Origin of the sequence: Shewanella cutis (genome assembly GCF_022410515.1) — a bacterium.
Lineage (GTDB): Bacteria > Pseudomonadota > Gammaproteobacteria > Enterobacterales > Shewanellaceae > Shewanella > Shewanella cutis.
The window spans coordinates 1-57,671 of record NZ_JACSDI010000007.1 but is presented as its reverse complement, the minus strand read 5'-3'; the positions used below and the strand labels follow the sequence as shown (position 1 = coordinate 57,671).

50 protein-coding genes, 1 tRNA gene and 1 pseudogene (1 of these 52 running past the window's edge) are annotated in these 57,671 nt (G+C 46.5%); 22 read left to right on the top strand and 30 right to left on the bottom strand.

The window, feature by feature from the left end; genetic code table 11:
• On the bottom strand, positions 1-48 hold the 5' portion of the coding sequence (locus H9J30_RS11500) for a DNA ligase (protein ID WP_240131152.1). Its footprint begins 864 nt before the window's first position; the window shows 48 of its 912 coding nt (coding positions 1-48); the start codon lies at positions 46-48; its stop codon lies off the left edge, out of view.
• Between the two features lie 249 nt (positions 49-297).
• On the opposite strand from H9J30_RS11500, the gene H9J30_RS11495 reads away from it, so the two are divergent.
• Positions 298-669, top strand: coding sequence for a diacylglycerol kinase (locus H9J30_RS11495; RefSeq protein ID WP_240131151.1), 372 nt, complete (start codon positions 298-300; stop codon positions 667-669).
• Positions 670-765: 96 nt separating this feature from the next.
• Here H9J30_RS11495 and hdfR read toward each other — a convergent pair whose 3' ends face one another.
• Positions 766-1,626, bottom strand: coding sequence for an HTH-type transcriptional regulator HdfR (hdfR, locus tag H9J30_RS11490; protein WP_240131150.1), 861 nt, complete (start codon positions 1,624-1,626; stop codon positions 766-768).
• Positions 1,627-1,734: 108 nt separating this feature from the next.
• On the opposite strand from hdfR, the gene H9J30_RS11485 reads away from it, so the two are divergent.
• From H9J30_RS11485 to H9J30_RS11475, 3 genes are all read left to right on the top strand, one after another.
• Positions 1,735-2,193 (top strand): MaoP family protein, encoded by a 459-nt coding sequence (locus H9J30_RS11485; RefSeq protein WP_240131149.1) that lies wholly within the window; start codon positions 1,735-1,737, stop codon positions 2,191-2,193.
• A gap of 20 nt (positions 2,194-2,213) precedes the next feature.
• Positions 2,214-3,218: an ATP-grasp domain-containing protein gene (locus H9J30_RS11480; protein ID WP_240131148.1), complete on the top strand. Its 1,005-nt coding sequence runs from the start codon at positions 2,214-2,216 to the stop codon at positions 3,216-3,218.
• A gap of 302 nt (positions 3,219-3,520) precedes the next feature.
• A complete protein-coding gene (locus H9J30_RS11475; protein WP_240131253.1) occupies positions 3,521-4,384 on the top strand; it encodes a hypothetical protein in 864 nt (287 codons plus the stop codon).
• Positions 4,385-4,439: 55 nt separating this feature from the next.
• Here H9J30_RS11475 and H9J30_RS11470 read toward each other — a convergent pair whose 3' ends face one another.
• The gene (locus H9J30_RS11470; RefSeq protein ID WP_240131147.1) at positions 4,440-6,065 is read right to left on the bottom strand and encodes a M28 family metallopeptidase; all 1,626 of its coding nucleotides are present in this window, start codon (positions 6,063-6,065) and stop codon (positions 4,440-4,442) included.
• Between the two features lie 158 nt (positions 6,066-6,223).
• On the opposite strand from H9J30_RS11470, the gene H9J30_RS11465 reads away from it, so the two are divergent.
• On the top strand, positions 6,224-7,249 hold the full coding sequence (locus H9J30_RS11465) for a GGDEF domain-containing protein (protein ID WP_240131146.1): 1,026 nt from the start codon (positions 6,224-6,226) through the stop codon (positions 7,247-7,249).
• A gap of 110 nt (positions 7,250-7,359) precedes the next feature.
• Here the strand turns inward: H9J30_RS11465 and H9J30_RS11460 are convergent, their stop codons facing one another.
• The 3 genes from H9J30_RS11460 to pdsO are packed head-to-tail and all read right to left on the bottom strand — an operon-like array spanning position 7,360 to position 11,190.
• Positions 7,360-8,040, bottom strand: a complete 681-nt coding sequence (locus tag H9J30_RS11460) for a class GN sortase (protein ID WP_240131145.1) — start codon at positions 8,038-8,040, stop codon at positions 7,360-7,362.
• Between the two features lie 9 nt (positions 8,041-8,049).
• Entirely contained in the window at positions 8,050-10,332 is a 2,283-nt protein-coding gene (locus tag H9J30_RS11455; RefSeq protein ID WP_240131144.1) for a marine proteobacterial sortase target protein, read from the bottom strand.
• 48 nt (positions 10,333-10,380) lie between these two features.
• Positions 10,381-11,190 carry a sortase-associated OmpA-like protein PdsO gene (gene pdsO / locus H9J30_RS11450; RefSeq protein ID WP_240131143.1) on the bottom strand — a complete coding sequence of 270 codons (810 nt, stop codon included), beginning with the start codon at positions 11,188-11,190 and terminating at the stop codon, positions 10,381-10,383.
• 233 nt (positions 11,191-11,423) lie between these two features.
• On the opposite strand from pdsO, the gene pdsR reads away from it, so the two are divergent.
• From pdsR to H9J30_RS11435, 3 genes are all read left to right on the top strand, one after another.
• Positions 11,424-12,116, top strand: coding sequence for a proteobacterial dedicated sortase system response regulator (pdsR, locus tag H9J30_RS11445; RefSeq protein ID WP_011072225.1), 693 nt, complete (start codon positions 11,424-11,426; stop codon positions 12,114-12,116).
• A 32-nt stretch (positions 12,117-12,148) separates the two neighbouring features.
• Positions 12,149-14,308 carry a proteobacterial dedicated sortase system histidine kinase gene (gene pdsS, locus H9J30_RS11440; protein WP_240131142.1) on the top strand — a complete coding sequence of 720 codons (2,160 nt, stop codon included), beginning with the start codon at positions 12,149-12,151 and terminating at the stop codon, positions 14,306-14,308.
• Positions 14,309-14,434: 126 nt separating this feature from the next.
• Entirely contained in the window at positions 14,435-15,634 is a 1,200-nt protein-coding gene (locus H9J30_RS11435; RefSeq protein ID WP_240131141.1) for a cystathionine beta-lyase, read from the top strand.
• Positions 15,635-15,734: 100 nt separating this feature from the next.
• Here the strand turns inward: H9J30_RS11435 and H9J30_RS11430 are convergent, their stop codons facing one another.
• Both H9J30_RS11430 and yegD read right to left on the bottom strand, forming a co-directional pair.
• Complete coding sequence (locus H9J30_RS11430) at positions 15,735-16,232, bottom strand: CreA family protein (protein ID WP_240131140.1); 498 nt, start codon at positions 16,230-16,232, stop codon at positions 15,735-15,737.
• 17 nt (positions 16,233-16,249) lie between these two features.
• Entirely contained in the window at positions 16,250-17,704 is a 1,455-nt protein-coding gene (gene yegD / locus H9J30_RS11425; RefSeq protein ID WP_240131139.1) for a molecular chaperone, read from the bottom strand.
• Positions 17,705-18,025: 321 nt separating this feature from the next.
• On the opposite strand from yegD, the gene ppk1 reads away from it, so the two are divergent.
• From ppk1 to H9J30_RS11400, 5 genes are all read left to right on the top strand, one after another.
• On the top strand, positions 18,026-20,179 hold the full coding sequence (gene ppk1 / locus H9J30_RS11420; RefSeq protein ID WP_240131138.1) for a polyphosphate kinase 1: 2,154 nt from the start codon (positions 18,026-18,028) through the stop codon (positions 20,177-20,179).
• A 44-nt stretch (positions 20,180-20,223) separates the two neighbouring features.
• Positions 20,224-21,780, top strand: coding sequence for an exopolyphosphatase (gene ppx, locus H9J30_RS11415; protein ID WP_240131137.1), 1,557 nt, complete (start codon positions 20,224-20,226; stop codon positions 21,778-21,780).
• Positions 21,781-22,152: 372 nt separating this feature from the next.
• On the top strand, positions 22,153-22,668 hold the full coding sequence (locus H9J30_RS11410; protein WP_240131252.1) for a L,D-transpeptidase family protein: 516 nt from the start codon (positions 22,153-22,155) through the stop codon (positions 22,666-22,668).
• Between the two features lie 58 nt (positions 22,669-22,726).
• Complete coding sequence (locus tag H9J30_RS11405) at positions 22,727-23,335, top strand: VOC family protein (protein ID WP_240131136.1); 609 nt, start codon at positions 22,727-22,729, stop codon at positions 23,333-23,335.
• 200 nt (positions 23,336-23,535) lie between these two features.
• A complete protein-coding gene (locus tag H9J30_RS11400; protein WP_011072217.1) occupies positions 23,536-23,796 on the top strand; it encodes a DUF5062 family protein in 261 nt (86 codons plus the stop codon).
• A 52-nt stretch (positions 23,797-23,848) separates the two neighbouring features.
• Here H9J30_RS11400 and H9J30_RS11395 read toward each other — a convergent pair whose 3' ends face one another.
• Together H9J30_RS11395 and H9J30_RS11390 are read right to left on the bottom strand one after the other, a co-directional pair.
• Positions 23,849-24,709, bottom strand: coding sequence for a M23 family metallopeptidase (locus tag H9J30_RS11395; protein WP_427915914.1), 861 nt, complete (start codon positions 24,707-24,709; stop codon positions 23,849-23,851).
• 142 nt (positions 24,710-24,851) lie between these two features.
• A complete protein-coding gene (locus H9J30_RS11390) occupies positions 24,852-25,727 on the bottom strand; it encodes a 6-carboxytetrahydropterin synthase (RefSeq protein WP_240131135.1) in 876 nt (291 codons plus the stop codon).
• A gap of 576 nt (positions 25,728-26,303) precedes the next feature.
• Between H9J30_RS11390 and ccpA the strand changes: the two genes are divergently transcribed.
• Positions 26,304-27,305: a diheme cytochrome c5 peroxidase CcpA gene (gene ccpA, locus H9J30_RS11385; RefSeq protein WP_240131134.1), complete on the top strand. Its 1,002-nt coding sequence runs from the start codon at positions 26,304-26,306 to the stop codon at positions 27,303-27,305.
• Positions 27,306-27,399: 94 nt separating this feature from the next.
• Here ccpA and yejK read toward each other — a convergent pair whose 3' ends face one another.
• On the bottom strand, positions 27,400-28,428 hold the full coding sequence (yejK, locus tag H9J30_RS11380; protein WP_240131133.1) for a nucleoid-associated protein YejK: 1,029 nt from the start codon (positions 28,426-28,428) through the stop codon (positions 27,400-27,402).
• A 77-nt stretch (positions 28,429-28,505) separates the two neighbouring features.
• Here yejK and H9J30_RS11375 point away from each other — a divergent pair, with 77 nt between their 5' ends.
• From H9J30_RS11375 to H9J30_RS11360, 4 genes and pseudogenes are all read left to right on the top strand, one after another.
• Positions 28,506-28,724: a YejL family protein gene (locus H9J30_RS11375; RefSeq protein WP_011072212.1), complete on the top strand. Its 219-nt coding sequence runs from the start codon at positions 28,506-28,508 to the stop codon at positions 28,722-28,724.
• Positions 28,725-28,790: 66 nt separating this feature from the next.
• Positions 28,791-30,581, top strand: a complete 1,791-nt coding sequence (locus H9J30_RS11370) for a DUF3413 domain-containing protein (RefSeq protein WP_240131132.1) — start codon at positions 28,791-28,793, stop codon at positions 30,579-30,581.
• A 178-nt stretch (positions 30,582-30,759) separates the two neighbouring features.
• A complete protein-coding gene (locus tag H9J30_RS11365) occupies positions 30,760-30,960 on the top strand; it encodes a hypothetical protein (RefSeq protein ID WP_240131131.1) in 201 nt (66 codons plus the stop codon).
• Positions 30,961-31,140: 180 nt separating this feature from the next.
• Positions 31,141-31,692: pseudogene (locus H9J30_RS11360) on the top strand (GGDEF domain-containing protein).
• 115 nt (positions 31,693-31,807) lie between these two features.
• Here H9J30_RS11360 and H9J30_RS11355 read toward each other — a convergent pair.
• On the bottom strand, positions 31,808-32,125 hold the full coding sequence (locus H9J30_RS11355) for a hypothetical protein (RefSeq protein WP_240131130.1): 318 nt from the start codon (positions 32,123-32,125) through the stop codon (positions 31,808-31,810).
• Between the two features lie 238 nt (positions 32,126-32,363).
• Here H9J30_RS11355 and H9J30_RS11350 point away from each other — a divergent pair, with 238 nt between their 5' ends.
• The gene (locus tag H9J30_RS11350; RefSeq protein ID WP_240131129.1) at positions 32,364-33,974 is read left to right on the top strand and encodes a hypothetical protein; all 1,611 of its coding nucleotides are present in this window, start codon (positions 32,364-32,366) and stop codon (positions 33,972-33,974) included.
• A gap of 839 nt (positions 33,975-34,813) precedes the next feature.
• On the opposite strand, the gene H9J30_RS11345 is transcribed toward H9J30_RS11350, so the two are convergent.
• Positions 34,814-34,890 (bottom strand) — tRNA-Pro (locus tag H9J30_RS11345).
• Positions 34,891-35,085: 195 nt separating this feature from the next.
• On the bottom strand, positions 35,086-36,561 hold the full coding sequence (locus tag H9J30_RS11340; protein ID WP_240131128.1) for an alpha/beta hydrolase: 1,476 nt from the start codon (positions 36,559-36,561) through the stop codon (positions 35,086-35,088).
• Positions 36,562-36,721: 160 nt separating this feature from the next.
• Here H9J30_RS11340 and H9J30_RS11335 point away from each other — a divergent pair, with 160 nt between their 5' ends.
• A complete protein-coding gene (locus H9J30_RS11335) occupies positions 36,722-37,246 on the top strand; it encodes a DUF6942 family protein (RefSeq protein ID WP_240131127.1) in 525 nt (174 codons plus the stop codon).
• A 60-nt stretch (positions 37,247-37,306) separates the two neighbouring features.
• Here the strand turns inward: H9J30_RS11335 and nadE are convergent, their stop codons facing one another.
• From nadE to H9J30_RS11265, 15 genes are all read right to left on the bottom strand, one after another.
• Complete coding sequence (nadE, locus tag H9J30_RS11330) at positions 37,307-38,137, bottom strand: ammonia-dependent NAD(+) synthetase (protein WP_240131126.1); 831 nt, start codon at positions 38,135-38,137, stop codon at positions 37,307-37,309.
• Positions 38,138-38,361: 224 nt separating this feature from the next.
• Complete coding sequence (locus H9J30_RS11325) at positions 38,362-39,666, bottom strand: inosine/guanosine kinase (RefSeq protein WP_240131125.1); 1,305 nt, start codon at positions 39,664-39,666, stop codon at positions 38,362-38,364.
• A gap of 192 nt (positions 39,667-39,858) precedes the next feature.
• Entirely contained in the window at positions 39,859-40,905 is a 1,047-nt protein-coding gene (hemH, locus tag H9J30_RS11320) for a ferrochelatase (protein ID WP_240131124.1), read from the bottom strand.
• Positions 40,906-40,984: 79 nt separating this feature from the next.
• Positions 40,985-41,629 carry an adenylate kinase gene (gene adk / locus H9J30_RS11315; RefSeq protein WP_011072102.1) on the bottom strand — a complete coding sequence of 215 codons (645 nt, stop codon included), beginning with the start codon at positions 41,627-41,629 and terminating at the stop codon, positions 40,985-40,987.
• 140 nt (positions 41,630-41,769) lie between these two features.
• A complete protein-coding gene (locus H9J30_RS11310; RefSeq protein WP_240131123.1) occupies positions 41,770-42,633 on the bottom strand; it encodes a co-chaperone YbbN in 864 nt (287 codons plus the stop codon).
• Between the two features lie 120 nt (positions 42,634-42,753).
• On the bottom strand, positions 42,754-44,667 hold the full coding sequence (htpG, locus tag H9J30_RS11305; RefSeq protein ID WP_240131122.1) for a molecular chaperone HtpG: 1,914 nt from the start codon (positions 44,665-44,667) through the stop codon (positions 42,754-42,756).
• A 288-nt stretch (positions 44,668-44,955) separates the two neighbouring features.
• Positions 44,956-45,555 (bottom strand): recombination mediator RecR, encoded by a 600-nt coding sequence (gene recR, locus H9J30_RS11300; RefSeq protein ID WP_169547721.1) that lies wholly within the window; start codon positions 45,553-45,555, stop codon positions 44,956-44,958.
• Positions 45,556-45,567: 12 nt separating this feature from the next.
• Positions 45,568-45,897, bottom strand: a complete 330-nt coding sequence (locus H9J30_RS11295) for a YbaB/EbfC family nucleoid-associated protein (RefSeq protein WP_041409075.1) — start codon at positions 45,895-45,897, stop codon at positions 45,568-45,570.
• 228 nt (positions 45,898-46,125) lie between these two features.
• On the bottom strand, positions 46,126-49,104 hold the full coding sequence (gene dnaX / locus H9J30_RS11290; protein ID WP_240131121.1) for a DNA polymerase III subunit gamma/tau: 2,979 nt from the start codon (positions 49,102-49,104) through the stop codon (positions 46,126-46,128).
• A 129-nt stretch (positions 49,105-49,233) separates the two neighbouring features.
• Positions 49,234-49,785: an adenine phosphoribosyltransferase gene (gene apt, locus H9J30_RS11285; protein WP_240131120.1), complete on the bottom strand. Its 552-nt coding sequence runs from the start codon at positions 49,783-49,785 to the stop codon at positions 49,234-49,236.
• A 180-nt stretch (positions 49,786-49,965) separates the two neighbouring features.
• Entirely contained in the window at positions 49,966-50,334 is a 369-nt protein-coding gene (locus H9J30_RS11280; protein ID WP_240131119.1) for a YbaN family protein, read from the bottom strand.
• A gap of 99 nt (positions 50,335-50,433) precedes the next feature.
• Positions 50,434-50,556 (bottom strand): hypothetical protein, encoded by a 123-nt coding sequence (locus H9J30_RS21630; protein WP_011072094.1) that lies wholly within the window; start codon positions 50,554-50,556, stop codon positions 50,434-50,436.
• Positions 50,557-50,717: 161 nt separating this feature from the next.
• A complete protein-coding gene (locus tag H9J30_RS11275) occupies positions 50,718-51,458 on the bottom strand; it encodes an HvfC family RiPP maturation protein (RefSeq protein ID WP_240131118.1) in 741 nt (246 codons plus the stop codon).
• Positions 51,458-52,297, bottom strand: a complete 840-nt coding sequence (locus H9J30_RS11270) for an HvfB family MNIO-type RiPP peptide maturase (RefSeq protein ID WP_240131117.1) — start codon at positions 52,295-52,297, stop codon at positions 51,458-51,460. The genes H9J30_RS11275 and H9J30_RS11270 overlap by 1 nt, the downstream gene beginning before the upstream one ends.
• A gap of 90 nt (positions 52,298-52,387) precedes the next feature.
• Entirely contained in the window at positions 52,388-52,819 is a 432-nt protein-coding gene (locus tag H9J30_RS11265) for an HvfA family oxazolone/thioamide-modified RiPP metallophore (RefSeq protein WP_240131116.1), read from the bottom strand.
• Positions 52,820-53,087: 268 nt separating this feature from the next.
• Here H9J30_RS11265 and H9J30_RS11260 point away from each other — a divergent pair, with 268 nt between their 5' ends.
• On the top strand, positions 53,088-54,035 hold the full coding sequence (locus H9J30_RS11260) for a tRNA-dihydrouridine synthase (RefSeq protein WP_240131115.1): 948 nt from the start codon (positions 53,088-53,090) through the stop codon (positions 54,033-54,035).
• Between the two features lie 141 nt (positions 54,036-54,176).
• Positions 54,177-54,536 (top strand): TraR/DksA family transcriptional regulator, encoded by a 360-nt coding sequence (locus H9J30_RS11255; RefSeq protein ID WP_240131114.1) that lies wholly within the window; start codon positions 54,177-54,179, stop codon positions 54,534-54,536.
• A 74-nt stretch (positions 54,537-54,610) separates the two neighbouring features.
• Here H9J30_RS11255 and H9J30_RS11250 read toward each other — a convergent pair whose 3' ends face one another.
• Positions 54,611-57,268, bottom strand: a complete 2,658-nt coding sequence (locus tag H9J30_RS11250) for a TonB-dependent receptor (protein WP_240131113.1) — start codon at positions 57,266-57,268, stop codon at positions 54,611-54,613.
• Between the last annotated feature and the right edge of the window lie 403 nt (positions 57,269-57,671).

Below are 57,671 nucleotides of genomic sequence, written 5' to 3'. Positions count from 1 at the left end.
CTTAAGCGCTGTAAATCTTACAAAAGGTAAGCGAGTTGTAAGAGCCATTCCTTTGCCTCTCCGATAAAGTCATCCCACTCCAAGCTTAGTCTTTCGCTTTTAATGCTGCGAATCCGTTCGCGATAAGGTCACACCTGAACTGAGCTAGCAATTTGTACAGTTAACTATTTATGCACATAAATTATCGGGCTATACTGCGGCCTCTTTTTTATGCTCGTTCAAAGGCAAACACTCAAGACGTATTCTTTTTTTGAACGGCAAAGCCATACGAATAATCGCCAAGTCGATGGAATAATTATGAAACCAGCCAATAACCACGGTATTAAACGCATTTTTAGAGCGACAGGATTTTCAATGAAGGGCTTAAAGGCCGCATGGATCCATGAAGCCGCTTTTAGACAGGAATTGATGCTGGCTGTGGTCATGCTCCCTGTCGCCTTCTTAGTTGATATCAGCACCATGGAGCGCTTAATGCTGATCTTAACCTTGTTTATCGTGTTAATTGTTGAACTATTAAACTCGGCGATTGAAGCTGTGGTTGACCGCGTGGGTAGTGAGATCCATCACCTAAGTGGCCAAGCAAAGGATATCGCCTCTGCCGCGGTATTTATGAGTTTAGCGCTCTGCGGGATCACTTGGCTGATCGTGTTATTACCACTCTTGGTTTAATTGCTTGTCGGCATAATAACCGTTTGTTTAAGCCCGACTATCATATAAAAACGCCTTGAGGTTCGTCCCTAAAGGCGTTTTTGCTACTTGAGAGGGTTAATCGACTTCAGTTAACGGCTTATCGGCTAAGAATCCGATCGCCTGTTTAATGTGTTCCAATCTATCGTTTTCAGCCCAATAGGCTACATATACACTGCGTGAGATCGCGCTCGCTCCCGCGACTAAATGCAGTTCCCCCTTACTTAGCAATGGCTGCACCAAATGCTCGGGTAAAAAGGCACAACCACCGTTGTTTAAAATAAAATCCAAAGCGATACGTGCCGAACTGGTATGCAATGTTGGCACAGGTAGCGCCGCATAATCTTGCGCATGAATAATGTTAAAGGCAGTGCCCCAATCGACTTTGACGTATTGCCCCGCTTGCACTGCATTCACCGCCACTTCCATCGATTTTGACACCAGCAGCAAATTGATTTGACCTAATTGTATTAATTCAAATTGATCAAGTTTGGGTGGATCAAAGGATATGGCCAAATCGAGAGTTCGATCCATCAATTGCCGCGTCATCACAGTGAGTGGCAACACCTCAGTGCGCAGTGCAATCCCAGGAAGCCCAACATGTAGATGCTGTAAATACCCCTGTAAATAGGCATCCCAAATATTAGGCCCCGCACCAATCGCTAATTGAGTCGATTGCAACTGACTAAGAGAAACATCCTGTTTAGCACGCTCCCATGCCGTTAATACCGCCTCCGCATGGCCCAACATTCGCTCTCCCGCTGGAGTCGGCTGAATATTGTTGCGTTGGCGCTCAAACAGGGCAACACCAAGAATACTTTCGAGTTGTTTCACTCTAAAACTCACCGCACTACGAGTAAGGTAGAGATTTTCTGCAGCCTTACCAAAATGGCGGGTACGAGAGACTTCGAGAAAGGTCTTTAGTAAATCGGTATCCATAAAAATTCTTGACCAAAATAGACAAATTTTTTTGATTTATAAATCAATAATACTAGCCAATACTCCAGTTGCAAATCTTTGTATATCAAAAACTAGAAGGTAACAGCCATGTCTGAACAGTCTTTTTCAAACGCTAACAAGGGTTCTGAGACGCTGAACGGCTCAGCTGCCAGTTTCGTATCTCACAAACGCTTTTATGACGATACTAATTTCCCAAAAGGTTTTAAGCGCAGTGGCGACTTCACCAGTAAAGAAGCCGAACTGCTTGAATTACATGGTCATGCCATGAAAAACCTTGCCGAAGGTAAGTCGCTTCCGGTGACCGCTGATGAAGCACAATTTGTCGAAGTCATCAAAGGAAACATCGCTCCCAGTAGCTTGTTAGAGCATATATGGTTAAAGTACCGCAAACTGGCTCGAGGTAAGCCTTTTTATGCGGTGGTTGGCACCGTTCACTTACCTGCCACTAAACCTGAGGTTGAAGTTGAGCCAGAAGCGGCATTCGATGTGGATGTCGAAATTGAAGATGATGTTCAGGATGAAGCTGAACCCGAGGATAAAGCATGAAAATGAAGGTTTGCGATTAAATGCGTGGGTGGATTTTATATAAAGAAACCGCGACTCAGCTAAAACCTGAATGGTATGAAATTGAACGTCTATTGGCGGCTGCCAAAGCCGACAATATTGAATTAGAAGTTTATGCTCCGGATGAGTTTGATCTCACCGTGACGAGAGAAGATAACAAAAGTATTTTGTTAAACGGGCAACCTGTTGAGTTGCCAGATTTTATTATTCCTAGAATGGGTTCTGGTACCACCTATTTTGCGTTGGCGATTATTCGTCATTTAGAGCGCTTAGGGGTTTACTGCCTGAATCCTTCTAAAGCCATTGAGATTGTTAAAGATAAACTCTTTTCCCAGCAACTACTGGCCGAGAAGAATTTACCCACTCCTAAAACCATGTTGGTCAAATTCCCAGTTGATATTGACTTGGTTGAGCGCCATTTGGGTTTTCCCGTGGTGATTAAAACACTCTCAGGCTCTCAGGGTAGCGGCGTGTTTTTATCGCACAAAGCCCGTGAATTTGATGACTTAATGCAACTAATTGAAGCAACAAATAAAAACGCCAACATTATTTTGCAGGAATTTATCGCCAATAGTCATGGCCGCGATTTGCGCGTTTTTACCATTGGCGGGCGTGTTGCAGGTTGCTACGAGCGACGTGGGCAAGAAGACAGCTTTAAAGCCAATGTGAGCGCAGGTGGTTCGGCACGCCCCTTTGAAATTACACCTGAAATTGAATGGCTGGCGACACAAACCGCCAATATTCTCGACTTAGATGTGGCGGGTATCGACTTATTATTCGATAACGGCCACTACAAAATCTGTGAAGCCAACTCTTCCCCAGGTTTTGAAGGCTTAGAATCTTGCTTAAATGTGGATATTGCCGCGCAAATTTTGCATTTCATCCGCATCCGCCTAGGCATGTTTAACAAGGATGAAAAAAGCAGTGAGCCAATACAAACGCCCGCTGTCGGAGCAAACACAACAGCAAATAACAGCACGCCAGAGGCAAATTCCGCCTCAAACTAACGCAAAAAGATTGTGTTGAAATCACTCTACGGCTCAGTTATTACTGAGCCGTATTTTAGGCTGTACAATATTTTTCCGTCACAAATCACCAAGATGTAAATTACCGTGATCCCTCCCACAAGCCCATCACAGCAAAGCGATTAGCCGTACTACTTTTGTTTTAAATCACAAAACAAAGCAACTTTAAAAACAATTTATTCACATTCTAAAATTTGCTGTTACACTCCAAATGTCCATAGCTTATGGCACTAAAGTCTGATGTTATCGCTGGATATAATAAGAAGAATACTGGAGTAACGTTGATTTCCACTCGCCTAACACCCCTAGTGATCGCCCTACTCGGCAGCAGCCCTGTGCTGGCGGGTGAGTTTAGCGTTGAGCTTGGGGGATTTTATTCACAGTCTGACACTAACATGGAAGTGACAAACCCTGTTGCGGCTAATAACTTCACCTTAGACTATGAATCCGATCTGCAATTAGCCGAAAACCAGTTTTTACCTTTTGTTGAGCTAAGTTATCACTTCAATGAGCGGCATAATTTTTACCTAGACTGGAAACAACTGCACCGCAACGCTGAAACCCAAGCCCTAACAAAACCTTTTCAAATCGAAATTAACGATACCATTTACGATATCAAGGCGGGCGGCAAACTTAGCTCCACCTTAAATTTTGATATTGTGCGTATTGGTTATGGCTACGATGCCTTTCAAGGCAGCAATTACGATGTAGGCTTTTCCCTTGGTTTACATACCATGTTTATCAAAACGGGCTTTGAGGGCATCATAGGTGTTTGTCATCCCTCTGAGTTGCTTAACAATGTCTGTGGTAGCCAAGCCATCCCGCGCATCGTCGATGAAAATGTCACCGCACCTTTGCCAGATTTTGGTTTATATGCCAACTATGAGTTTATCCCTAGATGGAAACTAACCATCCACGCCCAATATTTCTACATCAAACTCAATGATGTAAAAGGCGAATTAGTCGATATAAAACTCGGCATCGATGCCAATATCACCGACAATTGGCGCATGAGTGTGGCCTACAACTACTATAAAGTCGATGTGGATATTGCCCAAAAATCACCGAATAAAGATACCCAAATCGCCGACTACAATATTTACTACAGTTTTATCGGCCCGATGCTTTCAGTCAGTTATACCTTCTAACCGATTGATAAGCATAAAAAAGGACGCTGCTGCGTCCTTTTTACGTTAATTGGGATTACTTTTTGCGACCATCCTGCTCACGTTTAGCCTTAAAATCCGATGCTTCTATCCAATGCGGCCAATCTGTATTATTGGCTAAGGTTGTTAGCATACTCGCCATAAGATCTAAATCTTGCTTCACGCCTTCAAGCGACCAGTTTGGGTCATAATCATCAGCCCCTTTGTGGTATTTATGGGCAATGTAGTCGGGGTCAGTATCGCCAAGGCTCATAAATAGCAACCCAGGCACACCTTGCTGGGCTAACGCAAAATGATCCGATCTAAACATTAAACCATTTTGAGGTCTTGGATCGGCTTTAACCACACGCCCCTGTGCTTTGGCAGCGTTATCTAAATAGCCTTCTAATTCAGATACTCCTTCACCATAACGCAGAATATAATCCACACCTTGGTTTATATTCATACCGTCGATATTCAAAAAGGCGACAATATTTTTAGTCGGTACACTGGGATGCTGAGCAAAATGCTGGGCACCAATCAAGCCGGTTTCTTCGGCGGTAAAAGCACTAAATAGAATCGAACGCTCAAGCGGCGCCGTTTGCGCTTGCTTGGCAAAGTAACGCGCAAGGGCTAACACGCCAGCCACACCACTGGCGTTATCGACTGCACCATTGATGATTTCCGGCTTGCCATCTTGAATCACTGTACCCAAATGGTCCCAATGGGCGTGCATCATCACCACTTCATCGGGGCGACTTTTTCCGGGTAATAGTGCCGCCACATTGTGGGATTTCGCGCGTTCAATATGATTGTTTAAACTGACAGTGGCCTTAAGCTTTAATGGAATCGCCTTAAAGTGTGGCTTAGCCGCTTGTTGTTTTAAGGTATCAAAGTCCATACCTGCCTTAGCAAAAATCTTTTGGGCGACATCATGTTGCACCCAGCCCATCACCCCAACCTGTCCTTGGTTATTGTTGGTATCGATAAGGGTAAACTTGGTACCGGTGTTAGAGTTTTGCACCACCCCCCAACCGTAGGCCGCGGGTTCCGTTTCATGGACGATAAATACCGCTTCTGCACCTTGGCGAGCGGCTTCTTCGTATTTGTAAGTCCAACGACCATAATAGGTCATTGCATTACCTTTAAAAACCTTGGGATCTTGGGTCGCAAAACCTGGGTCATTGACTAGCACAATCACGGTTTTGCCTTTGACATCGAGGCCCTGATAGTCATTCCAACCATATTCAGGCGCATTGATACCGTAACCAACGAACACTACATCGCTGTTTTTAAGGTTGACTTTATCGGTAATTCTCTGGGTTCTGGCGGTAAACTCACTACCATTGGCAAACTTAAGTCCGCCGATATCGAGCTGCATATTTTGATCGGCGGTGATTTTGGCGAGTGGCACAGCTTGCAAATAACTGTTGCCAAAGCCGGGCTTGAGTCCCATCTCCTTAAACGCTTTTTCAAGATACTCGATTGTGAGTTGCTCGCCTTCGGATAACGGCGCGCGGCCACCGTAGGCATCACTGGCTAAGGTTTTGACATCAGTGCGATATTGGTTCAAATCTAGGCTGCCACTCAAAGACGATGCAGCAACAGCAGGCAGGGACAGTAAGGAACCTAGGGCACTAGCAAGGATGAAATTTTTCAAGACTTTCTCCCAAGTTATTATCATTATTTAATTTTAGCGATAAACTCTAACATATCCCCCCAAGCTTATGGCAGGTAATTGCCCCTGCTTTTGGGTTTTGTTGTAACGGGATTTGACGAGCCATATTGTTATCCATGTGTGATATGCATGGTTTATCGGATTATTTTTACTGGAATTTATCCATGTCACGAGATTTATTACAAACCGCAGCCTTGAATCTTAAAAAAGCGGTTCCCTTAATGCTCAAGCATCAAATTCCCACAACGCCAATCAATTATGCCCTATGGTATACCTACGTAGGCGAACAAAACCCAGCGCTAAATGCCCAGCTTGATACGGTTATCGCCCACTACAACACCTGCCCGCCAGTGAGCAGCGAGTTGCTATTCCGTCAGTATGTAGCCGATCCGCTTGAGCTGGATGTGCGCGATATGCGGCTCAATCTTGAGGCCATGGCCACCGAGCTGTCGCAATCGATTCGGGATACAAATCTAGATGCCGCCGACTTCCAAAGCTGTATTAACAATAACTTTGCCAAGCTCAATGGTGTCGAAGAAGGCACGCTCAGTGTTGAGCAAGTGCTCGATTTAGTACGTAATTTGGTGAAGGAAGCCGATAATATTCGCTCAAGCACCGAGTTTTTTACGACCCAATTGCAAAAAGCCCAAACAGAGATTGATGCATTAAAACAAAAGCTTGAAAAAACAGAAAAAGATGTACTTTACGATGCACTTACTGGCTGTTTAAATCGCCGCGCCTTTGATACCGATATCGCAGGCATGTTGGCACAGGCTCCCGCGGGCACCTGTCTTATCTTGGTCGATATCGATCACTTTAAGGCCTTTAATGACAACTATGGTCACCAGCTTGGCGACCAAGTATTAAGGGTCGTTGCAAAGCGCTTGCAGGAAGCCTGCCGAGATGGCAGTAAGTTGTACCGTTTTGGCGGTGAAGAATTTGCCATTTTAGTGCCAAAGAGCCAATTACGCATTACCAGGCAACTGGCTGAAGCCATGCGCCGTGGGCTTGAAAAACTCAGCATCAAGGATCGACGCAAAGATGAACGTATCGACAATATCACCGCCTCCTTTGGTGTATCTCAGTGGCAAGAAAGACAATCAGTAATACAACTTATTGAAAATACAGATAAGTTGCTTTACGAGGCAAAACGACTAGGCCGTAATAGAGTGATGCCGATAAACAATTAATTCTGACATTAAAGCAGAGCCATCAGCTCTGCCTTAATTGATTTGCCAGTTTTTAGTTACCAGTCAACCTGTACATAGTAGCGAGTAACTCAAACTATTAAATCGAATGTTCAAGCCACTTTGGGCTCCAACATCCTATCTGCTGTCGCCCCTTCGGATTGAGCTGCAGATTCTGGCTCAACCGGGATGGCCTGTACTACAAAACGCAGTTCTGCCCCGCCTTGCAGCGCATCGAAGGGATAACAAGTGATGAGCGTTAAACGATTATCGTCACTCGGTGCCATCAACTCAGTTTGCGATTCATGCACCACCTTAGTCGCCACTACTTGGTAAACAATCTCCCTGCCCGCTGCGGTTTGCAGCGCGAGGCGACGCCCGACGCTGATACCATTTAACATCGCAAAATGCGTATCCCTATGCCCTGCTATCACTGTGTTACCGCGCTCGCCAGCTGGCGCACTCGACAACACAAGCCCGGGTCCAAAGGCCAGATTTCTGCCAGAGGCTCCCGCTAACACATATAAACTGTCGTTCGATGCCGGACCATCGAAGTGATTCGGTCTTTTGGCCTGCTCGATGGAGAGCTTAGCCACGGGATAGGTATCAGCCCATGACCAAGGTTTATGGAACTGACCATCGATTAAGGTTTTAGCCCAGGCTTGTTCAATCAAATATTGGGCAAAGTGTGCTTTCGCTTGCATATAGAATCCTTTTCCAAACAGCGTGATGCCAAGTAATACCAATCCCACCAGCAACCCTATTTGTATCTGTTGAGTCATGCGCATACTCATAGACATGACTCAAGTATTCAGCGCTAATGACAGCGCGCGTTGCTGCCGCTGCTGGCGACGAATCGACAGCGCCAACATTAAGGCAAGCAGTAACACGCCGCCCCCTAAGAGCATGTCGAAACGGCTTGAGGTCGATGTTTGTGGCAGGACGCCCATAGGCTGCCAACCCAAGGGTAAATGCTGGCGCACCACCGCATCACGACTGATTGCATTGGTCGTTATCGGCGTTAAATCAACGGCGACTAGGCTGGTATAAGGGCTGACTAAGTGATAATTCATCGATAACGCCGTCACTTGCTGCTTGACCTTGTCATCGTTAGCGCCGTTTTTACTTAATTCCAAGGCTGCAATCTGTTTGCGCGCCCAGAGTAAATCGAGCCCTGCTGCTGGCTGCGCTACATCAGTTGCAGAATGGCTTGAATGATTGGCTTGCAAAGATAACGACTGTTGCCAGTTTTTATGACCCTGACGACCGGAGATCACGAGTTCCTGAGGCTCACGAGGGTGGCGCTTTAGGCTAATCAATACTGGCTCTCCGCGGTAAAGATCGGGGATTGGCGCGGGCCAGTAGTCAGGCACAGATCCATCGTCAAAGCGCACCTGCAAATCGGTAAGCACCGGATACTGGATTTTGCCCAGCAATTGACTGATCTTTTGTTCCACCTCATCCACATCACCAATGTAAGTAAAAGTGCCGCGCCCAAGTTCAGCCGCACGCTGCATAAAATGCGAGTTCGGCGCCGAGCCAATGCCTACGGTGAAAAGACGATTGTCGCCGATTTGATTGCGGATTAATTCAAATAGCGCCGACTCGTTACCAACGGAGCCATCGGTCATAAAGATCACTTGTCTTAACGACTTATCAGCCCCCGAAGCTGTGTTAAACGCCTGCCTTGGCAGCGCGGCATTTAAAGCCAGCGCCATTTCGGTACCGCCATCGGCCTGTAAACGATTCACAAACTGGCGAGCGATAGCTAAATTTTCCTCTGTTGCAGGCAGCGGCACTGGGGATAATGAAGACACGTCTGAATTAAATTCGATAATGTTAAAACTATCCTGCGCTTTGAGTCCTCGCAGCGCATAACGCAGGGCATTTTTCGCCTGTATTATCGAGTCTCCTGCCATGGAGCCTGAGGTATCGATCACCAAAATCAGTTCACGGGGTAAATTCAGTTGCCCGCTCGCCTCCACTTTAGGCGGTAAAACCATGACCAAACTGTAGTTATCTATATTTCGCACACTGGTACTCGCAGCGGTATTCACCATGCTGCCATCATCACTTGCTGCCTGCGTTTGATGGGTTTTGCCGTTTTGGTTAAATACCCAAGCCACAGGACTCACGCCCTGCTCAAGACGCCATTGCAATACAAAATCGCGATCAGCACGCACTCGGTTAGCCAAGGATGCGGTCAATCCGCCCTGCTGCTCATCCAGAGTAATGGCATGATAGGGACTCAGTATGGCGGCCTTATCGACTCCCAAGCCTAAATTCACCTTGATATCGGCCTTAAGCACAGGCTCCTCTTCACTCAGAGCCCCACGAATGGGCGCAATAATGCGATCTGCATCGAATACTTGGCTGCTGGTGACTCGCCCAGTTTGGCCGCTGTCCCCTCCCAGCGTTAATCCTGGGATATAGCGCGGTGCCACCACCAGCGGAAAACGTAGGCTAAAGAGACCATCTTCATAATGAATGGTTTCTTGATAACTGATCTCGACCACCAACTTTTCATTCGGCGCAAGGTTGGCGACTTCGGTGGTGAACATATTGGGCCGTTCTTGACTGACTAGACTGGCGCGTTTTCCTTCGGCTTTCGCCTGCTCAAAAATCTGTTGTGCTTCTTGTTTTGGGTGAATTTGCCCTTCGATAATCCGCTCCCCAATATGTAATCGCAGCGAGTCCACCGCCGCCTCATTGGGCAAAGGGAACAAATAACGGCCATTTAAGACTAAGCCCGTGTGATTACTGAAAACCTGCTTTACGCTCACCCTATTGGTTAGCCCCGAGACCTGCATCGACACTTGCGTATCCACGGGTAAGGATGGCATTAAGTTACCATTGGCGGTTTGATACACCAGCATGCCTTGAGTGACATCGTCGTAACTAAATGTAGGTAAACGACTCGCCGTATGTTCATCAAATACGGCAGTGATATTCTGCGGCGCCGATAAGGCGCCCACACTGTTGGGTGATGCTAAGACTGCAAAGGGGATAAACCAACAAATAGAGGCACTGATTATTAACATTGCCAGTGTTTCACACACTTCTTTAACCCTGTTCTTTGTGAACATCACAAAGGCTCCCTGATACTGATTTAATACTATTGATATTGATGACAATTATTCTGTTACGCGGCTCGCCATAAGCCCTTGGGTAGGCTGCATTGTCAGCGTAACGTGGCGATCGAAAACGTCGGATTCGTTATCTAGTTGCTCATTGAGTGACATTGCGGCCACCAAGGATTGAGTGGTCATCCGCGCCGGCGCAACGCCCTGCTGAATTAAATAATCCCGCACCTCTACTAAACGGTGCTCCGAGAGCGATTGGTTATCACGCCAATCACCGCGGCGATCGGCATAGCCTTTCAGCTCGAGATTGGACTCGCCCGAGCGCTTCATCACAGTGGCGACACTATCTAATTGGGGCAAAAAATCGGCTTCAAGCGCCGATGAACCGGTGCGAAATGGCACATTCATCCCAAGTGCTAATTCACTTAAGAGTTGCTGTTGCTCTGCGAGTAGTGCATCGAGGTGTTTTTGAGTAGCGGCATATTCTGCCGCACGTTGCTCGCTAGCCAGTTGCTTCGCTGTTAAGCTCGTCACTTGCTGGCGCTGCACGGCAATATGTTGTTGCTGATTTTTGAGTGTGACAGAGACTGTTTCGGTATCCGCTACAGACTGACCAATTAAGGTGCCAGTAATCCCACCGATGACGGCGCCGGCAGGGCCGCCCACTAAGGCTCCGAGTAGCGCGCCGCCACCCAGGCCAATCAAGGCTTCACCGCCATCTTCCTCTTGTTCAATTGTCCATTCAGTTTGTGGCTCTGTAAGTAAAGGTTGATTTTGCAGGGAAACCCGCGCAGACACACTGGCGATAGAAGCCGTAAATACACTGAATATCAACACACTGATTAGCGTCTTTTTCATCATCTCATTCCTTTTTGATTTGTGATGCGTTTGCCACCTAACGTCATGAATGGGAGGGGCAAAACGGAATGAGGCTATTAAACACAAGTGCAATGGCATTAGCGGGGTCGGAAAATGGCAATGCGACTATCAATTGTGGCAACAAAATGGCAATTGCATTCGAGCCCTTTTATCTGCAATAAATTCCTGTATAGTCACGAAAACTTAGTCCCAGCAGTCAATAGGAAGATGGCGAAATGAAACGTATCGCTATTGTGGAAGATGAAGCGGCCATTCGCGAAAATTACAAGGATGTGCTGCAGCAGCACGGTTACAGTGTCCAAACCTATGCCGACCGGCCATCGGCCATGTTGGCGTTTAATACGCGCTTACCGGATTTAGCCATTATCGATATCGGCCTTGGCAATGAGATCGACGGTGGATTTATGCTGTGTCAGTCCCTACGCGCCATGTCAAACACCTTACCGATAATCTTCTTAACCGCGCGTGATAGCGATTTTGATACCGTATGCGGCCTGCGTTTAGGGGCCGATGATTACCTGAGCAAAGAAGTCAGTTTTCCCCATTTGACGGCGCGTTTAGCCGCGCTGTTTCGCCGCTCGGAACTTGCCGCCAGCCAAACGCCGCAGGAGAATTTACTCGAGCGCGGGCCGCTCACTATCGACGCAAATCGGATGCAAGTGTATTGGAACCAAATTGCCATTGAATTAACCGTCACCGAATTTTGGATGGTACACGCCCTCGCCAAACACCCAGGCCATGTGCGTAGCCGCCACGAACTGATGCAAGAGGCGAAGATTTTTGTCGATGACAGCACTATCACTTCCCATGTAAAACGCATCCGTAAGAAGTTTATGGCCGCTGCGCCCGAATTTGACTGCATCGATACCGTTTATGGCATGGGATACCGCTGGGATAGCCTCGCCTGAACCATGTTAAGTAGAAGATTAGCCGCCAGCCTATGACACGTTTTCCTTTCGGTCTTCGCACTAAAGTGATTGGCCTTAGCCTGTTTTTACTCTGCCTACCTTGGCTGGGGTACCAATATGTGTGGGAGATGGAAAAATACCTGCGCCACGGTCAGGAACGCACCTTAGAGGGCACAACTCAAGCCTTAGCTACCGCCCTACACGAGCGGCCCAAACTTTTCGATGGCCAAGCCAGTTTTTTAAAACAGGTGGAAAAGAGTCGCGATCTCTATGCTTACCCCTTAGCGGGCGCGATTCTGCTCGATGGCAAACTCAATGAATGGCAGGAATATCAGCACAGATTTATCCAGTACGGTGAGGCGAATCAGATTATGCGCGCCGATCCCAGCACGCCGCTCACCTTGAGTTTTACCCACATGGTGGGCCAGTACGATGGCTATCTGTATGCCTTTTTTCAAGTGGTAGACCCCAATGTGGTATTTCGTGGCAAAAATGCCCTAAGTGTGGATAGAAACGATCACCTGTCGATTGCAACCCTTGCCCCTGACAATAAATTTAAGCGTTATATCGTTGCCACCACTCAGCCCGGTTGGATCAGCGCCTTTGAACTGCCCGCCAACCCGAAACAAACCGTGCCAGTGACACCCGAGGTGCGCATTCAAGGACAATGGGCCACCACAGATGTGGGCTACAATATCGAGCTGCGTATTCCCCTTGATATGGTGGGCAGCAAACTCGGGTTTGCCATTGCCGATGTTAACGACAGCAAATACCGCGATGTCGCCGCAGTGGTTGGCACTTCCGCCTTAGATACCGTCGATAAACTGGGCACAGTGCTAGTCCCCTCCCCTGAAATTGAAAATATTATCAAAGGGATGAGCCACTACAGCTCGCGTATTTGGGTGATCGATAAACATGGCCGCGTGTTAGCAAAATCCGGTGATATCCGCGACAGCAACAGCGTGTGGACTCGCACCCTTGATGATGAAAACAGCAATGGCCTATGGCAGCGGTTTCAGCGCGATTATCTGCACCCACTCTACTATAAAATTCTCACTAAACCGCCGAAGGATTTTATCGACTCGCTACGGGATTCAACCGAGCTAGATGGTAGCCATATTGAAAAAGCCCTTGCGGGACAACAAAGTTCGACCTGGCGACTGACTCCGGACAATAAAGCTGTGGTGCTGGCCGCCGCCAGCCCAATTTGGATTGATAACAACGTGATGGGCGCGGTGGTAGCCGAAGAAACCACCCACGGTATTCGCACCCTACGTAATCGCGCGCTGGAAAAACTGTTTAACGTGATCCTCACCATTATGAGCATGGGCACCTTAGCGTTGTTTTTCTTCGCCTCGAGTATTTCCAATCGTATTCGAAAACTGCGCGATGAAGCCGAAAATGCCATCGACAGCCAAGGTCGGGTGCGCAACCATCTAAAACCCTCAAAGGCGCGGGACGAAATTGGCGACTTATCCCGCAGTTTTGCCAACATTGTGGGACGTTTAGGCCAATACACCCATTATTTGGAGAATATGTCGTCACGTTTATCCCATGAGCTACGTACTCCTGTTGCAGTAGTGCGCTCCTCTTTAGAACACTTAAATCTGCAAACTTTAGATAAAGACACGCAAAAGTATGTCGATCGCGCCCAAGAAGGCGTAAGTCGTTTAAGCATGATTTTGAATAATATGAGCGAGGCAACGCGCCTAGAGCAGAGTCTCACTCAGGCCGATGTCGCTAAATTTCCACTATCCCAAGTGGTGAGCGGCTGTATGCAAGGCTATCAAATGACTTACCCTGAGCAGCGTTTTAGCGTTAAAGTGCCCGAACAGCCGTTGATGATGCAGGGTGTGCCAGAATACATCGCCCAATTGATGGATAAACTTATCGCCAATGCCATCGAATTTTGTCATCAGGGCAGTGCGATTGAGGTCACCCTCACCCAAGTCGGCAAACAAGCCACATTGCTTATCAGCAACTTAGGGCCGCAGCTGCCAGTGGATATGTCGGAGCAAATCTTCGACTCCATGGTCTCGGTGAGGGATAATCAAACCCAAGAGAAACCCCATCTTGGCCTAGGTTTATATATTGCGCGGCTTGTGACCGAATTCCATCAAGGGAATATCTTAGCCCGCAACCGCAGCGAAAATGATGGGGTCGATATCCTAGTTACCCTGCCGCTTTGCTAATACAAAGACTTACAACTTGAAGCAAACTCATCTGTTTGCCTCCTGCCATTTTAGCGAGCAGATGCTAAGATGACGGCCATCACATTGGATGACAAAACAAATACAAACTCGCCAAGGTAGTGCCCTATGACAGATAAACACCAGCTTGCCACCCAAATCGTCAGCGTCGGTCGAGATAAAAAATGGACCAAGGGCGTGATAAATCCGCCCGTATTTCGCGCATCGACCATAGTGTTCGACACGATGGAGGATATGCGTCACGCCGCCAAAAACAAAACCAATGGCGAAATGTTTTATGGCCGCCGCGGCACCCCAACCCACTTTGCGTTTCAAGCAGCGGTAAGCGAACTCGAAGGTGGCGCAGGCACGGCGCTGTATCCCTCTGGCGCGGCAGCGATTAGCGCGGCTTTGTTATCGTTTTTACAGGCGGGCGATCACCTGCTGATGGTCGACAGTGTTTACGAGCCAACGCGCGATCTTTGCAGCCATATTCTGGCGGGCTTTAATATTGAAACCACCTATTACGATCCCCTGATTGGTGAAGGTATTCGCGCGCTTATCCGCCCCAACACTAAGGTGCTGTTTTTAGAGTCTCCCGGCTCCATCACCATGGAAGTGCAAGACGTCCCGACCCTGTGCCGTATCGCCCATGAACATGGGTTAGTGACCATTCTCGACAACACATGGGCCTCGCCAATCAATAGCAAGCCCTTCGAGATGGGTGTCGATGTGTCAATTCAAGCCGCCACAAAGTATATTGTCGGCCACTCGGATGTGATGATTGGCACCGCAACCGCGAATGAGAAACACTGGCCGCAGCTGCGTGAGCGCAGTTATTTATTGGGGCAAACCACTTCCCCTGACGATGTGTATCTCGCCACGCGCGGATTACGCACCCTAGGCGTGCGCATGGCGCAACATGAGAAAAATGCCCTAAAAGTAGCTAACTGGTTACAAACCCGTCCTGAAGTAGACCATTTACGTCATCCCGCCTTTGAGACCTGCCCAGGACATGAATTCTTTAAACGCGACTTTAGCGCATCAAATGGTTTGTTTTCCTTTGTATTAAAACAAGGCGATCAGGAAGCGGTTACCGCACTCGTTGAAAATATGCAGCACTTTAAAATGGGCTTTTCTTGGGGTGGTTATGAGAGTCTGATCTTAGGGATTTTTGGCATTGAAAGAATCCGTAGTGCGACCAAGTGGGATGCTAGCAAACCGTTGATCCGTGTTCATATTGGTCTTGAAGATCCCGAGGATTTAATTGCCGATCTCAGCGCAGGATTCGAGCGTTTTAATGCCGTGCTCGCCGCTAAGGTCAAATAAGGCATAAAGCCCTTATATGTAAAACAGCGAAGGCGGGACTCATCCCGCCTTCGTTTTTAGTTCACGTTAATAAACGATTAATTTCAAGCATGCAACTTAACTATTTCGGCAGCGCCGCACTGATTGCGGGGTCAATCCACGCCTGTGAGCCGTACAATGGCACGGTCGATAAGGCATGCTTGTGACTACCATTCGTCTCTTTGGTTGAATAAGACAAATACAATAGCGTTTGATTAGGCACATCGTAAATCCGGCGCACTTTTAGCGTTTTAAATAAAATACTTAACGACTCGGTAAACACCACTTCGCCGTTTTTGCTCTTATCTATCTTGGCAATATCGGCAGCGGAAATCGGCCCTGTTTGACGGCAACTAATGCCCATATCGGACGGATCAGCAAAATCAAGGTTCGCTTCAATGCGGCTGATATGACAGGTCACACCAGGGATTTTCGGATCTTGCTTGGCATCGATAATCACGTCTTTCGTGGTAAATAGCCCGAGGCTCACTTTACCCACATCATCACCACAGCCCGAAAGCATCATGCCTGTCAACGTCAATGCCAGCAGAGAAACCACAGTCCTGTTAAATGTCTTCATCGCATATCCTTGATTACTTATTGAGCAAAATGCTTTTGTGCCCAGCGAGTTAACCCCGCAGTCACCGAACCAAAATGATCCCCTACTACCACGGGCGTATCGGGATAAAGGCTAGTTATCTTAGCGTATATTGCAGGGCTTCGCGCCGTACCGCCCGTCACATAAATCACATCGGGTTGACACTCGGTTGTACCCGCCTCAACGGACAGTTCTTCTGGTGCTAAGCCATTGCCAGTAAGACTTTTAGCCGCCTGAGTCAGTGCTTGATGCATTAAAGCTTCTATCTTACCCAGTGACGGCTCGATGGCATTTTCAAAGCAATCGCGGCTTACTTCGGCGCTCAGCATAGCCTCAATAAACTCCAGCGAACTTTCAGTTGTTCGAGCATCCGATAAGGCGATTTTAGCCCGCTCGGCTAAACGTACTATTTGATAGCTTAACTGTTGTTGCTGCACTTTTAGCAATCTTTTTAATAAATTGGGTTGCTCAGCTTCTTTTATCAGTTCATCGATCAACTTGCGAGTGCTTAAGGTCGCAAACTCACGCTGAGCACTAATATCGTTTACCGCCACCGCATTCCAAAAAGGATTACTCGGCATAGGTTTGCCATTACTCATCAGCGAGCCTAAACCAAAATGCGGCATAAAGGCGTTCATCGCCAAGGCGATATCCAGATCGTTACCGCCAATGCGCTGGCCGCTGTGGCCTAAGCAGTCACGGCTACGGTCAAAACTCGCCTTATGGCTTGGGCCCATTTTAACCACAGAGCAGTCGGTGGTACCACCGCCCACGTCAACCACCAACACGGTTTGGTCAACCTTGAGGCTGGCTTCATAGTCCATCCCTGCAGCAAGGGGTTCAAACAGGAAAGCCACATCGACAAAGCCCGCTCGTTTTGCCGCCAAGGTTAAGATGGCTTCCGCCTGACGATTGCTTTCTTCGCCACCAATGCCTTGAAAGTTTACTGGGCGGCCAATCACGGCGTGGGTAATACGCGCTTCGTCCTTTGATGCCATGCCCTTTTGCACTAATACCGCTTCGGCGCACACTTTAATATGCTGCATCATCAAGGTGACGATGTCCTCAAATAGCGCAACTTGTTCGGGCCTTAACCCTGTCGCTCCCAAAAAAGATTTTGGCGAACGGACATAAAAACCTTCTTCTGGCATTTCAAGATAGGCAGCAACAGCTTGCTCGCCAACAAACACCGCAGGCGACTCCGCATCGAGATCTAATTCATGACGCACCATACGCGCGCGACTTAACTGCGCAGCGCGTTTTTTGGCATAATCGGCTTTTAAGTCCGCGGGCAGTGCACGATAAACGGCCTCGGCAATCAGCTCCCTGTCCATCGCATAAAGCGTTGAGGGTAAATAAGCAGAATCAGTCGATAGCGGTAAGAGCGATACTTCATCTCCCTGCATTATCCCAACGGCACAGTTGGCACTACCATAATCAAATCCGACAAACATCCGCTTACCCCTTGAGTCAAACCCACAATCAAAAAGCCGAGCAAGGTAACACAGTTTGCCTCAATACCAAAGGAAGCCAAGCACATCCTTCACGCTTTACCGTGTAAAATGGTCATTCACCTCGGTTAATTTTAAAGTCACATTTCTGTCACACTTGTCATCAATCTGACATATTCAGTCCGTATCTTTGTGTGCAAACCACCTAAGTCAGAAGGGATATTTTTTTATATCCCTTTATTTTCAGAAGTAAATCTGATTGCACTCCAATGTATGAATGCTATTGTATATTGCGCAATGACGCTTGCTTAAAGGAGCTGTGCAGTGTCCCCGAATACCGATAAACTGTCGATAGATAAAGAACTCTCTTGGTTGTCATTCAATGAGCGGGTGCTGCAAGAGGCCTGCGACCCCCATGTGCCGATTGTCGAGCGCGTGCGCTTTCTGGGCATATTCTCTAATAATATGGATGAGTTTTTCCGAGTGCGTGTCGCAGCGGTTAGACGCTCTATTTTACTCTCCGCCTTACAGGAAGGACGCAGTAATAGCCGCCATTTAATGGCCAAAATCCAGTCAAAAGTGATGGCGCTGCAGGAGCGCTTCGATAGCATTTACGTCGAGTTGATGCGCGAGCTAGTGCGACGTAACATTTTGTTAATCAATGAAAAACAATTAAGCGAGTACCATAGTAGTTGGCTTAAAAAACACTTTCGCGATCATTTTAAGCGCCATATCGCGCCGCTGATTGTCAATAACAATCGCGACCTAGTAAAACACATCAACGATGACGCTACTTATTTATGTGTATGTTTATACACTAAATTGCGCAGGCAATACGCCCTAGTTGAAGTACCCACAAAAAATGTGCCACGTTTTATCGAGTTACCCGCAGAAAAATCCAAGGCTAAAAAATATTTGATCCTACTGGATAACATTATTCGCCACTGCGTGGACGACCTGTTTGGCCCCTTCTTTGAATACGAGGCAATTGAAGTCTATTCAATGAAGCTCACCCGTGATGCCGATTTTGATATTACCGATGAGCTAGAACAAACCCAGCTTGAAAAAATGACCAAGGGTCTGAAAAAACGCCTGACAGCAGAGCCTGTACGCTTGGTATACGACAAAGAAATGCCCGAGCACATGCTGGAAATGCTCAAAGAAAATTTAAATATCAGCTCGACAGAATGTTTAATCCCTGGCGGGCGTTACCACAGCTTCAAAGACTTTATTGGCTTTCCCAATCCCGGCCGCGATTACCTCGAAAACGAAAAACTGCCAGCGCTTAACAGCACAGGCTTTGCTCGTAGCGCAAATAGTTTCGATGCGATCAAGATGGGCGATATTATGCTCAACTACCCGTACCATAAGTTCTCCCACTTTACGGAGATGGTGCGCCAGGCTGCCTACGATCCTGCGGTCCGCTTTATCCGCATAAATCTGTACCGTGTGGCTAAAAAATCCCATGTAATGCAGTCACTTATCGATGCCGTCAAAAATGGTAAGCAAGTCAACGCGGTGATTGAGCTGCGGGCTCGGTTTGACGAGCAATCCAACATCGAATGGACGCGCGTACTCGCCGAAGCGGGAGTCAAAGTCCACCATGGGATCACCAGCTTAAAAGTACACTCTAAGTTGTGCTTGATTGGCCGAGAAGAACAAGGCGAAATGAAGCTATACTGCCATGTCGGTTCGGGCAACTTTAACGAAGGTACTGCGCGGGTCTATACCGATTTATCCCTGTTTACGGCGAATCAAGAAATCGCCCGTGAAGTAGAGCAAGTGTTTGACTTGATTGAACACCCCTATCGCCGCGATAACTTCCAGCATTTAATTGTCTCGCCCTATGATGCCAGACAAAAACTCACCCATTTAATTGATAATGAGATCGTCAACGCCCAAAGTCACATTAAGGCTGCTATTACCTTAAAATTAAATAACTTGCTCGATGAGTCTCTGGTGCAAAAACTCTATGAGGCCTCGGCTGCGGGCGTCAAAATCAAATTATTGATCCGCGGCATGTGCTCGCTGATACCACAAATTCCGGGGATCAGCGATAACATCGAAGTCTACAGTATTGTTGACCGATTCTTGGAACACTCCCGCGTGATGCTGTTTCACGCCGGTGGCGAAAATAAGCTGTTTATTAGCTCTGCCGATTGGATGAGTCGCAATATTGATAACCGTGTTGAAGTGAGTGTGCCAATTTATGATCCGCGTCTAAAACAAATGGTGATGGATATTTTATCGTTACAGTTCAACGACAATACTAAAGCTCGCATCATCAATAAGGAACAGTCTAATCCTTATCGTAACCGCGGAAACAAACGTAAAGTACGTTCTCAAATTGCCATTTATCAATATCTGATTAATTATGAGAAGCGGTTGCAGCAAGAATTAAATGCTCAACGTGAAGCAGCGAAGCTTGAGGCAGAGCAAGCGCTTGCTGATCCCGCATTACAGGCCAAAGCCAGCTAATGCTGGCTTTATCTTATAGTCTCGATTGCCTAAGGATAATCCGATTGGTTGCCACACATTCACAGCCGCGACACTTTGTCGCTATCGACATGGGCTCAAACAGTTTTCACTTGGTTATCGCCCGTGAGCAAGACGGCAGTTTGCAGATATTACATAAAGAAAAACAGCAAGTTCAATTAGCGACAGGTCTCAATGCCCAAAATATACTGAGTGCTGACGCGATTGAGCGTGGCCTTAATTGCTTACGGGATTTTAATCAGCGGTTTTCCAATCTTGACCAAGCACAGGTGCGTTTAGTCGCCACACATACCTTAAGGGTTGCTAAAAACCGCGAGCAGTTTATTGAAGCAGCCCTCAGTATTATGCCTTATCCCGTGGAAGTGATTTCTGGCCATGAAGAAGCGAGGCTTATTTACAACGGTATTGCCCAAAGCCAAGTGCTAGCAAAACGTAATATCGTTATCGACATCGGCGGCGGCTCGACCGAAGTGGTTCTCGGTCAAAAAAACACCCCAACCCATTTATCGAGCCTGCGTTGTGGCTGCGTGAGTTTCAACGAGCGATTTTTTATCGATGGGCAAATCACGCCAGCTTCGTTTCGCGCAGCGCAAAGTGCTGCCGATAAGCAATTTGCCTCGCTTTCAAAGGAATATTTCAGTGGCGATTGGGACTTAGTGCTCGGCAGCTCTGGTACTGTAAAAGCGATTTGTGAAGCGATTCAAGAAGAGCATGGTGATGAAATTGTCACCTTACCACGCCTCAAACAATTAAAACTTAAATTGATAAGGTGTGGCCATATCAGCCAAGTCCAATTTGCCAATGTCGATGATAAACGTACCCAACTCCTTCCCGCAGGCCTTGCGGTTTTAATCAGTTTTTTTAGACGGTTACCGATTTCACAATTGGAATTTAGTCCTGGCGCTCTGCGCGAAGGCGTGCTCTACGAATTAGCCAAAATTGGCCAATATCAGGATATTCGCCACCGAACCGTCGACAGTATTGCTCAGCTTTATCATGTCGATATACCCCATGCGACCAAAGTGCGCGATACGGCCATGGCGCTGTTTGAGCAAGTCGCCGATGAATGGAGACTAAGACCCCATGCGCGTCTACTCTCCTACGCCGCGACCTTGCATGAAATAGGGCTACATATCAACTCCAAAGCATTGCACAAACACGGCGCTTATATCATTAGCAACAGTGACTTACCCGGATTTAGTGAAGCACTGCAACAGGATTTAGCCAGACTTATCGCTAACCATCGCAAGAAACCCAATGAGCTACTGCTCGCCGAATTAGAGCCGAGCCATAAACTCACGCTCATTCGCCTTGTTTGCCTGCTGCGTTTGGCGGTATTGGTGCATTTAGGCCGAATTGCCAAAGCCTTAGTACTAGAGAAAATACACGTGATCCCCGATGGGCTCATGTTAGTACTTCCTAGCCACAAACGAAAAATCAGCTTGTTTATGAAAGATTTACAGCGTGAGCAAAAACAAATGGCCACTTTAGGCATGCAGCTGCGTTTTGTTTCAAGCCTAGGGCTTACACTGGATAAAGCCATAGAAGCAAAAGACGATACGCTCAACACTGTTACAAGCTAATCCACCTCAGCTAGAGATAATAAGCGCATATCAAACAGCGACGTGTGCCGTTAACTAAGGTGAATTGACGTGTAATCGCTTCATAATGAAGCATCCCTTAGTGGCTTGCTCTTTTGGGCGAAAGCTTGATAGTTAATCGCCCAAATGAATGCCAAAAATAATGATGCCTAACTGGCGTTTGAATGTGCTTTCAGTGCCCAGTTTTTCATGCAGATAATCTGACATAGGAAGAAACGTCCTCGCGGTATCGTTTCCAAATTTCCAAAGTCTGCCAGGCAATTACAACTCGTTCAAAATTATCTAGTCACAGACATAAAAATTTGCGGTATGATGCGCGAAAAAGTTTTAACTGCGTCATTTTTAGAGGAAGACATGCGCGTAGCCCTACTCTCCAAAACCATCACGGTGGCCATAACACTCGCCGCACTGATTTCGCCCCAAGTACTCGCCTCATCCAGTATTGGAAAAGTCGATTTGGTGGTGATCACTAAGTCTGAGTCCAATATGGCCTTATTAAGGGACGGCAAAGTCCTTAAACAATACCGCATTGCCATGGGCGACTTGCCAACCGGCCATAAACTGACCGAGGGCGATCAACGTACGCCGCAGGGCCGCTATATTCTCGACTATAAAAAATCCGATAGCGCCTATTACAAATCCATTCATATTTCTTACCCCAATGAAGAAGATAAGTTAAGAGCCAAAGCGCTGGGGATTAGACCTGGTGGCATGATTATGATCCACGGTCAAAATCCACGCTCCCCCCTGCCCCCCGAGCAAGCACAGCAATACAATTGGACCGATGGTTGTATTGCCATCACCAACGCTGAAATGGACGAAGTGTGGAAAGCGGTCGATGAAGGCACCCCCATCGAGATTTGGCCATAAAGGATACGCCCAGTTACCTGGGCGTTTTTATTTGTGTTACCCGCGTTAAGGAATTTTTATGTCAATATTGGCGACTGAGGCGACAACATTAAATTACGCAGCATTAGAACGAGCTTGGCCAGCATTTGAGACAAAGATATTGTCTTTACTCAACACCTTAGGCTTAGCGGATAAAGGGCTATATTGCGATCATGTCGCTTTGAGGGTAAACACCATTGTCGCAGCGGATGCACTCAAGCAAGCCTTTAGCGAACGTGGGCGGATTATCTCGGACAATCAAATTAATGGCCGTTCAATCCTGATCATTGAACTGGATAATCCGCTGCGCTTAGGCAGCTTTACCATTGATTGTGTTGAACTTCCTTATCCCGGTGATACTCATTACCCCCAAGAAGGCTGGGAGCATATCGAGTTGGTACTCCCATCAACGGCACAGGATTGTGACACTTTAAACCAAGATCTTGGTCAATTATGCCCACCACTTTTACCATTACTACAAGTACAAGGGCAAAGCTCTGCGCCAATTAAGGTTAAATTTAGCTCCCCCAAAGGCGAAAAAGAGCGTTTAGCCAACCCGACCATCGCCTTTAAACAAGCTGATGTATGCATTAAGTTACATCCACACGGCATTAAAGCGGTCATCGCAAGCGAACAAACTGAGCGTTAGCAGAATACAGAATGTGACCCAACTGCCAATTACAGATGTTGGTTGACATATAAAAACCGATTTGCGCAAAAGTCAGCAACGAAAAAGGTAAAAATAGCTTAAATTCATGCTATTAAATTATGAATAGCCATTAGGTTTTAGTGTTATCTACCACGGGCTCGCCAAAGGGCATAGCCGTGAGATCAATAAGGACGCAGCACATGAAACCCCATAAGCACGAAGCCCAACTCCTCAAACTCGCCCTCGAAATTGGTATCGGTTATGCCAAAAAACGTGGATTTGAAGACTTTGATAAAGGCGTATCACCCAAAGATAAAGTGGAATGTATTTATCGACTGCTGGTCACAGATAATCTGATCCAGCCCTTAGCGAAGGACAAAGAAGACGGCCCAAATATGAAGCACAAATTGGTGCTGTGGATCATCCGCCATCTGCCTGCAGACCATCCCTTATTGCAATAACATCCCTAAAGTTCAAAAAATAGCGCCTAGATTGGCGCTATTGAACCCTCAGTTATTTGGCGGTTTTTTTCGCTTTTTCCGCCGCCAATACCGTCGCCATCGGTGGCACTATGCTGGTCGGATCAAGGCGCATTTGAAACCAGTTCACTCGCCAATCCAAGTGTGGGCCATTTGCCCGCCCTGTCGCGCCGACTTCCGCCACCGCTTGCCCTTGCTTAACGGTTTCACCGGCATTGACGTAAAGTTTGCTTAGGTGCAAAAAGCTCGAACTGACGCCATAACCATGGTCGATAACCATGGTCCCGCCGGAATAAAACATATCGGGCACCGAAAGACTAATCACCCCATCGGCGGGCGCCACCACCACAGTGCCGGTTTTCGCGGCCACATCGACGCCAAAGTGCGGATTTCCGGGCACATCGTTATAGATGCGCTGACTGCCATACACGCCGGAGATCCTGCCGGTTAATGGCCAAATAAACGGCTGTAAAAATGCGGTTTGTTCGCTAAAGGTGCCGCGTGCCGCTTTGACCTGCGCCGTATCCTTCGCGGCTCGCTCCTGCGCGACAGGATCAGGCTTCATTATCTTATTACTAATGCCTTTAACGCTCTGAATCTTGTATTCCCGCTTCGCGATATTGAGGGGTTTCACCTCAGTCAAGCCATCGGGATACACTAAGGTAAGCTGTTGAGTAAGCTCTGCATCTCTATCAAAGCCAAAGGCAAAATGGCCGTCTGGCGTGACTTTTACGGCCTCGCCATTAAGAGTCACTTGCGTACCTGCAGGCACTTTGGCTCGGATCAACGCCCCTTGCTCAAACTTGCCTTCAAAACTCACCTGTGCCTGAGCCGTTAAGCTAAACAGGGTTAAGAGCGTAAAAAACGTCGCCTTAAATTTGCAGGATGTCAACATAGGAGATAAGCGAAATGACGCGCGGGATGGCGTGAATGGCAAGGCTTTTAACATCATTGGAACAGCGTTTAGCATAATCTCAAAAATCCTTATTAAAATATAAAGCCCTAATTGTTAGGGCTTTATGACAAAACGGATAGATTTAATTGCCTTTAGTCACTGTGGCGCCTTTACCTACGCCTTCGTAGGCAATCACTGTAAACTGGCTTGAAGGCACTTTGGTGGCTAAGGTGGTTGCCATATAATCGGCCAATAATTCCACCGTAGTATCGTGCGGGATCAAATCACAGCATTTCTTAGGCATCGCCAATTGGAAATCCCCCTGCGGCGCTTGATAGTGAAATCCATAATGAGTTTCATCGCTTACCCGCGTTTGTGGCGATAGCGTTAAGCTCTTAACTGAGACTAAATCCTCCTCGCTACCAAGGTAAATATCGTGCCAACGCTTGGCCCAATACTCGTCCCATTTTGGCGCGGGCACGCCATTCTCAAACACCTGCACAGGGCTGCGATGACCGTGGGCAATCCGCTGACAGTTGCCATCGTGCTTACGTAGTCCATGACTGTAGTGATAATAGGGAGAATTTAGCACTTCATGTCTTAAGGTCAGGGTAATGCCCTCAACATTATCGGGCAGTGTTTCCCGCAGGGCTTGTTGCAAGAAAGCATTAACGCTTGGAATATCAATCTGTTCTGAGGGCACCAAGGCAAAGGCTTGCGAAGGACAGGCTAAATGGATCTCACCCTGCAAGCTTTCAAAATCGAGCCACACACGATCGTCCTGCTGTTGCCAACGCAAGCCACTACAGGCAGTAGGCACTAATAAACGATGATCGGCCACCGCATCAATCGTATGCTTAATGGTACGTTTGACCTTGGCAAAATCGAGCACCATATTTTGCTCGTCTAGGCCGCCTTCTAATACCACATCGACAATCCAACTTTCCCCCACCATGCCGCGCTTTGGACACAGATAAGAAAAATCGATCACAGTTAAATCTTTTACAAACAGTTGCATTGACTCTCCTCGGCAGAAAAACAGTCCGCCTAAATAGGGATAGCGCCACTTAGCAATGGCCAAGCACGCTTACTTGGGCACATGCACCAAGCTTACCCAAAAACAGAATACGAATTCTAATCAATTCTGCCCCGCCCCGCGACAAATGAATCCGCTCTTAAGCGCTTTTTATCTTAATGGCGCGACAAACGCGCATGAGTTAGCCTATTCGTTGGCTGAGTCAGTAAAAAGTAAAATGATCTTACGTCACTCACCTCATCCCAACCGCTCGGGAAATCTCGATAAGCGCGCCAAAAGAGTCACCGCTGAGTCAATACGATGAATAGGCGATAGTGGATAGGTAATAGTGAATACAGACTCGTTAATAGAAACTCACGATTAGTAGATAAAACGCTAAACGGCATCTCAGTTACCCTACCTAAATAATCAAACAAAAACAGCGAATTAGCTCACAAAAACCTAATCCACAACAGCGATAGACCCAATCGAAACAAGGCGTTATCCCTAAGTCTTTTTAGTCGTTAGTATCGACCCATAAACCATACAGTAAGCAAGGTTAATAAGGGAGAACACCAGATGACAAAACTCACCGCTATCGCGATAACCCTCACGGCTATGTTCGCAAGCAGCTATGCCGTCGCCGCCGAACCGATTGAAGTCATTACCCCAGCAAAAATCACTGAACCCGAAAAGGTAGAGCTGGGCAAAATGCTCTTTTTTGAACCAAGACTGTCTAAATCAGGTTTTATTTCCTGTAACTCTTGCCACAACCTTTCAACTGGCGGCGTAGATGCGCTACCCACGTCAATTGGCCATCATTGGCAAGAAGGCCCGATTAACTCACCGACCGTGCTAAACGCCGACTTTATGCTGGCGCAATTCTGGGATGGTCGTGCCAGCAACTTAAAAGAGCAAGCCGCTGGCCCGATTGCCAACCCCAAAGAAATGGGCTTTACCCATGAGCTCGCCACCGAAACCATTGCTTCCATGCCTGCATACCGCGCGCGCTTTGCCAAAGTTTACGGTGATGAAAAAGTCGATATTGACCGCTTAACCGATGCCATTGCTGCCTTCGAAAAGACTTTAGTCACGCCTAATAGCCCATTCGATCAGTATTTATTGGGTAAACAAGATGCGATTAGCGGCGACGCTAAAGCTGGCTATCAACTCTTTAAAGATAAGGGCTGCGTCAGTTGCCATAACGGCCCCGCGGTAGGTGGCACTATGTTTATGAAGATGGGCCTAATAAAACCCTTCCATACCAATAACCCTGCCGAAGGCCGTAAGGGCGTAACGGGTAAGGATGCGGATAAGTTTGTGTTTAAGGTACCGACACTGCGCAATATTGAACTAACCTATCCCTACTTCCATGACGGCAGTGTATGGACGCTTGAAGAAGCGGTAAATACCATGGCGGATATTCAGTTAGGACAAAAACTGACCGAGAAAGAAACCAAGGAAATGGTAGCATTCTTAAATTCACTCACGGGTGAACAGCCACAGATCTCGCTGCCGATTCTGCCACCATCGAATAAAGATACTCCGCGCCCAGTACCTTTTGCGACAGGAGCAAAATAAAGCTTAAACCTAAGAAGCAATTAGCATAAAAACAAAGGCCGAGAATAAACTCCTCGGCCTTTGTTTTTCATCGGTGACAGCGATTCAAATAAGACTATTCGCCCTTAAGACGTCTATCTAGCTGATCTTTTAGGTTTGCTGGCACGCCTTTAATCAAAATCGTGTCGGAAATCGGATCATAAATCACCCGTTGACCCAAATGCCCACCGTCAAAACTTATCGTCACGCCACCACCGGTGCCGGAGAATTTCTTTAATTGTCTTAGGGTCGACTTATCCGCAGGAAATTCTTCATCCAGCTCATAGCTACCGCCGCGGGCAAAGTCATAAAAGGATTCCATGCCTTGGTCAGCAAGCTCATCCGCTAAATCTTTGATCTCAATATCAGCGCCTTCATCAAAACGCTCAGAACAATACTCAAACACTTTATTACGGCATTGCTGACGTTCTTCTTTGGTCAGATCGCTACTGGCAACAAAGTCTTCCACGGCGTTCATCAAGGTTTTGTTTTGCGCCTTGGTATTTACCCCTTCGACACAGCCCATAAAGTCGAGGAAAAAGTCAGCCACTTTACGGCCCGCACGTCCGCGAATAAAAGAGATGTACTTGCGGGAATCTTTATCGGCCTGCAATTCGGTGAGATCGATACGTGCAGCCAATTGGATATTGTTTAGATCCAAATGGTTGTTCTGCGACAGCTCCATATCATCCAGTACCGTCATCGACGATTTTGCACTGAGAAGCGCCACAAACAAATAATCACTCGCCATGCTGGTGTAGCAGGACATCAGCAAAAATCCGCCTTGGCTAAAATCATATTTGGCTAATTCTGCCTGCAGCAGCTTACTGGCTTGTCCAGTAAATTCGACAAAACCTAAATCCCCCGCACGGTATTCCTTTAGCGCATTGGCAAATGCAGGATTGGCCTCACCATCATCACCATGGATGCCAAAATAGCCAAATCCTTTGCCGGATTTGCTGGTATATGTCTGATGCAACTCTTCGAGCATCATCTCGACAGCCTGACCGTTCAGCAGAGGTTGAGGACGTAAACGGCAGCGTAATTGACCCTGACTGTCCTGGGAAATCTCGTGAATAATTGCTTGTTCGATGTTAATACTCATAAGCCCTGATAGTGATGCTGGAATAAATCCGCTATTATATGCCGCTAATCCATTCCAAAGTGAAACATTTTTTGATTATGGCAATCCAATCCAAATACTCAAACACACAAGTTGAATCATTAATCGCTGAGATTTTAGTGGTACTCGAAAAGCACAAAGCCCCTACCGACTTAAGCCTGATGGCGCTAGGCAACTGTGTCACCCATTTATTAGAGCGCAAAGTACCAAGTGAATCACGCCAAGCGGTTGCAGAACAATTTGCGAAAGCACTCGCACAATCGGTGAAATCCAATTAAGTTAGTCGAGTAACAATCGTTAAAACAACATAAGATACAACGTCTTTTAGGAATAAGCGGATCACTATGGTCGAGCGAAAAAAGCAAATGAGCCGCGATCGCGTATCGCGACTTATCAACTGGGGACATTGGTTCGCCTTCTTTAATGGCCTGTTGGCTATGATTGTCGGCACACGCTATTTAAGCAGTGTGGGTTATCCCGAAACGTGGTTTGGCTGGAGCTATCTTGCTGTCAGTACCATCGGCCAGTTCAGTTTTCTTGCTTTTATCGCTTACTTGATCTGCCTATTCCCACTGACGTTAATCTTACCTTACTCCAAGATACTCAGAGGCTTAGCGGCTGTTATCGCCACCTTAAGCCTATGTCTCTTATTGTATGACACGATTGTTTATGCCGATTACGGCATGCACTTGAGTCCTTTTGCCTTTGATATAGCTTGGGCCGATTTGAGCGCCCTGCTCCACGGCACCTCCTATATCGTCACACCAATCGCCATTCTTGCGATTGAGCTAACAGCGGCTAACTTCCTGTGGAAGCGAATTGAAAAAATCCAAAAACTCAATCTTGGCAATAAAGTCATTGCCTTTGTTGGGGTGTGCTTTGTAAGCAGCCATTTGATCCATGTTTGGGCCGACGCGGCCGATATCACCGAAATAACCCGTTTCGATGATACTTATCCTTTGTCTTACCCAGCGACGGCTCGTAGCTTTATGGAAAGCCACGGTATTGACGGTTCATCCCAACTCAATGATGAAGCGACTCAAGCCAGTAATACACTCAGCTATCCCATACAGCCACTGCAATGCCAAGCGGATAGCAAATCGAATGTATTAATGCTGACTATCGACAGCTTGCGTGCCGATATGGTAGACGCCAAAACCATGCCGTTCTTACACCAATATACCGAGCAGAACCAAAGTTTTACTCAGCATTATAGCGGCGGCAATCAGTTTAAGACGGGCATGTTCTCCCTGCTTTATGGTTTGCAGGGCAGCTATGGTGATGCGCGCATCTTCAATAGCACTAGCCCCATCATGACCCAAAGCTTTAAACAGGCGGGTTACCAACTTGGCTTATTTATCCCCGAAACCAATCTGAATTTACGCTCCGCGCAGGCCATGTTTAATGACTTTACCCCCGTCATCGCCGAAGAAACCAATGGCAGCGCCGAGGCAGATATCCTTAGCGTTGGCCACTTTACACAATGGCAACGCGCGCAACAACGTCCTTGGTTTGCCCTAGTGAACCTTAAAGCACCCGAGAATTTTGATACGCCAGTGGGCTTCCTTGGTATCGAAACGGTCAAAGCCGATCCGAATTTAAAACCGGCGCAAAAGGTACTATTTAACCAATATCGCCAATCGTTGAATTTTATTGATAAGCAAATTCAAGCCATTGTCAGTGAATTGCCAAGCGATACCTTAGTGGTGATTACTGGCGTTAATGGCAAAATATTTACCAGTAATAGCGACGAAGCAATGCGTAATTTATCACCGGAGAGTGTCAAAGTGCCGCTGGTCATCCATTGGCCAAATGCCTTGGCCAGCAAGGTTAACTATCGCACGAGCCACTATGGTGTGGTTCCCACATTAATGACCCATGTTTTGGGCTGCACCAATAACACCTCAGACTACAGCGCGGGCCGCAGCCTACTGCAACCGAGCAAAGAAACCTGGATTTATATTGGTGATAGTCGGATTTTTGCCATTTACCAACAGTCGGAAATCACTGTCATTGACCGCCATGGTAAATACCGCATCTACGATGAAAACTTTGAGCATCGGCTGCACAAAAAGATGAGCGCCCCAGAGCTTATCCAAGTGCTGCGCGAAGGCAGGCGCCTTTATAATCATTAACATGTATTTTTATCTAAAAGCCCTAATACCACTTAGGGCTTTTTGTTTTTAGCACTTCACCACACATTAGCCGTTACCAAATCAACAACTTGATCACACCATTTAAACGAATCTCAGACGCTTAGCTGATTAAATGCTAAAGAAGTAATAGACTCTTTTATTTGGCTGATTTCACCCCATGAACATCATTCACAACGATCAGAATCAAGCCTTTGACGCCATTCATACCATCCTTAATAGTCTAAATGCTCTGGTCTACGTTTCGGATTTACGCACCTATGAACAACTGTATTTGAATGATTTTGGTGCAACCATTTGGGGCGTTCACACAGGCAAAAAATGCCATCAGCTTCAACAAGCTGGGCAAAATAGCCACTGATGTTTTTGCACAAACCACAAACTGATTAATCATGCTGGCAACAGTACCACTGTACACGTGTGGGAATTTAAAAATAATCACAATAATCGTTGGTACCAATGTCGAGATCAGGCCATTCGTTGGACAGATGGTCGGCTAGTACGGATTGAAATCGCGACAGACATTACCGATCGCAAATAAATGGAAGAGGCGTTAATCGAGGCAAAATCCACTGCCGAGCGTCTTGCAAATACCGACGAACTGACAACACTCTACAACCGTCGCGCCTTTTTCAATTTGGGTCTTTCCATAGCACAACAGTCAGGACTGGCATTAGCATTTATTATGTTTGATATTGACCGTTTCAAACTCGTTAATGATCAATGGGGACATACTACAGGCGATGCCGCACTTATCCATATTGCGAAGCTCACTCAAGCCATCCTTAGACCAGGAGATATTCTTGGGCGCCTTGGCGGTGAAGAATTTGGCATACTCTTACCCGACTGACACCACGAACAAGCATGCCAACTTGCAGAATCAATTCGCTATCGCTTTCAAAAGCAACCACTTGCTCTTAATGACCAAATCATCAAATGCACCGCCAGCTTTGGCATTGCATCAATCACAATCCCTGTCATTCATTCCGAAAAAGAAGCGCAAAACCTTCTGGAAACACTCTTCAACAGTGCAGATCAGGCCATGATGCAAGCCAAGCGAAATGGGAGAAACCAAGTCTGCAGTGCAAGTTAACTGGCGAATTTTGCTCTAAATAGCCACTAATGCTGCTTAATACTTATGCCGCTTAGCTGCCGCTAATGACATAAGCGCATGCTTTAGTGCCCTCATCGGCTAATCGACATACACGCTAAAACCAACGAGCAAGTGCTGAATGCTCGATAATATAGCTGAGCTCGGCCTCTGTTAGCACGCTTGGCGTATGCGCCTCAAGAACCGCTAAATCCTCAGAATGCCCACTAATAGTACAAAGATAATCGATAATGCTCTGGGATATTTGTGCCGAAATCACGGCTGTTCCATGCTGTTTTGCCTTCGCGAGTAAGGTCAACAACGCCGTTTTAATCTGAATATTGGCCTCAGACTCCGCCGATACAGAATCGTACACAGTCTGCAAATAAGTCTCAGATGCTTGTTTTAACGCGGCAAACTCTTGGCATAAACTCAATTTAGGTATCATCCCTTAAGTAAAAATTCATTTTAAATCGCATTAAACACATTGAACAAAAACCAAACGACTATTGCAGTCTAATTAATTTTGTAAATTCAGCACTCGCGCACATAACGGCAATAGCATAAAAAAACTGTAACATTATTTTTTTAAAGTCCCTGCAACGTCATCAGCCTTGATTTGCTATGGCGTTTTTCTATCTATTTTTATTAAAAAAACATAGGGATAACTCATTTTGAAGAAAACATATGCCTACCTAATGATGGCCACGGCGCTGTTTGGTTGTAGCAATGATGAGAACGAAGCTGCATTAACACCAGAGCCCACTGGACGCTGGATGACCGGAGATATTCATTTCCATACTCAGGCATCCGATGGACATGCTACCCAAGCAGAGATCATGTCTAAAGCCTTTGATACATTCGGCCTAGACTATTTAGTCCCTTCGAATCACTTGCGTAATCAAGCTTCAAATCCATACCTTGATGGTGGCGATCCGAATAATGCCAAACAAAACATTCTCTTTAGCCACGCTCAGCGCGACTATGAAATAATTGAAATCACCCGCCTAGCTCCGTTGTATTCCGGCAAACTAGTCTATACCAGTTTTGAATGGGATACCCCCAAAAATACCTTTGACCACATGAGTATCGGTATAGTGGGTAAGGATTTTGATGAGGTTAATGATTTTACTCGCTTGTTTGAATATAAATTCAGTAATACCAATACATTAGCGGATTTTGATGCCGAGGATTTATACAAATGGGAAGCACAAGGTGAAAAGCGTCATAATCAAACAAAAGCCGATGTTCGCAAAGCAATGGCTTGGCTGCAGCAACATTATCCTCACAATAGCTACTTGCAATTAAATCATGCAATGCGAGATCCTAGCACTTACACCATTCGCGATTTACGCCTATTTAATGACATTGCACCGAATGTGTTTTTTACGATAGAGGGTATGCCTGGTAACCAATTTAATAACCGCGGTGAATACAATTCTCCCAATGGTGATCCGAGTTTAGCCGGAACGCTTAGCGGTGTTGATCCCATCGTTGCCCAAGTGGGTGGATGGTGGGATGCACTACTTGGTGAAGGCCGTCGGATCTGGGTTGCGGGTAACTCGGATTTTCACTTCAAAACGGGCTGTGCCGATGGCACTTGCTTGAGTGGCTATTGGCCAGGCGAATACACCAAAAACTATACCTACGTTACTGGTGATAATCAGCAGGCGCTCCTAGAAGCAATGCGCTCAGGGAATAGTTTTGCCGTATTTGGTGATTTGATTGACTCACTTGACTATCGAGTTGAAATCAATGGTCAAAGTGCAACGATGGGACAAACATTAACAGTTAACGCTGGTGATCAAGTGACCTTCCACATCAACTTTACCAGCCCTGAATTTAACAATAAAGAAGTCAGAGTGAATGATGGTAACTATCACGGATTAAATCCAGGTGTACATCATATTGACCTTATCTCTGGCAAAGTTGGCGCTAAAGCGATACCCGATACTCCTTCCTATGATCAAGCGAGCAATGACACAACGTTGATTATAAAATCATTTACAGAGACGGATTGGACACAAACCGCCGAGGGCGTTTATCAAATCAGATATAGCTTTACCGCCGATGCTAATCGGTATTTCCGCCTACGAGGAACTAATCTTATGTATAATCAGGAAGATGCCGATGGTAATATCATTATGATTGATGGAGAACCTCAGTACACTAAAAAGATCAACAAAGAGAATTTAACCCCTGAAGCCTTTGTTAACAAAGTGAATGATCGAAATTACAATGAGCTGTGGTTTTATAGCAATCCATTATTTGTTAAAGTAGATTAGTATTTGATTTACGTCATCTAGAACTTATTCTCGCCTACAATGCCTGATAAATCTTATCGGGCATTTTTTATTTTTAATTCCTCAATAACGGAAAAATTCGAGCTGTTCCAGCAGCGTTGTAAGGCACAAACGTCACGCTTTGCTGATGATGGCTTAACTTTAGTTAATCGTTTGTCTATGAAGCTTCTAATAATACCAATCGTATTAAATATCTGTTCATTCAGCGGGAGTTAAACGCGCTTTAGACAAGGCGAAGGCTTGAAGGCATAGTGGTGCTCTGTCGAAAGCCTTAAACGCAGTATAAAGCCCGTTCAACCCCGCCCTTCGGGAGCCTCACAGGCATCCCACTCCCGTGTTACATTGACTTAAAAGGGAATAACCATTTCTTCGTCAATGCGCCTTGGATTGAGATGCCTGTGAGGCTCTGAACTGATTAGATATTTAATGTGATTGGTATAAGCTCTGGCGTTAGGTCTATCAAGCGATATGAACCCAGCTCAGCCTTTAAGCGCTTATATCGGTACTGCTCGAATTAACAAAGGCCTTTTGGTATTGCGCTGCATGGCGGATGTAATAATCAATCGCCTGTGAAATTGAGCTATGTAAATGAGGTGCTGTATTGCTTGAATTTTGCGCATTCATGCACTGTTCCTTTTGAGTCTGCCAAAGTGACAGTGGAGAAGCAGTTTATTTCAGCGAGTGATGAGGATGTTTCAGTGAGTTCTAGCGCAGCCCGGTAGTGCAGGAGCAAAACTTTATGTTTTGCGATTCAATAGCTTGCCTCTTGCTGGCATCGTCAGGCATAAAAAAACCAGCAATTAAGCTGGTTCTTATGAATTTGGTCGGTATGAGAGGATTCGAACCTCCGACCCCTGACACCCCATGACAGTGCGCTACCGGGCTGCGCTACATACCGAAATTGTCAGTGTTTAATCGATTATTGAGTTAAACATTAAACACTTATTACTTAAAGTGCGATTAACTGGGGTTCACCTTAAGTGACGCAGACTTTAGCAATTGGATTCAATCAACGCAAGTGCTTAGTGAACTCTGTTTGATCAACTGCTTAGTTTCTGGCCTGAATGACTACATTTTCAAACTTTTATACCTGTCAGTGTGCCTCACTCGGCGTATGTGCAATACGGTATTGGTCAATCCGAGCCATCATATAAGGGAAAAAGGGATTCCATTTTTGACGTAACATTTCTGAAGCTGGCACACTATAAACACCTCGTTCCCCACGGGAAGCGGCCGCACCTATCTGTATTCGGGTGGGTTTTTGATGGGTTGCCATGCCATATAGGCCATCATTTTCTGCAAAAGGTAGCGCAACATGGGAAAGTGAGTAAACATCCATAGGCCAACGGAGCGGGAGTGTTTCGGCCTGAGGTAAGGTTTGATCCAGTGGTATAAATCCAAATTCCCGCGCTTGAACCTGAGTCGTTTCGCTATCAATATTTTCAACCAAAGTTCCGCGGTAATGAATGCTGTCAGTGGACTGCGGTAACAAGGCGGGTAGTGGATCATTTGCAATTAACTTACTGTTGAAGATGTTACGGTTCATATCAAAAAGCACCAATTCATGGCCATTTTGAGGTAAGACTTGATACAGCAAACTCACGACTGCCGCGCTCGATACTGTGGCATCGGCTACGGATTGGAAGGTTAAGATGGCTGGAATATGTTCACGCTGTAAAGGCGTTAATCCGCTTAACAAACTCTGATTACGTAACGCTAATTGGTAGACGACATCCCCTGCATTGACAGCAAAAGACATGAACTTAAAGGGATCATATTCCATCTGAATACTATTCCATTGCAGCTTGTCTAAGTCGAGCAGACGTCCTATCCAACTTTGCCAGCGCGCCGCTGCGGCAATGGGCGCAAGGCCTATCGCGGGCGACATAAAGATCATCCCTGCATAGTCAGGCGCATTATCTTGATTAATCAGTTCAAGCTCATGGTTAAGTGCCAGCGCCGCTCCAGTTGAAAAGCCAATAACAAATAGCGGCTTACCTTGAAGTTCTTGTTTCATATGCGCCGTAGCCAAATTAACCGCTGCGGCTAAATCCTGCCAATAAAGCCCCGTAAGGCCGCTGGGCAGCGTTCCGTGTCCAGGAAGTCTCAAGCCCAGCACATGGGCTTTGCCCTTAAAATGTGCCGCCACATTAGACATGGCATAGGGCGAATCTGACATGCCATGGAGTAGCAAAACGCCAAAGGGCGCATTGGCTTTGGGCCACTCAAAACTGCGATTCCAGTTTTGTGGCCATCTCGCGGGATCGGCAAGGCTGTTTTTAACATAACGATTGACGGGTGAGGCATCTGCCGCCGACACTTTTTTGAGTACTTTGTTCTCGACCTCTGTAAAAAGTTTATCTTCTAAGGCGATGTAATCACTAAAGTTATCGAGTTTAGTGTTGTAGTGGAATTCGTGTTTTAGCTCTGTCGTGTGCCAAAGGGAGAGATCGGGTTTAGCATTGAGAAAATGTATCCCACTAATCAATAAAGCGATCGCAATCCCTAAACAGCCATAAAAGGCAGCGAAAAATAAATGTTTAGTTGAGCCTATGATAATGGCTTTCATTGCTGCCCCATGGTTCCGATAAAAATACGCATGCAGATTATACGGTTAGATAAAAATAAACCTCAACTTCCACTGAAGATTTATTATTGAAATAATTTAGCTTCGGCAGTAATGGATTAGGCGTTAAGATCCATCCAGTGTTCTTAACAGCGATCCCCTTATGCAACTTGGCCCTACTATTACGACCTACGCATTTTATCTTCCTAATGCTCCTGAACGCCCCGAAAATTGGCATTGCCAACGGGACAACGCAATTGCAGAACTTATCGCCTTAAATGGCAATCATTGGCGTAAGATTTTCACTATCATGGCAAAAATCTGTACTAACGGGGAAGATTGGCGTCACTATCGCGACCATTTATTACTCAAAAAACACGAAATGCTCTTAATTGGTGCTAATGCCCTATCGCCCCATGCCAGCATTCACATTGTATGTGGGCAAGCTGCTGCAAAGCCTTTGGGATTGAGTGCTGGGCAGTTCAATACACCATTATCAAACCTGCAAACAGTCCATCAACCGCTGCTGCATGAGTCACAGGGTAAGCTGCAAGACGTCACTGAGATAATGCAAACTTCCTCAGTACAGAAGGATCAAGTGCTGCTCATGCCCTATCTCGACTATCGCCAATACTCGAACGCCTTGATTGCGCTTACACGCTCGCATATAAAAAACGTATCTGCTTGATAAAATCCCATAAAAAAGCACCCGAATAGGCCGAGTGCTTTTAGGGAAAACCTAGCAAGGTTAGTCGTAAATCGTCGGGATCGGCTGGCGCTTATGTTGGGTTGCCTTATAGATATTGATGAGTTTCTCTTCAACCGCTTTATCAACCACTTTCCCTTCGAGGAAATCATCAATTTGCTCATAGGTCAGCCCGAGCGCGACTTCATCTTCGAGTAGCGGTTTATTGTCTTCTAAATCCGCCGTGGGCGCCTTGTAAACTAATGACTCAGGTGCACCAAGATAGGCAGCTAATTGGCGCACTTGGCGTTTATTGAGGCCAAATAGAGGCGCGAGATCGCAGGCACCATCGCCCCATTTAGTATAAAAACCGGTAATGTTTTCGGCGCTATGATCAGTCCCCACCACTAAGCCGCCGACTAATCCCGCTAACTCATACTGGGTAATCATGCGCATCCGCGCTTTAACATTGCCCTTAACAAAATCCACTTTCGCCTCATCCGGCATACTCAGTCCCGCCTCAACAAACGCACTTAAGGTGGCTTGATGCACGCCATCAACACCTTGATGCACATTTACTGTGACTAATTTTGATGGCTGAATAAATTGGCAGGCTTGCTGAGCTTCATGCTCATCTTTTTGGATCTGATAGGGTAAACGCACCGCGATAAACTGATAACCGCCCTCGGGATGTTCACTATTAAGGCTATCAATGGCCAATTGGCATAAACGCCCCGCTGTCGACGAATCCACACCACCGCTGATCCCTAATACCAACGCCTTACTGCGGGCCTCTTTGAGCTTAGTTTTAATAAACGCCACGCGGCGCTGCACTTCAAACTCAGGCTCAATCGCCTTGAGTACCTTCATTTCTCTTAAGATCTGCGCTTTCACCGAAAATTCCACCTTAAATATTCGCTGTTATTGGGAGCAGTAAACCGCTTAACGTTATCATTTATTCGGGCCTGCCAGTAGCAAAAATTCATCCGTACTGTGCTAATTGTTGGGAAAATGTCATCTATCCCGATAGCTTAACCTGCTCATTAGATTTGCACCTAAAAACAACAAGGGCAATAACGGTTTGCCGCTATTGCCCTTGTTTACTCGGTCGGTGCTGCTTATCTTTCCCAGTAGGATTCTTCTAAGCTGTCTTCACGCTCAGGTAACCCACGGGACAAACGCGGACTATGCTGCGCTAATACTTCATAGGCCACGCGGTTAGCGTACTTACAAATTTGTGAGAAGGATGAATAACATAAACCATCACGTTTATGTTTGCTCGAACCAGGCACATTAGTCTTGTGGAAGGTATTTGCCGCCAAATCGTGCAATAACGCCGACAGCGCGCCATCACCTGCGCCATTGGTATTGCCTATTTTCTCCGGTCCGCCCATGTAAGGGGAAATATGGGCATAGACTTTAATCGGATTTTCGCAGTCGCTCTTGAGCTTAGGGCGCGAGAACTCGTAACGGTTAAATTCGGGAATGGCACCTGGCAATAACGTATGAGAAGTTTCACGTTTTTCGGCATCATCGGTGTAACCAGCAGTATAAAGCCCGATGGGCCCAGCCGTGGTTAGCACCATATCGCACCATTCGAGGGCTTTTTCGCTGGCAAGCAGGGGATCGCGAAACCCAGTTAACGCCTCGCCTTCATCTTCGTTCATCGCCAAAATGGTCACATGCTCTTGGATAAAGTTTTGCCACCAAATTGGGTCTTCTTCAATCAAAAACCGGGTGCCTAAGGTTAATACCACGGGCACTTCAGCTGCTTTTGCGTATTCAATCGCGCACATGGCTGCATCGGTGATCCTGTCGCCACCGCTGGCACGCATTAAATAGGCGGTCAATACTAAGGCCGAACTGCCCTGTACTATGTCTTTATCAATATATTCAGGGGTTAACTTATCCATTGCCCCTTTACTGATCGCAAAGGTGCGCTCGCCACAATCTGAGATCAGGGTAAAACAACGGCCAATTGGGCCATCGACAGGTTGTAGATAGTTAAGATCAACCTTAGAAGAAGTGTTACAGAGGTAACGGTAAGCGTAACTGCCCACTTCAATATTTTGGCTCATCACCCCAAACAGCACTGAGCGATCGTCGGCCAAAATAGAATAATTGTGCACAGTGTTACCAATGGTGCCGCCAGCAAATTCATCGCTTATCAAACCGTTCTGTTTCAGCTCGGTATACAGCGTATGCGCTTGTTCATCATTGATAAGCGTTGAATTGCCTTTAGGTAAACCGTAACGACTCAGTAATTCGTCTTCCACTTTAGCTTCAATATCCACTAAGGTTTGATCGATACCGCTAATATAAGTCGCAAAGGGCTGGGGTTGCTGCGTTAATTGCTCGAGCAAGGGGTCACGGGTTTTGACCGGAAAATAATGTTTCGATTTGCGCTGACCGGGAAACTTCATAGTGGCTCTCTTTTCCTGGCATCCATGCTAATGGGCATTACAACGAGCGTGCGCTCATTGTGTCCTAAAAATAATGAGTCTAGGCTAGAGAGACCAAAAATCCACTCCCGAGCCACAAAGGGCGCAGATTCTACCATAAAATCAGCACGAAACTAGGTCGAGTACAGGCTTCTACGGTAGATTTTTTTACCGTCATTCTGCACTTATCCAAGATTGGGTTTGTTCTTGTACTAATAACCTGAGTAGCTCTATATGTAGCTCATCATCATTCAAACAAGGAATAAAATGATAGGCTTCGCCGCCCGCATGAAGAAACGTCTCTTTTGCGCCAATCGAGATTTCTTCTAGGGTTTCTAGGCAATCGGTGGCAAAGGCAGGGCAAATCACATTGACACTTTTCACGCCTTGGCGGGGTAAATCGGCCAGCAGCTCATCGGCATAAGGGGTTAACCACTCTTCTTTACCGAAGCGGGATTGGAAACATACTTGCCATTGTCCGTCGGTCAAGCCTAAGGCCTGCGCTAATAACTTGGCGGTGGTGCGGCACTGCTCTGGGTATGGGTCGCCTTCGGTCGCGTAGCGCAGCGGGATCCCGTGGAAAGATAAAATCAGCTTATCGGCCTGCCCATGGATTTTCCAATGGCGCTTTACCGAATGTGCCAGTGCCGCAATATAAGCTTCATGGTCGAAATACTGCTTGTTAAAACGCAGCTCTGGTATATCACGCACGCGAGTCAAATAATGCGCTACAGCATCAAACACACTGGCGACGGTTGAGCAGGAATACTGCGGATAAAGCGGCAGCACCACGATACGCTCGGCGCCTTGGGCTTTGAGTTTGGTAAAGCCACTCTCAATTGAAGGATTGCCATAGCTCATACCCAGTTCCACCGGAATGGTCTGATTAAAGGTGGCACTTAAATCCGTCGCTAACTTCTGCGCCTGCTGCTCACTTATCACCATTAACGGCGAACCTTGCTCCGTCCACACACTTTGATAAAGTTTAGCGACCTTCTTAGGACGGGTGTTCAGAATAATCCCCTGCAAAATCGGTTGCCACAACCAAGGGGATAAATCGACGACCCGAGGATCACTTAAAAACTGCTTGAGGAATCGCTTAACCGCTTTGGGAGTGGGTTCATCGGGCGTGCCGAGATTGACCAATAACACGCCAAACGCAGGAGAGGGAGAAGTCAATGTGTTACCTTTTATCAGCCTAATACCTCGGCAGGCTAACATTCAGTTGCCAATAAAAAAAGCCTGCAATCGCAGGCTTTTTCTTAATATGAGAACTTGTTCGCGAATTTAAGCGATGTGCTTATTTAAGCACGCTGGCAAGCTGCTCGCTCACCGCGGCAACTGACTGAGTACCATCAAATTTGTGGTATTGAGTGTTACCCGCCGCAGCGACTTTACCATAGTACTCAACCAATGGCTTAGTTTGCTCATGGTAAATACCTAAACGCTTACGTACTGTGGCTTCTTCGTCGTCTGGACGAATCGCTAAGTCTTCACCCGTCACGTCATCCTTGCCTTCCACTTTAGGTGGATTGAATACAACGTGGTAAACACGACCAGAACCGGGGTGAACGCGACGACCGCTCATGCGCTTAACGATTTCCTCGTCGGGTACGTCGATTTCGATGACGTGATCAATGCTGATACCGTTTGCCGCCATCGCATCCGCTTGTGGGATAGTGCGTGGGAAACCGTCTAACAGGAAACCTTTAGCACAGTCGTCCTGTGCGATACGCTCTTTAACCAGTCCAATGATCAGATCATCAGAAACCAGTTGGCCTGCATCCATCACTTTCTTGGCTTCTAAACCCAGCGGAGTACCGGCTTTAACGGCCGCACGTAACATATCGCCAGTAGAAATTTGTGGGATACCATACTGTTCCATAATGAACTGGGCCTGGGTACCTTTACCGGCACCTGGGGCGCCCAATAGGATAATGCGCATCTCAAGAGTCCTCTTTTCGCATTGATATTCTTCTTAGGCCGGCGATCTTCGCACATCTGGCCGCCATTGAGAAGGCTTTTAGCTTCGACTTTAGCCTCAGAAACCACAAATAAATCGCAGTTTTGCGGCATTTTTAACCATTAATAGAGCAAGGTATAAAGCTTACGGCGATATTGGTTTGCCAAACTATTACCTTGGCCAAGCGCAGTCAAAATCTCCATAAAGGTTTGTTTTACTTTGCCATTTTCAGCACTTAAATCCTTAGATAATACGCCGTATAAATGGATGAGCGCTTCTTCATCGCGGTGGGCCGAATGCAGCGCCTTACAAAGTTCGAGTAATAACACTAAATCCTGTGGGTTTTGCTCGAATTTTTGCTGTAGGTCGCGAATTTCAGGGGTATCCGCCGCATCGAGCGCCAGTGTCAGTTTGGCTTTTAAACTCTGATAATAACCGTCTTGGAAGGCAAGGCCAATTTGCTCAAGTAACCCTTGCGCTTGGGCTAGCTCACCCTGCATCAAGTACACATCGGCGAGCACTAAACTCACCTCGGCAGCATGGTTAGAGGTGCTATAGGCGTCTTTCAGTAACACGGCCGCGGTGGTTAAATCTTCCACCGACACTTGGCTTAGGGCTAACAGTGCTTTGGCTTGCTCAAGTTGCAATTGCCACAATGGCGGCAAATGCTTTTCGAGCATGGCGCTCACCTGCGCCGCCTCTTGCAGCCCCGCAAAACCATCGATAGGCTGGCCCTTATCAAGCACTAAAGTGGTCGGTAAGGCTTGAATGCGGAAATAGTTCGCGATTTCCAGTTCGGCTTCACAGTTCACTTTCGCTAGCACAAAACGGCCAGCATGCTGCCTGGCAAGTTGCTCGAGAGTTTGCACCATGGCAACACTCTGCTGCTGTGGCTGGGCCCAAAATACCATCACCACCAGTTGCTGCATCGAAGCATCAACCACTTGCTGAATATTGTCTTTGGTTAGATCGAGGATATTGTCCATGGTATTTCCTTTACTTCCAAACTGGCACCTCTACGGGGAAATGCCCTAGGGTAATGCGACTTGTGATGCCTAAAAGTAAATCGGGGCACTTGCGTCTTAACTCAAGTGCCCCCGAATGTCTTACTTCAGGCTCGCCAATAACATTTGGTTCATCAGCTTAATAAAGGCCGATGGATCCGCAAGGCTACCCTTCTCTGACAATTGCGCCTGTTGTAGCAGTAAGTTTGACCAATCTGCGAAGGCGGCTTCATCTTGAAGATCATTCAGGCGCGACACTAATGGATGCGCTGGGTTTACCTCAAACGTCGGCTTAACCTCTGGCACTGGCTGGCCGGCAGCCTGCATCAGTTTGATCATTTGCGTCGACATGTCACCTTCACCCGTGACCACACAGGCAGGGGTATCGGTTAAGCGTGAAGTGACTTTCACATCGGCCACGCTAGCGCCTAATGCCGCTTTAATGCGCTCAATCAGTGGTGCTGACTCTTCGGCGAGTTTCTCCTGCGCTTCCTTCTCAGCCGCATCTTCAAGCTCACCTAATTCCAGCTCGCCACGGGTGACTGAGTGCAATTGTTTTTCTTTGTACTCAGTTAAGTGGTTGATTAACCATTCGTCGATACGCTCAGACATCAATAAAACTTCGATGCCTTTCTTACGCAGCAGCTCTAAGTGAGGACTGTTGGCGGCCGCTTCGTGGCTATCAGCAACGATATAATAAATCTTAGTTTGGCCTTCCTTCATGCGGCTAATGTAGTCATCGAGTGATACAGTCGGTGCCGCACTGCCAGTGTGGGTCGAGGCAAAGCGCAATAAACCTGCGATACGCTCACGGTTTGCAAAGTCTTCCGCTGGACCTTCCTTCAACACTTGGCCAAATTCGGCCCAGAATTTTTGGTATTTTTCCGCATCGTCTTTTGCCAGTTTTTCCAACATACCTAGCACGCGCTTAGTGATACCAGTGCGCATCGCTTTAGTGATGTGGTTGTCCTGCAAAATCTCGCGGGACACGTTCAGCGGCAAATCGTTTGAGTCAATCAAACCCTGCACAAAGCGCAGGTAAGATGGCATAAACTGCTCGGCGTCATCCATGATAAACACGCGCTGAACAAAGAGTTTCAGGCCATGTTTACGGTCACGGTTCCACAGATCCCATGGCGCTTTTGAAGGGATATACAACAGGTTAGTGTATTCCTGTTTACCTTCAACCCGGTTATGGCTCCACAGCAACGCATCAGTGTAATCGTGGGAAATATGCTTATAAAATTCTTGGTACTCTTCGTCAGTGATCTCAGACTTATTTCGCATCCACAGCGCTGTCGCCTTGTTCATGACTTTCCAGTGACCCTCGGTTGCAGGGATTTTTTCACCGTCTGGGCCATCGCGCTCAGGGGTGCCTTCCTGCCACATTTCTACTGGGATTGAAATATGGTCTGAGTATTTAGTGATGATGGAGCGCAGGCGCCAATCGTCAGCAAATTCTTTTTCGTCATCACGTAGGTGCAGGGTGATTTCAGTACCACGGCTGGCCTTGGTGATCGTTTCAACGGTGAAGCTACCCTCACCTTCTGATTCCCACAATACGGCTTCATTGGCCTTATGGCCTGCCGCGCGGGTACGAACGGTGACTTTTTTCGCCACGATAAAGGCCGAATAGAAGCCCACACCGAACTGACCGATTAACTGCGAATCCTTTGAGGCTTCGCCTGAAAGGTTTTTGAAGAATTCGGCGGTGCCCGATTTTGCAATAGTACCTAAATGCTCAATCACGCCATCGCGGGTCATCCCCACGCCGTTATCTTCAATGGTCACAGTGCCTTTGTCTTTGTCTGCACTAATGCGCACACGTAGCTCACCGTCACCTTCGTATAATGCGTCATTGGTCAACGCAAGGTAACGCAGCTTATCAGCCGCATCCGCAGCGTTGGAGACCAGTTCACGCAAGAAAATTTCTTTGTTGGAATACAAAGAGTGGATCATCAAATGCAACAGCTGTTTGACTTCAGTTTGAAAACCATGAGTTTCTTGTTGTGACATGAAATTTTCCTTATTTGTTACGCAATTTGGTTAAAGCAAACGCTCAGTGTTTTATAAAATGGGGCTACAAATCTACTTTTCAAGTGGAAAGATAAAATCACCGATCAAATGGCGAAAATTAAGGCAGTATTAGCCCCAAATAACACTATTCCTATGTCAGTCTTAAGAAAGCAATGATAGCCCTGCACATGATAGCGACAAGCCTAGCGCCTATTCGCTAACCCAATGCGACCATAAAAAAACCCGCGAGCATGGGCCGGCGGGTTTTATGTTTAGGCAAATTAAGTGCTACAGCGGGATACGACCATTAAAGGACAACGCCAAGGTCGTACTGTCGACATATTCTAGCTCACCGCCAACGGGCACGCCGTGGGCAATGCGGCTGATCAGCACCTTGTGGCGCCTTGCCATATCGGCGATAAAGTGGGCGGTAGCCTCACCTTCAACCGTAGGATTAGTTGCTAAAATCAACTCGGCTACATCGCCTGAGGCTAGGTGACGCTCTAATAACGCCAAGCCTAACTCTTCTGGCCCCACCCCATCGAGGGGTGATAAGTGCCCAAGGAGCACAAAGTAGCGCCCAGAAAAATGTCCACCCGCTTCAATGGCTAATACATCAGCCGGTGTTTCGACCACACAAATTGTCGAAGACGAACCGCGCTTATGGCTAGCACAAATTGGACAGAGGGTTTCTTCAGTGTAGGTTCGGCAAGACTGACAATGACCGATATCACTCATGGCACTCGACAGCGCTGCGGCTAATTTAAGCCCCGCTTTTCTGTCACGCTCAAGTAATTGAAACGCCATACGTTGCGCCGATTTCGGCCCAACCCCTGGTAAACAACGCAGGGACTGAATTAACTCGTCAAGCAGGGGGCTAAATTTCATTGTCTATCTCAATTAAAATGGCATTTTCATGCCTGGTGGTAATTGCATACCGCCAGTCACTTCGGCCATTTTAGCTTTCTGATTTTCTTCGATACGACGCGCGGCATCGTTGCAAGCCGCGGCAATCAAATCTTCCAGCATCTCTTTGTCGTCTTCCATTAAGCTTGGGTCGATTTCGACTTTACGCACTGTATGCGCGCCTGTCATGGTCACTTTGACCAAACCCGCACCTGACTCACCGACCATTTCCATGCGGGCAATTTCTTCCTGCATTTTTGCCATTCTTTCTTGCATCATCTGGGCTTGTTTCATCAGATTGCCCATACCGCCTTTTCCAAACATAGTCATTTCTCTTCTATTAGGGTTAGTCGCAAGCTTTTAAGCTGGCTAATCTTACTGAAATAAATGGGATTGGCAATCTATGCCGTGATCCCATCGATAAACTTATGATCTTGATTGCGAGTTTTAGTCAAACTCAGTCACTCTTTGCATGAATGCGGTGTACTAAGGTCTCTCTGGCTTAAGTGACTCTAGCTTGAGTGACTCGGGATTTAGTTACTCTTGATTTAGTCACTCAGGCTCAGGTAACGCAGGGATAAGCCCACTGCGTTGGTTTAACAGCTCTGGTGGATAGAGCAAGCTATCATTTTCAAGCTCAGCCCCAAAGCGGTTGATAAGCCATTGCACATTATCATCCATTATCAGCGATTGCCGCGCCTGCTGCAGCAACTCTTGGTGAAAACGCTTACGCAGTTCTAAGGGCGTTTCCCGGGTAGGATCGGTTCCGATGACCACTTCAACCTGCCTTGGAGCGCCAAGGGCTGTGGTTAAGGCTTGCTCTAATTGCTCAATGGCCACCGGTGCCTGCAAGTGTTTTTGATCCGGTTTTAACAGTAATAGCAAGGGATTGCCCTGCACCTGACAAATCGAGTTCACCGCTAATTGGCGCACACGGCCGCCAATATCAAGGCTCGCCATTAACTTGTACCAATGTAAATCCAAGGGATGACCCGTGATAGATTGCGCGACCGTTAAGTCACTTGCAGGCGCAGGCTGCACTACGGGATCGCGCGGCGGCGTTGCAGGTACTTCATCAGGGTGATTCAACTGATGGCTCTGCCCTGCCGCTTGCTCGATTTGAGCCGCTTGAGTATTTGTAGGCAAAGTCAGCGCAGGTGCAACCTGAACGGGCTCCACTACCAAAGAAGGTGCAGTAACGCTTTCTTGGCGCTCATGGCTTTGTTCACTCGCTTTATGCGATGCGGTATGTAATTCGGTGTTAATCGCCTCACTTTGGGCAGCGGGGGCCTCTTCCCATGGCGGACGATCATTGGGATCAAGCGGCGGATGCTGCGCTGCTGCACTTTGCTGAGTAGATGGAACAATAGTCGAGTGGTTTATGGGCCGAGTACTAAGTGGTGCAAGCGGCGCATTGGTCGCTTTAGTGCTCAACTCAGGCTTGGTATAAATCTCAGCCTCAAAATCATCGTCAAAGGGCAGTTCGAAATCACTTTCAAATTGTGAAGTTACGGCATTTTGCGCAGGACGAGGACTCACATTGGCGCTTGTTGCTGGCCTAGAGTGAGCATTCGGTGTCGGCGTTTTTGCCTTAACGTCAGGAGATAACTTTTTTCCATCACCATCCTTCGTGCTTAACGCATCGAGATCCGACAGTAATGATTCCCGCGCTGCTAATACCGCCGATAAAATATCGTCATCCTCAAGGGAAAGCGTGACTTTTGGGGCTGGGGGATTATCGACGGCAAATGCTTGTCCTGTCTGGTTTGACGCACTATGTTGGGCGCTGCCATTGCTAAACAGATTGCCTTCACTCGCGCTAAATTGCTCTACTGCATGCTCAGCTGCATCCTCAGACATAAAATGCGCGTAATCATCCTGATAAGCATCAAGTGGCATCGATGTATCATAGCTTTGAGCATGATTGACTTGTGCATAATTGGATTGAGCATCGTTAGATTGAGCATAGTCATACTGCCCGTAGGCATCTGCTACACAAGGCTCTGGCGCTAAATCCCCTGCCGTATTTTGAGCATCTAATACATCTTCAGTAGCAGTCTGCTTGACCAATCCTGTATCTGGATCTGTAGGATCTGATGCATTAACATCTTGATTAAGCGCCGTATTTGAACTTACTACCGACTCAGCACCTGCGCCAAAACCTTGGCTTTGCGCTTGGCTTAAGATCACTTGCTGCTCGGCAATCAGAGCCGCATTAAGTTCAGGCTCATCATCCTCTAACGCAGTTTCAGGCATTGTATCTGATTGCAGCAGTGCCTCTGGATCAGCGAAGGTTGCTAACAGCGTTTTTTTTTCAGCCACAGGCGCATTTACGGCCTGTTGTCTCTCCGCTGGAACCTCTGGCGGTATTGTAGCTTGTGGGGTTAAAGCAGGTTGGGCAGACAAATCCACCTTAACCGCGTCATCCACTTGCCAGCGCTTAACGCTTTTTTCGGGGACAAAAGCAACAGCACGCAGTAATGCCATTTCAAGCCCTGACTTAGGATCAGGTGCATGGGGTAAGTCTTTGCGGCCCGTGAGTAAAATTTGGTAATACAGTTGCACTTGTTCAGGCGCTAACTGCTCTGCAAACGCTTGAATTTGCGCACTATACAGAGATTGCTGCGCCGCCGCGGGCGCAAATTGTGTCAGGGTAATTTGATGCAGTAATTCCAGTAAACTGCGCAGCACTTCTTGGGCATCTGCGCCATAGGCCAGCACCTGAGCACAGCTTTGCATCAACGCGCCAATATCAGCGTCAGTTAAGGCTTTGAGTAAGCCCAGCACATGCTGCTCATCAATACTACCGAGCATGGATTGCACTTGATTGAGCATCACAGTGCCGCCACCAAAAGCAATCGCTTGATCGGTCAAACTTAAGGCATCACGCATACTGCCATTCGCCGCTTTAGCAAGCAGGGTTAAGGCTTCGTGCTCAAAGGGCAATTGCTCTTGGGTTAAAATATGCTGTAGCTGAGTGCCAATTTCCTGCTGGGTTAAGCTCTTTAAATTAAATTGCAGACAGCGGGATAACACAGTCACCGGCAGCTTTTGCGGATCGGTCGTCGCCAGCAAAAACTTCACATGCTCGGGCGGTTCTTCAAGGGTTTTAAGCAGCGCATTAAAACTGCTACGGGACAGCATATGCACTTCATCGATTAGATAAACCTTAAAACGGCCTCGGGTCGGACGATATTGCACATTATCTAAGAGTTCACGGGTGTCATCGACCTTAGTGCGGGATGCCGCATCGACTTCAATTAAGTCAACAAAACGACCTTGGGCGATTTCGACACAGCTGCCACAGACGCCGCAGGGGGAAGCCGTTACACCAGTTTCACAGTTTAAGCCTTTAGCAAAGAGTCTTGCCAAGCTGGTCTTACCCACCCCGCGTGTACCTGTAAAAAGATAAGCGTGGTGTAAACGTTGCTGCGTTAACGCATTAGTGAGCGCGTGTAACACATGGCTTTGGCCGACCATCTGTTCGAATGTGGCAGGGCGCCATTTTCTGGCTAACACCTGATATGACATGGAACTCCCCAATGTGCATGACAAGAATGTTGGTACAAAAAAGGGGATCGCGCCCCGAGATAATAGCAAGATAACATGTCAATTAACGACACGCTATTAAACTATCCCAAGGCGCCTTTAGCTGAAGAATTATTCGCCTTCAAACTCACAAAGTTTAACCAACTCAAGACCTAAGGCAGTTAAACGGGCTTCGCCACCTAAATCAGGTAACGAAATCACAAAAGCGGCATCTTGCACTTCACCACCCAATTGGCGGATAAGTTTAACCGTCGCTTCGATAGTACCACCAGTCGCCAGTAAATCATCAACCACTAATACTTTATCGTTCGCGGTAATCGCATCAGTATGGATTTCAAGGCTATCGTGACCATACTCCAGCTCATAGCTTTGGCTGATAGTAGCACGCGGCAATTTACCCGGCTTACGTACAGGCACAAAACCAATGCCTAACCCCAGCGCTAAAGGCGCACCAAACAGAAAACCACGGGCTTCGGTACCCACAATCTTGGTAAAGCCTTTGTTGCGGTAATGCTCAACTAATAAATCGATAGTCGCTTTATAAGCGGCAGCATTTTCCAGCAGACTAGTCACATCGCGAAATAGAATCCCTTCCTTAGGATAATTAGGAATGGTTTTAATGCTTTGCTTTATCAAGGATAAGGTTTCTGTATTCATAGCCATTTAATTTAACTTAATCGTTTTGCCACGCTTATTGCTGGCAGTAAAAACAAAACGTCCACAGCGAGTGTGGACGAGCTTTAATAATTCGCCCAAAGCTTATGCCGCTTTAGTTTGAGTTGCAACTAACAGCGTATTCAAGTGACGAATTGGTTATCAATTTGTGCCTTAGATCAAATGTGCTTAGGATTCGATTTCAGGAATTGTTTTAAGATACCAGAGCAATCCGCACGCCATGGTGAGCAGCAGCAACTTCACCCATACAATCGGGACCACTAGAATGCTAACGCTAAAACTGAGTCCCGAGAGTAACATCGCCCTGCGTTTAAGGCCTGGGCGCATAGCTCGATGGGTTTGCCATTGAGTGAGCGCATCAGCAAACCAAGGGTGGGTCATTAACCACTGATGCAAACGCTCGCTCGAACGGGCAAAGCAATAAGCCGCGAGTAAAATAAACGGCACAGTCGGCAACAGCGGCACGACAATACCTATCAGTCCAAGGCCCAACGCAAGACAGCCTATAAATAAAAACAATCCGCGTTTCAGTATCATAGTGTGTTTATGACCATAGTATGTAGATGCCTCAAACTTAAAAACAAAAGCCACTCTCAGAGTGGCTAATTGTATACTCAACTTGAGATGAAAACCTGCTTAAATTAAACCTAATTGCTTTAACCATGTCAGGCTTGCAGGAAGCGTCGGCAACAGTAAGACTAAGATAAAACCAATAAAATACATAACGTTAAATGGGTCTTTAAATGGCTGACTGCTCATTACAGCTCCTCAAATTAAATGTGTGCAAAGATATGTGCGCAGGAATCTTACAGTGACGAAGATCACAAAACGGGCGCCATTGTAGCGGTTTGCCACATCAACAAAAACCCTTTTTTTATATGGTTATTGCAATTATTTTGCTGGTTTAGCGACATAAGCCTCTACACGCCGCGCACAATGCCTTTAGTAGCCAGTTGCTCAAGTAGCGCTAGACAGCCTTGAGTTAAGGCCGCTGTTGGCATTTGTGGGTAAGTCGCCGCTAGCCATTGAGTTAATTCATCAAAAGTGCCTTGTCCCTTTTCAGTTAAATAACCCAGCACTTGTGCGCTTAATGGCGTTAATTGCAGAAAGCCCACATCGCCTACTTCATCCTGATAAAGACAAAAATAGACTGGGTTTACCAGCGGCTCTGAAGGACGATAATCTGAGCGTATTTGTTGCACCGGATACTGGTATTGGGCCACGCTCGCTGTTGCGGCCAAACACAGGTTTCGATAGGTAATATCTTCTTTACCAATAAGCACTTGGCGACTATCTTGCTGCGCCGTAGCCACCCGCAGTTCAAGCCATTCATAGTGGGCGAGTTCCAGCACAAAGGGCGGATCACTATCCATGGGGGAATATTGAAACTGCAGAAAATCTAAAAACTCCCCTGCAATATCAATAAAAATCGGTGATTTACAATCATGTTGACTAAAAAAAGCCTGCACTAAGATTCGCCACTGCTCCTCTGTGTATAAGCTCTTAAGTACGGGAAAGCCATTGGAGATAAATCCCATTACATTATTAAAAAAAAGCTCACGGTAAACCTGCATCCGCGCTAACGGCACCCCGACTGGAACGGGGCGTTGCGGATCGCGAATATAATCGATAAAGGATTGCTGTACTTGCTTAAAATCCATTAGGCAATCCTCTTATCTAGGTTACTTTTTGCCCGCGCTTGATAAGCATGAATTTGATTAATTTCATCCAATAAATGCGCTGTGGCGGGTAAATTAAAGTCACGCTCGAGCAGCGTTGGCAATACACCATGCTCGGCGTAGCAGCTATCAAGGAGTGCCCACACAGGATCATTAATATCGCTGCCGTGGGTATCAATCAATAATTCTTCAGACTCTTTAAAATGCCCAGCAATATGTAAGTAGGCAATCCGCTCAGTCGGCATCGCTTTTAAAAATGCCAGCGCATCGTATTGATGATTTATCGAGTTCACATAAATATTATTTACATCTAACAGGAGCTTACAGTCGGCTTCTTCTAACACCGCCGTCAAAAATGCCAGCTCAGTCATCTGTGCACTTGGCGTCGCATAAAAGGATACATTTTCCAAAATAAGCGGCCGCTCTAAAATATCCTCAACCTGCTTTACCCGCCTTGCGACATGCTTAACCGCGGCCTCGGTAAAAGGAATTGGCATAAGATCGTATAAATGGCCCGCTCCCGAGCAATAACTTAAATGCTCTGAATAAACATCGATTTGGTGCAAATCCATAAAGGCTTTAATGCGACGTACAAACTCAAGATCCAGCGGCTCAGGGCTGCCAATTGAGAGTGAAAGACCATGGCAGAAAAAGGTATGTTGCTCAGTTAACTGCCTAAATTGTTTTCCATATTTACCTCCAAGCGTCATCCAATTTTCAGGGGCGACCTCTAAAAAATCAATAGCACTTGGTAGCTGTTGGCAAAACTCACTGAGCATTTCACGCCGTAACCCCAATCCAACCAATCCACGTTCTTGCATCACTTTACCCCTTGATTTAGATGCCGCTAAACAAAGGCCAGCATAGGCTGGCCATGTTTTGAAGCGGGATCGCACTAAGTACAACTTAGCTTATTTCACTTCTTTTTTGACCGCTTCGGTCTTAGCGTCTACTTTTTCAGCTGCTTTTTTCATATCAGCGCCACATTTGCCTTCACCACACTTACCTTCGTGAGCTTTGTCTGCTGCGGCTTTTTTCATATCGGCGCCACATTTACCCTCACCACATTTGCCTTCGTGAGCTTTATCTGCCGCGGCTTTTTTCATATCCGCGCCGCATTTTGCTTCGCCGCATTTACCTTCTTTGGCTTTTTCTGCAGCCGCTTTTTTCATCTCGGCACCGCATTTACCCTCACCACATTTACCTTCAGAACCAACGAGTTGATAACCTGATTCCATGGTTTCAAATCCGAACAAATTGGTTTGCGCATTTACTGCGAATGCAAAACCGACCACCACAGTACCTAATGCCACTGCAACCGCTGTTTGCTTAACTGATTTCATATTCTTGCTTCCTTTTATTGATTAATGGTGGCCAACAACAGTGTTATCGTTGGCTTACTGCAAAAGACCTACCTCACCTCAGCTTTATTTCAAAAAATATCACCAAATCACAGAAATTATCAAAACATGCTGATAGGAAGTTAAATTTAGCAGATTAAATTGCCCTAAACAGTTATCACAATTGCCAAGCAGCTCTCTGCATGCTTTGTAACAGGGGCACGATAGGATAGAATGCACGCCCTTTGAAACTGGATATGGGTTAGTAGCAGTGCGCGTAATTTTGGCTCCGATGGAAGGCGTAGTTGATGACTTAATGCGAGATATTTTGTCGTCGATTAACCCCTACGATTTGCTCGTCACCGAATTTGTTCGCGTCGTTGACCAACTCTTACCAGAGAAAGTCTTTCTTAAACTCTGCCCAGAGCTACTCAATGGCGGCTATACCCCATCGGGTACCCCTGTTCGAGTACAACTGTTAGGGCAAGAACCCAACTGCATGGCCGAAAACGCCATGCGTGCCATTGAACTCGGCTCCCACGGCGTTGATGCTAATTTTGGTTGCCCCGCCAAGATGGTCAATCGCAGTAATGGCGGCGCTGTACTGCTGCAGTACCCCAATACTATTCACGATATTGTGCGCGCGATGCGCCAAGCTGTGCCTGCTGAACATCCAGTAACCGCGAAAATTCGTTTAGGTTACGAAGACAAATCGCTTTTTATGGAAAATGCACTGGCCGTCTATGAAGCGGGCGCAACTGAGCTTGCGATTCATGCCCGCAGTAAAGTAGATGGTTACAAACCACCCGCCTACTGGGAATACATCACCGAAGTGCGCGAACGCTTGCCGATTCCTGTGATTGCCAACGGTGAGATTTGGAACAGCGATGATGCCAAGCGTTGTATGCAAGTGACAGGCTGCGACAGCATCATGATTGGCCGCGGCGCGATTTCGCTCCCCAATCTTGCTGACACCATCAAAACAGGTGCAACGCCCTATAGTTGGGCCGACACGCTAGGGTTAATGCTCAGCTACACCCAAAGGGAACTCAGTGGCCGTAAGAGTGATTATTATCCAGCACGTATTAAACAATGGTTTAGCTATCTCAATCGGCAATATCCCGAGGCGGATACCTTGTTTAGGGAGCTTAGGATCTATAAAACCACTGAAGAAATTGTCCGCGTGCTAGAGCAAGCGCAACAAAACCTTAGCCAATAACCCCATACAAAAGTGGTGGTTTTTTATGTTAACTACCACGTTATCCTTAAAAATCGTACTGATACTTGATCTTTATCATAGTCGTTGGTAGTGAAACTATTAGACTGAATGCCCAGAGTTAGATAAAACAGGCGATTTTACGTGAGCACCACCCACATCAGACAAGAATTGTCAGAGCTTGAAGCTAATCTAAGGAAGGAAATCGGCGCGCTCCCTCAGTTTATTGAAATACTTGGGGCGCATTGTGCCAACCTTAGCCTAGGCGAACTCATCGACCTACTGGCAAAGAGTCATCTCGCAGATCACCCGCTATTTTGCCGCTTAAACCGCCTCGATGCCGCCTTTTGCCAACTGGACTTAGGTCTGTATGGCCTTTGTTCCGATTGCGAAACTGAAATCGAAGCTGAACGTTTAATGCAAGATCCCACCGAACAACGTTGCAGCTGCTGCGCTGAACATTATCAGCATGAGCATCGTCACGAGCTGCGGCTCAGTCATTAAAGCATTACGCGTTATATCTTAAACAAAAAAACCTCCGCAAGCGGAGGTTTGAGTTATCCAGGGAGGAGGATAACTTAAAACTTCTGGTTAATTCTCAGATAATATGTACGTCCCAGCACATCATATAGTCCGACGTTCACATCACGATAATCGGCATAGGTATAAAAGTTTGGAGCATCCGCATCAAACACATTATTTACCCCAACCGTGATTGAACCGTTGTACGCGTGGTTATAGGCAAACTGGATATTGTGTTTAAAGTAGTTTGAATAATCGACGTAAACATCAGTCTCTTCTAACTGATTGTAATAATCCGCAGATTGACGACCGATATAGACCACTGTCCATGCCGCTGAAAAATCGTCATATTTCCAACTGGTAGCAAAATTACCACGCCAATCAGGCGAATCGGTAAGTCCTGCATAATCAATCATCTCTGATTCGGCATTATCTTGCTTTTTAAAATCCAAAACATGGGTTAAATCGAGTCTGAAGTTAAAATCGCCAATTCCGGTTTCTAGGTTATAAGCAGTAACAAAATCAATACCCGACGTTTCAACCGTTGCGAGGTTGCGTACACCCGCTTCAATATATTCAATCTTGCCATCGGCACCACGGTGAACATAGGGTGATGAACCATTTTTAATTTCATCACGCAGAATGTCGTTCACACTTATCGACTCAATTTTATTCTCATAGGCAATTGAAAAGTAGGATAATTCGATATTCCAATTATCAGTAGCATTCCACACGCCACCTAACGTCAAGGAGTTACCCTCCTCAGCCTCAAGATCAGGATTGCCGCCATACCAAGTTTTGTGTTGATTACTGGTCGCACAATAAACCGCATCCACATTACCTGGCTCATTACACCAAAGCGAATCGACGGCTTTTTCAAAACTTAAGGATTGCGAAGAGAACATTTCACCCATATTGGGTGCTCGGAAAGAGTCACCGTAACTGGCACGCAGTAACAAGCTATCCACGGGGCGCCAACTAATACCAAATTTAGGCACTACGGCATCAAAAGTTGATGAATTAACCACCTGCCCTTGTGGACCCGTTAACGAGCCTTCCTGTTCATAACGCTCGTATCGAACGGCGACCGATAACTCAACATTCGCGGGTAAGCCAACTTGGAATTCTAAATAAGCTGCACTTCGATCACGGGTTGCATCCACATCATCGCCACCCGAGCCTCCAGATATAATGCCCGAAGCAGACTCAGGATCACTGGTTTGCTTAAACTTAATCATTTCATATTCAAGCCCACCTACCATAGCAACAGAAACATCGCCATTATCAACAAGCAGTGTCGAAGCTAATCCATCAATTTGAGTGCTTTCAAACTTACCTTGATACACGCCCGTATGAGCCGCCTTACGATACAACTCGGTCATCTGTTGATTCCACTGCTCATAACTCATGCCCGAGGTATTAAAAATATCATATTGCTCCGAGTCTATTCCCTGCTGAACTATCTCATCATTAATCAAGTTGTAATTAAATGAATTTGTGGTTGAGCGGGAATGTTGGGCATTTAATTCCCAATCAAGGCCATTGCCTACATCCAGCGTACCAATAAACCCGCCGAGAATATCGACATTATTGGTCTCAGTTAAGGTATCACGCTCGCCAATTTGGGCAGAGCGCATATAAAGTGTCATATCTTCCCCAACGGGGTTGAATTTATTATCAGCACTCATTACTGGATAATTTGTTGACACAGGTGTCCCTGCGTAACGCGTTTCAGTTTCAGCTAACGAGGCCGATGCTCGGCCTCTAAATTGAAGACCATCGGTAATTTCATAGGTGAAATTGGATAAAAAGGAATTACGGGTTTGATCACCAAATAACTTGGTCACTCTACCTGAATCATATAAACAGCGGCCATTATTATTTCCATCAGTTTTATCGACGGTATTTTCAGTTTGGTCACAAATATCTGAATTGCTATACCAGCTGCCGTTACCTGTGCCATATTTACCATTGGGCACAGAACTAAAACCACTGTAGGTTGCGTAACTCGGATCGTCCATATTCCAAATATCACGATCCATGACGGCTTTGGTATCATAATATTCATAGGTTAAGGTAATATTGCCTTTATCCGTATTATAACCTGTTGCAATGGATAAACGATTAGCATCACCGCCTTCAACACTAGGCTGCTCTGTACTGTAATCTAATTGCAAGCCATCAAATTCTTTTTTGGTAATAATGTTGATCACACCCGCAACGGCATCTGAACCATAAACGGCAGAGGCGCCATCACGTAGGATCTCAATACGCTCCACTATCGCCATTGGAATTGAGGATGTGTCAGCAACAGAGCCGGAGCTTGAGCTCGTACCAGGCATACGGCGGCCATCGAGCAACACCAAGGTTGCAGACGAGCCTAGCCCGCGAAGATTAACGCTGCTTGTTGAGCTTGCGCCTGAACCATAACCAGAAACGCCCCGCCATGAACCAAAACTATTGATTGCCGAGTTATTCAAAACATCGGCAACGGTTTTTTCGCCCGTCATGGCAATATCAGCTGCATTAATCACAGTGACAGGGGAAACGGTTTCCATATCCACCTGTTTAATACGTGATCCAGTGACTTCAATACGTTCAACTTTGGTATTTTCTTCTGCCGCAATCGTTATTCCAGATAATAAAACACTAGCAGAACCCATAGTGATTAGACTAGCTCGAACAGCTCTAGCGGCTAACGTTAGATGATGCATATATCTCTCCTTGAGGCTTAAATGAATAAACCCGTCTTGTTGTTATTTTAGTTAATTTTCAAGTTTACTTAACGCACCAATACTGTTAACAAAAACAAATATCGACAACAAAAATTAACCACTAACAAACAAATTGATACATACGCAATAAATTAATACTGGATTAAAAACGAACAAAACCAAACCTAAACAGAACATTAAAGATGATACCGCTAATTTAAGCGATTATTGATAAACTGATACAACTAGCATCAATTAGATATAAAACGTTAAGAAATGCCAATTCAACTAAATTCACACACACATTTAGCAAAATGTATCATTTTATTTTATGGTGATATTAGGCTGGTTCTAACTGATGGAAAAAATCAACAAGCAAAATAAAAACGCCACTCAAATTGAG

What these genes read in the sequence shown, in the direction of transcription:
- pdsO (WP_240131143.1), bottom strand. Translation starts at nt 11,190, where the DNA reads ATGATGAAAAAGACGCTAATCAGTGTGTTGATATTCAGTGTATTTACG.
- yejK (WP_240131133.1), bottom strand. Translation starts at nt 28,428, where the DNA reads ATGAGTATTAACATCGAACAAGCAATTATTCACGAGATTTCCCAGGAC.
- adk (WP_011072102.1), bottom strand. Translation starts at nt 41,629, where the DNA reads ATGCGCATTATCCTATTGGGCGCCCCAGGTGCCGGTAAAGGTACCCAG.
- H9J30_RS11395 (WP_427915914.1), bottom strand. Translation starts at nt 24,709, where the DNA reads ATGTTGACATCCTGCAAATTTAAGGCGACGTTTTTTACGCTCTTAACC.
- H9J30_RS11465 (WP_240131146.1), top strand. Translation starts at nt 6,224, where the DNA reads ATGTCACGAGATTTATTACAAACCGCAGCCTTGAATCTTAAAAAAGCG.
- H9J30_RS21630 (WP_011072094.1), bottom strand. Translation starts at nt 50,556, where the DNA reads ATGAGCAGTCAGCCATTTAAAGACCCATTTAACGTTATGTATTTTATT.
- H9J30_RS11390 (WP_240131135.1), bottom strand. Translation starts at nt 25,727, where the DNA reads ATGCAACTGTTTGTAAAAGATTTAACTGTGATCGATTTTTCTTATCTG.
- H9J30_RS11495 (WP_240131151.1), top strand. Translation starts at nt 298, where the DNA reads ATGAAACCAGCCAATAACCACGGTATTAAACGCATTTTTAGAGCGACA.
- yegD (WP_240131139.1), bottom strand. Translation starts at nt 17,704, where the DNA reads ATGTTTGTCGGATTTGATTATGGTAGTGCCAACTGTGCCGTTGGGATA.
- H9J30_RS11250 (WP_240131113.1), bottom strand. Translation starts at nt 57,268, where the DNA reads ATGCATCATCTAACGTTAGCCGCTAGAGCTGTTCGAGCTAGTCTAATC.
- H9J30_RS11400 (WP_011072217.1), top strand. Translation starts at nt 23,536, where the DNA reads ATGAAACCCCATAAGCACGAAGCCCAACTCCTCAAACTCGCCCTCGAA.
- H9J30_RS11335 (WP_240131127.1), top strand. Translation starts at nt 36,722, where the DNA reads ATGCAACTTGGCCCTACTATTACGACCTACGCATTTTATCTTCCTAAT.
- ccpA (WP_240131134.1), top strand. Translation starts at nt 26,304, where the DNA reads ATGACAAAACTCACCGCTATCGCGATAACCCTCACGGCTATGTTCGCA.
- H9J30_RS11275 (WP_240131118.1), bottom strand. Translation starts at nt 51,458, where the DNA reads ATGGATTTTAAGCAAGTACAGCAATCCTTTATCGATTATATTCGCGAT.
- H9J30_RS11270 (WP_240131117.1), bottom strand. Translation starts at nt 52,297, where the DNA reads ATGCAAGAACGTGGATTGGTTGGATTGGGGTTACGGCGTGAAATGCTC.
- H9J30_RS11455 (WP_240131144.1), bottom strand. Translation starts at nt 10,332, where the DNA reads ATGTTCACAAAGAACAGGGTTAAAGAAGTGTGTGAAACACTGGCAATG.
- H9J30_RS11365 (WP_240131131.1), top strand. Translation starts at nt 30,760, where the DNA reads ATGAACATCATTCACAACGATCAGAATCAAGCCTTTGACGCCATTCAT.
- recR (WP_169547721.1), bottom strand. Translation starts at nt 45,555, where the DNA reads ATGAAATTTAGCCCCCTGCTTGACGAGTTAATTCAGTCCCTGCGTTGT.
- H9J30_RS11325 (WP_240131125.1), bottom strand. Translation starts at nt 39,666, where the DNA reads ATGAAGTTTCCCGGTCAGCGCAAATCGAAACATTATTTTCCGGTCAAA.
- pdsS (WP_240131142.1), top strand. Translation starts at nt 12,149, where the DNA reads ATGACACGTTTTCCTTTCGGTCTTCGCACTAAAGTGATTGGCCTTAGC.
- H9J30_RS11430 (WP_240131140.1), bottom strand. Translation starts at nt 16,232, where the DNA reads ATGAAGACATTTAACAGGACTGTGGTTTCTCTGCTGGCATTGACGTTG.
- H9J30_RS11280 (WP_240131119.1), bottom strand. Translation starts at nt 50,334, where the DNA reads ATGATACTGAAACGCGGATTGTTTTTATTTATAGGCTGTCTTGCGTTG.
- H9J30_RS11310 (WP_240131123.1), bottom strand. Translation starts at nt 42,633, where the DNA reads ATGGACAATATCCTCGATCTAACCAAAGACAATATTCAGCAAGTGGTT.
- H9J30_RS11340 (WP_240131128.1), bottom strand. Translation starts at nt 36,561, where the DNA reads ATGAAAGCCATTATCATAGGCTCAACTAAACATTTATTTTTCGCTGCC.
- htpG (WP_240131122.1), bottom strand. Translation starts at nt 44,667, where the DNA reads ATGTCACAACAAGAAACTCATGGTTTTCAAACTGAAGTCAAACAGCTG.
- H9J30_RS11295 (WP_041409075.1), bottom strand. Translation starts at nt 45,897, where the DNA reads ATGTTTGGAAAAGGCGGTATGGGCAATCTGATGAAACAAGCCCAGATG.
- H9J30_RS11485 (WP_240131149.1), top strand. Translation starts at nt 1,735, where the DNA reads ATGTCTGAACAGTCTTTTTCAAACGCTAACAAGGGTTCTGAGACGCTG.
- apt (WP_240131120.1), bottom strand. Translation starts at nt 49,785, where the DNA reads ATGGCTATGAATACAGAAACCTTATCCTTGATAAAGCAAAGCATTAAA.
- dnaX (WP_240131121.1), bottom strand. Translation starts at nt 49,104, where the DNA reads ATGTCATATCAGGTGTTAGCCAGAAAATGGCGCCCTGCCACATTCGAA.
- H9J30_RS11375 (WP_011072212.1), top strand. Translation starts at nt 28,506, where the DNA reads ATGGCAATCCAATCCAAATACTCAAACACACAAGTTGAATCATTAATC.
- H9J30_RS11480 (WP_240131148.1), top strand. Translation starts at nt 2,214, where the DNA reads ATGCGTGGGTGGATTTTATATAAAGAAACCGCGACTCAGCTAAAACCT.
- H9J30_RS11460 (WP_240131145.1), bottom strand. Translation starts at nt 8,040, where the DNA reads ATGAGTATGCGCATGACTCAACAGATACAAATAGGGTTGCTGGTGGGA.
- H9J30_RS11470 (WP_240131147.1), bottom strand. Translation starts at nt 6,065, where the DNA reads ATGATAATAACTTGGGAGAAAGTCTTGAAAAATTTCATCCTTGCTAGT.
- H9J30_RS11435 (WP_240131141.1), top strand. Translation starts at nt 14,435, where the DNA reads ATGACAGATAAACACCAGCTTGCCACCCAAATCGTCAGCGTCGGTCGA.
- hemH (WP_240131124.1), bottom strand. Translation starts at nt 40,905, where the DNA reads ATGTTAGCCTGCCGAGGTATTAGGCTGATAAAAGGTAACACATTGACT.
- H9J30_RS11405 (WP_240131136.1), top strand. Translation starts at nt 22,727, where the DNA reads ATGTCAATATTGGCGACTGAGGCGACAACATTAAATTACGCAGCATTA.
- H9J30_RS11265 (WP_240131116.1), bottom strand. Translation starts at nt 52,819, where the DNA reads ATGAAATCAGTTAAGCAAACAGCGGTTGCAGTGGCATTAGGTACTGTG.
- hdfR (WP_240131150.1), bottom strand. Translation starts at nt 1,626, where the DNA reads ATGGATACCGATTTACTAAAGACCTTTCTCGAAGTCTCTCGTACCCGC.
- H9J30_RS11370 (WP_240131132.1), top strand. Translation starts at nt 28,791, where the DNA reads ATGGTCGAGCGAAAAAAGCAAATGAGCCGCGATCGCGTATCGCGACTT.
- pdsR (WP_011072225.1), top strand. Translation starts at nt 11,424, where the DNA reads ATGAAACGTATCGCTATTGTGGAAGATGAAGCGGCCATTCGCGAAAAT.
- H9J30_RS11410 (WP_240131252.1), top strand. Translation starts at nt 22,153, where the DNA reads ATGCGCGTAGCCCTACTCTCCAAAACCATCACGGTGGCCATAACACTC.